Below are 50,162 nucleotides of genomic sequence, written 5' to 3' on the forward strand. Positions count from 1 at the left end.
ATTGAAAGGGTAATAAATATTTTAAACAACAGACCACGAAAAAGATTTGGTTTTAAAACGCCCAATGAAATTTTCGCTCAAAAATTGAATGAAAACTGTGATGTTGCATTTATAACTTGAATCCACCTTTCATTAAATTTTCTATCATGAAACTTATTTTTGAATCTCAGAATGTCCAAGATTATTTGGAAGAGATTCCATCGATCATCGATTTTAATCAACCTTTGGTTCAAGAAAAAATTAAAAATATTTGTTCTCAAACCGATATTCCGTTGGAAAGGGCAAAATTGGCTTTTGAATTGGCCAGAGATCAAATTCAGCATTCTTTTGATTTGAATTCAGAAAAAATAAACATTTCTGCAGAGGAAACTTTAGAAAATAAAGAAGGAATTTGTTTTGCTAAATCTCATTTACTGGCCGCTTTGCTCCGAGGAATGGGTATTCCTACCGGGTTCTGTTACCAAAGGGTTCTAAGAAAAGGAAGTCTAGATTCCGGTTATGCTTTGCACGGACTGAATGCCGTTTTCTTGCCCGAAGTTGGTTGGTTCCGATTGGATCCTCGTGGAAATAAACCTGGAGTTGATGCTCAGTTTTCGGTGGAAAAAGAGCAATTGGCTTATCCCATTCGTACCGAATTGGGAGAGGTGGATTATCCGCAGGTTTTTATAAAACCCAACACGAAAGTCTTGGATGCCATGACAAATTCTGAAAATTGCAAACAACTTTTCTTTAATCGTCCAGAAGTTTTAGAATCGTCATTTTAGAGATGAATTTGAACTTTATAATTTTGATGGGCACAAAATTTAATATTGATTCTTCCATCAAAAAAATTATTTTTGTCGGATAAATTTTTATTAAATGCTGACACTACTTTCCGTATTGGAATTTCCGAATTTTGCCGAACCGCAGATCTGGATCTCACTTCTCACCCTTACTTTTTTAGAAATAGTTTTAGGGGTAGACAACATTATTTTTATCTCCATTATTTCCAACAAATTGCCGGAAGCCAAACAAAAACAAGCCCGCAACATCGGTTTGGTATTGGCCATGGTTTTCCGTGTGATGTTGCTGTTGATGCTCAATTGGATCATCGGCCTCAAAGATCCGGTGATGTCCTTGGGTTGGATACACGAACCGGGTACCGAAAATGCAATAGAACTGAGTTGGAAAGACATAATTCTGCTGGCAGGAGGTGTTTTCTTGATTGCAAAATCAACTTTCGAAATTCATGGGAAAATGCAAGGTGGACATGCCGATCATGCTCCTAAAACAGCCTCGTCCGGATTGTTGATGACCGTTATTTTACAAATTATTTTGGTGGATATGGTTTTCTCATTGGACTCTATCCTTACCGCAGTAGGATTGGTGGACAATGTGGTTTTGATGATTATTGCTGTGGTGATTTCTATCGGAATTATGATGCTTTTCGCGGGTAAAATCTCGGCCATTATCAATAAATATCCAAGCTTACAGATGTTGGCGTTGTCTTTCTTGGTGGTAATTGGAGTGATGTTGGTGTCCGAAGGAATCCATCAACATGTGAGCAAAAACATCATCTACTCGTGTTTGGCATTTAGTTTAATAGTCGAAATGTTGAACATCACCATGAGAAACAAACAAGAAAAAGCCCTTCAGATTAATCCTGAATTGAATGAGGATCTAAGCATCAAAGAAGAAAAGTAATTTTTCTAAAATTCAACTAAGTACATAACAAAAATTGTAACAGCTATATAGGAATCTGATAAAAACCACATAGAAACATAGAATTATTGGTAATAAGATTGCATAGTTGCACTTAGTATCCGTCAAAGACGGATTTCTATTGTGTACTACTCGTATTTATTTTCGCAACAAAGACACTATCTATGCACCTATGTGGTTTTGATTAAGCTATTCTATTTTTTGTCATGTATTAAAAAAAATCAAATAAAAAAATCCGTTTTCGTGTTGAAAACGGATTTTTATTTTATGTTTTTAGCAATTCCCAAGCATCTTCAATCTGATGAAGATGTAGAAGTTTTTGTGCCTCTCGATGCAAGTTTTCATCTGCCGAATATTCGCCTGCAGGATGTTGTTCTACATTGGCAAGCATGCCCAAATCATTTCCTGTGAATACCGTACTGAACTTGATCTCTTTAGGTAAATTGTCAAAACCAATTCCCAGAGTTACCAAAGGTTTCGGGACTTCAAACAAGTTGTCGGCATTGTTTCTGGAGTACCAATTTCCGCCCAATCTGGCAACCATATCCAATTTTTTCTGATCCAGATTTCCGTTTTCGTCCAAGTACTCTTCACGAATATGGATTTTTACCACTTCGCAAATGATGAGGTTTCCGGCACCGCCTTCTGTACCCAAATGTTTTACTTCTTGTACTTTGCATTCGAAATTCACCGGGCATTCTTCAATAAGTTTTGGGCTTACCAAATCGGCATCTTTCATGTTGAAACCGGCTTTGATGAACTCGTTTTCATCTTTTCCATATTCTGTAGAAGCCAAAGAAACCTGCTGAACAATAGGGTGGTTTACCGTGCCGATCACCACTTCCGGAACTTCTAAAATATTTTCCAAAGTATGTTTTGTCGTATTGTCCCTCACCCTTCTCGCTGGAGAAAAAATTAAAATTGGTGGTTGTGTGCTGAACATGTTGAAAAAACTAAACGGCGAAAGGTTGATCTTTCCGTCTTTGTCTACGGTAGATGCAAAGGCGATGGGTCTTGGCGAAATGGCCGTTTGCATAATGGTTTGCAACTGTACCGTGCTAATATCTTTTGGGAGAACTGTTTTCATTTCAAGTTAAAAAGTGGCTGTAATTGTTTGCTTAATCGTAGTGGTATCTGCATTTTGCAATGAGGATTTGGTCGTTTTCATATTTATAAATGAGTCGATGTTCGTCATCTATTCTTCTGGACCAAAAACCGGAATATTTATGCTTCAAGGCTTCTGGTTTACCAATTCCATCAAAAGGATTTCTAGAAATATCTTTTAGAAGTTCGTTGATTCTTTTCAGTTTCTTTTTGTCTGTTTTTTACCAAAACAAATAATCTTCCCAAGATTCATCAACAAAAATATATTTCATCTTAGTCTTCGATCAATGGTTTGCTGAAGGAGTTATCCTTTTTTAATTTTTCAATAGCCGAATCCAATCTCATTTCGTTCTTTTTTGAGCTCAATTCATGATTGGTGGCCATCAGAGAATTGTATTCATCCAAGGACATCACAACGATGCCAGAATCTTTTCCACGATTGATAATCAAGGTTTCAAAGTTTTTTGAAACCTTGTCCAAATAGGTTTTTATATCTTTTCTAAAATCGGATACGCTGGCTATTAACATAATTTGATGTATTTATTTGTACAAATTTATGTACAAAATTGAACATTTCAAAATAGTATTATTTATTTGGTAAACCGCTTGATTGGGTTTGATGTTATTTTGCCGGTAAAACTTTTCCGGATACTTCACCAAAACCTACTCGGATACCGTCTTTCTCAGCATAACCTCTCATGATGATGGTATCGTGATCTTCAATAAATTTTCTTTCGCTTCCGTTGGAAAGTTTCAAAGGTTCAGTACCTCTCCAAGTCAGTTCCAACATGGATCCGAAAGAAGATTTTTCGCTACCGGAAATGGTTCCGCTGGCATACATGTCTCCCACTTCAACATTACAACCGTTCACCGTGTGGTGCGCCAATTGTTGACTCATGTTCCAATACATAAAGTTGTAGTTGCTTTTGGAAATTAGGTTTTCTTCACCATTTTCCGGTTGAAGATAAACTTCCAGGTTGATGTCGAAATTTTTATCACCTTCGAATTTCAAATAATCCAAAACCTCAGGATCTTGTTTAGGAGAAGCGGTTCTGAAAGGTTCCAAAGCTTCTAAAGTAACCACCCAAGGAGAGATGGAGCTGCAGAAATTTTTCCCTAAAAATGGTCCTAACGGAACATATTCCCAAGATTGAATGTCTCTTGCCGACCAGTCGTTGAAGATCACCATTCCGAAGATGGCATCTTCTGCTTCTTTGGTAGAAATGGATTCGCCCAATTCTGTATTTCTATTCACGATGAACGCCATTTCCAACTCGAAATCCAATTGTTTGGAAGGACCAAAAACCGGTTTTTCGGCATCGGCAGGTTTCATTTGTCCTTTGGGTCTGTGGAAATTTACACCGGAAACGACAATGGACGAAGCTCTACCGTGATAGCCCACAGGAAGGTGTTTCCAGTTCGGGAGCAATGCGTTTGCAGGATCTCTGAACATTTTACCAACATTGGTGGCGTGTTCTATACTGCTGTAGAAATCGGTATAGTTTTGAACATGAATCGGCATGAGCATTTCCACTTTATCCAAGTCGTAGAAGCATTCTTCAATGGTTTTTTGATCCAATGATAGGGGAGAGCCTTCTGTGAAGAGTTCTTGCAATCTTTTTCTAACAGCAGAAGTGGTATTTTTTCCGAGTTCAATAAACTCATTCAGGGTGTACGCTTCAAAAACATTTTCTTTCAGCCCAGCGATGTCATCAAAAAAACTGTAATCATAAAGAGAAGCCAAATCGACCACCATATCGCCAATTCGAGTGGCACAAGCAATGTATTCTTTATTAAAAACAGCAACCCCAAACGGGATGTTATGGATGGAAAAATCGGATTGTTTTTCGTCGTAGGAAATGAAAGATTTCATAATGTTATACTTTATTTGATTTTTTTGATTTTCTTAAATAATCCTCATTCAAGAGGAATTGGAATGCGTAAAAGTACAAAAAAAACGATGAATTGGGTGATAACAATTCTTTCTAAATGTAAAAATGACTAACTTTGTTTCTATAATTTTCTAAAATAGAATACGATGAAAAAATTAATGTCAGCTGTAATTTTTACAGGAATTATCGCGTTTTCTTCATGCAATCAAAGCATCAATGCACAGACTAATAATCTAGCAGTAACAGAGTATGCCAATGAATTAAAAAAGAATCCTGAAATTCAATTGATTGATGTGAGAACGCCTGAAGAGTTTGCCGATGGTCATTTGGAAAATGCAGTGAACATCGATTGGAACAGTAAAAGTTTTGACAAACTGGTTTCAACATTAGACAAGAAAAAACCTGTATTTGTCTATTGTCTCAGTGGTGGTAGAAGCGAAAAAGCGGCTAATAAATTAACTAAAATAGGATTTCTGTCGGTAACCAATTTGGCTGGTGGCATGATGAAGTGGCGTGGTGAAAACCTACCTGAAGTGAAAGGACAAGTCGCTCAAAATAGGGGTATGGACACGGGTGAATATGAAACTCTTATTGGTAATACTCCGGTTTTGTTGGTAGATTTCTATGCCGATTGGTGTGCTCCGTGCAAAAAAATGAAGCCGTATTTGGACGAAATCGATAAAAAAATGTCCAAAGAGGTAAAGGTGCTTCGTATTAATGTGGATAAGAATAAACATTTGGTTAATAATTTAGGAATTGATGCATTGCCTGTTCTGAGATTGTATAAAAACAAGAATTTGGTGTGGAACAAACAAGGTTTTGTGCCTAAAGAAGAAGTGCTGAAAAAGTTAGCAGAAATTAAAAAATAATACATCGAGTCGATCTTAGGATCGACTTTTTTATTCGGAAATGGGGATTGGATCTTTTAAAATAAATGAAAAATCCATCTTCTTTTCGTTTCTGCTAATGGTCACGAAAATCTCCTTACCTTCTTCGGATTTCATGAGGTTGATGAGGTCTTGCAAGGACAGGTTAGAGGCAGGTTTTCCGTTGATGGCCAGGATGATGTCGTCTTTTTTTAGTCCCGATTGATCTGCTGGAGAGTTGGGTCTGCATGCAGCAATTGCAAAAACGGGTTTCAACTGAAATTTGTATTGAAAGTTCGAAAAAACGGCATTCTCATCTTCATTTTTCTTATGTTTTTTTTCGTCCATGCTCACCCAAATTTTTTCCCATTGCATGCCTTGATGTTTAAATTCTAAGCCACTCATGTTGAAATGATAGGGATCATCAAAGTCTTTATTCTTTTTTAAGTAGATTTTTTGGTTTTTATAATCAAAAACGACATCAAATCTTTTAAGAATTTCATCGCCTACGGATCCTACGCGGTTGGTGACAAGGTTCAGACTTTTTATGGCCTCGTCATCGGGCAATGAAACGGTTGTTTTGTTTAGCATAAATGAGCCAAAATTTACGGTACTTATCCGACTTTTTTTACCGTGGATATCACCATTAAAGCCTCTGCCCAGATAGTCTTCAAAAAATGGAGCTCCCAGCTGGAAGTTCTCGATTTTGTTTGGGAATAACCACAAAGCATCGCTATTTCCGGTGTCGATTAATAATTTGGATTTTTTATTATCGCTTTTTAATTGGACTTGAGCTTCAAGGTAGGGTTTGTTGTTTTCTATTGAAATGGGGATTTCTTGGTAGTTTTTAGTTTTTCTTTTTGCTAAAACACGGTCTTTGTATAAAGTTATTCTTTTCTTTTGGTAATCTATTTTTACCGGATGATTTTCAAAGAAATCATAACCGATAATTCCATTTACAGGGATGCCAATTTGTGATGAAAAATTAAAATCGGTATTGAGGATGATGTACAAAGTATGAGAATTGTCCAATAGTTTTCCAATTTCTAATTTATTTTTTTTTGAAACCAAACCTTGGGTTTCGGTTCCTTCACCCAGACCCGTAAAATTAATTTTCTCCGTATTTTTCAGGGTGATTTCCTTTTCTTCTATGCTAAAAATGATGGTTTCAGAAACCCCCGTATCCAAAAGCAAAGTCATCGGGATTCCGTTGATTTCAGATTCAATAAAAATAAGGTTGTTGATCAGACGAAAAGGAATTTTTATTTGACTCGTGTTTTCAGGAATTTGAAGTCCATTCTGTCCGAAAATCAAATTGAAAAAAAATAAAAGTATGAATACTGGATATTTCATAGTTTAAAATTAGTCTTTTTTCTAGATTCAACAATTTTTCCGATTCATTCTTTGTGTTTTTTTTTACATGAGTGATGAATAGCCGCTGTAATTTTATAATTTCATAATTTGTTGAAGAAAACTGACTTCCCTCATTTCAAATTTTAAAGATTAAGCGTATTTTTGAACATTATTAAAAATCACACAAATACTTGTATTATGTCGAAATATGTTAGTATAGAAGAAGCGGTTTCTGTCGTTAAAAGCGGAAATAGAATTTTTGGTCATGGAAGCGCCTGTACTCCTAATGTTTTTTATGATGAATTGGCAAAGCAATCGGCTAATCTTCGTGGAGTAGAATTGGTATCCATCACCCAACAAGGAAATGTAGAAATTGCGAAACCTCAGTATAAAGATTCTTTTTACATCAACTCATTGTTTACTTCCACTCCGGTTCGCGAAGCCGTAAATTGTGAGAGAGGAGATTTTATTCCCATTTTCTTATCCGAAATTCCAACTTTATTTAGAAATAATATTCTTCCGTTGGATGTGTCTATTGTTACTGTTTCTCCTCCGGATCTGCACGGATACTGCTCTTTAGGGACTTCTGTAGATGTAGCCAGAGCAGCTGTTGATTCGGCCAAAACTGTTGTAGCAATTGTTAACCCTAAAATGCCTAGAACCCATGGAGACTCTATGGTACATGTGGACAGAATTGATAAAATGGTATGGCATGAAGAAGAATTGATGACCTTAGATTACGGAGCAAAAGTTACCGATGTCGAATTGCAAATTGGTAAAAATGTTGCCGAACTTATCGATGACAAAGCGACCATACAAATGGGGATTGGGACCATTCCGGATGCCGTATTAAAAGCTTTGAGTAACCATAAAGATTTGGGAATTCATACCGAAATGCTCAGTGATGGAGCCATAGACCTAATCTTGAAAGATGTGGTGAACAATAAATACAAAGGAACACACATCAACAGAACGATTACTGCATTTTGTTTTGGGACTAAAAAATTGTATGATTTTGTAGACGATAATCCATCCATCGCTTTTATGGATGTTCAGCATGTTAATTTCCCAATTAACATCATGAAAAATAAAAGAATGCACGCCATCAATTCGGCAATAGAAATCGATCTTACCGGTCAGGTTTGTGCAGACTCTATCGGTACTTATCAGTACAGTGGAATAGGTGGACAAATGGATTTTATGCGTGGTGCAGCACTTTCTGAAGGTGGAAAACCCATTATGGCTATTTCCTCCAGAACCAACAAAGGTGTGCCAAGAATTGTTCCTTTCCTAAAACAAGGTGCAGGAGTGGTAACCACCAGAGGGCACATCCATTATGTTTGTACCGAATACGGAACGGCCTATCTTTACGGGAAAAGCTTGAGACAAAGAGCAAAAGCTCTTATCGAAATTTCTCACCCGGATGATAGAGAAATGCTAGAAAGAGCCGCTTTCGAAAGATTTAAAGTTGAAATTTAAACTTCTTTTATACCTGTAAGACTGTCAGATTTGGCAGTCTTTTTTTGCAAATTAATTGTAAAATATTTTGCAAAATGCTGATGTTGAATGCTTTGTGAAAGTTTTGAGATCATTGTTTCTATTTCAGGAATAATTATTGTATAGTTGTTCGTGTTAAAATTTAACTATGAAAAATAAATTTGCAATCGTTTTTTCTCTAATCGTTCTTGCAGCCTGTGAGCCAGGTGATGTACAAAAAACCAAAGATGCCATCAGTTCTGTGGAAGAGTTGATGAATAAAACTACAGACGGGATGAAAACCCTAGACTCTATTTCCAAAATTATTGGGGATACAGCGCAAGTCAACTCTCAAATTAAAAACATTCAGAAACAAATAGACGAACATCGTAACAACGGGACTTTGGATCATTTTGATGTTGATTCAATGGTAAAAGTTGCCAAAAAATCGGTTCCTGAACTAACGAAAAAAGCAGAAACCATCAAGGCCATCGATTCTGCAGCTACTGCTCTTAAAAACACCGATAATCCGGTAGAAATCGTAAGTTCTGTAGCAAAAATTTTGGATCAATTGGGAAATGATAAAACCGCATCCAATCAAAAAAATGAAACGAAATCCGAAGTAAAGAAAGAAGTTGCGCCTCCTTCTTCTGAAAGAATAGAAATTCGAGATAACGCGACACAATTGGTTTCCGATCCGTTGGTACAAACGGCAAAAATGGATTTTGGAGTTCAGAATTTAGCAACGACCAATCAAAAATTAAACGATGTATTAAGTCAATATAATGTTGTTATTTCATCAGATAAAACCATAACCGAAGAAGGTCAGCATAAAAAAGAACTTGTTTTGGAGATGCCCAACAACCAATTTTCTCGTTTTATTGGTGATTTAGAAAGTGAATTCGGCAGTCCAAAATTCAAATTAATAGAATCAACAGGAAGCGATAGGATTCCCGAACAAAAATCGACCGTACAACTTAGTTTTACAGAAAACGCATCTTTGGCAAATACTGCTTTTGAAACGGAAAATCCCTCTGAAGGCACTAAAGATGAAGGTGTAGGTGCTGCATTTGCAAAAGGTTGGGATGGACTTTCTAAGGTAGGCTTGTGGCTAATTCCTTTTTGGCCTTTGTTTTTAATTGGTGGATTGCTGTGGTTTTTTATTTCAAAATTTTCAAAGAAAAAAGAAAGTAAATTGCCTCAACAAGAGTATCACAGGACGGAAAATATGGATTCTTCCGAAACCAACAATATCGTCGAGGATGCTCAACCCAAGAACGACGATACCGATTATTCTAAATTTATGCCTAAATAACAAAAGGCTGCTCGATTTGGGCAGCCTTTTTCGTATATTTCTAGTGGATTATTCCTGACTTCTGTCTTCTTTATGGTTGCTTTCGTCTTCCAACCAGGAAGTTAGATAACTGGTGTCTTCCACTTTCATCGCTTCTTCAGTCAACTTCAAAGGTCTGAAAGGATCTACCATAACGGCATATTCTTCAGTTGATTTTTTTCCGATACTTCTTTCCATTGCTCCAGGATGTGGTCCATGAACGATGCCACCAGGATGTAGGGTAAAGTCCATCAAATCGATATGGTTACGGCTCATAAAATCGCCTTCGGTGTAGAATAAAACTTCGTCCGAATCGATATTGGAGTGATTGTACGGTGCCGGAATGGCTTGTGGATGGTAGTCGTACAGACGAGCTACAAATGAACAAATTACAAAATTATGAGCTTCGAAATTTTGATGAATTGGCGGTGGTAGATGCACTCTACCGGTGATGGGCTCAAAATTTTTGATGTTGAATTTGTACGGGTAGAAGAAGCCGTCCCAACCCACAACATCAAAAGGATGTGTGGCATAAATGAAATCCCAAAGTTGGTTTTCTTTTTTTACTTTAATTAAAAATTCGCCTTTTTGGTCGATGGGTTCAACAAAAGTTGGCGCTACAATGTCTCTTTCACAAAAAGGAGAGTGTTCTAGCAATTGTCCAAACTCGTTTCTGTATCTTTTCGGTGTGTATATTGGAGAGTTGGCTTCAATAAAAAGAAAAACATTATTTTCCGTAGAAAATTCCATTTGGTAGATCGTTCCTCTTGGTACTATCAAATAATCGCCTTGTTCAAAATCCAGATTTCCCAGCATGGTTTTCATGGTACCTTTACCTTCGTGTACGAAAAGCATCTCGTCGCAATCTCCATTTTTATAGAAATAATCCATGGATTTTTTTGGCTTGGCTAATCCCATTTTCAGGTCGTTGTTGAACATGAGTATCTTTCTACTGTCCATAAAATCGTTCTCAGGACTTACATCTTTCCCCTTGAACATTCTTGGAGTAGCATTTTTTTCAATTGCAATTTTTGGACTTACATCTACGGCATCGCCCACACGAAGGATCTGAGTAGGTCTGTGGATGTGATACAGTAACGATGAAATTCCATGAAAACCTTCGGTACCGAAGAGTTGTTCGTAGTAGAATTTGTCATCTTTCGATTTGAAGATGGTATGTCTTTTTTGTGGGATATTTCCCAGTTTTTCGTATCTCATTTTTATAGATTATGATTTTTGTAAAATTACTATTTTTTTTGTTTTTATATGGTACTAATTTCTCAATTGTATCACAAAAAAACGAAAACCTACAGGCGATGCTGCAGGTTTTATCTTTTCTTTTGTTGATGAAAGTGTGTCAATATTTTAGGAAGCAAAGTGAAGTAGAGCTTCATAAAATTCTTCTTCTTGTATGCCCAATTGCTGACAAAGCAGACGAGTGGCTTCGATGTATTGAGCGTTTTGTGTGCTGCTTTTTATCGAGATCAGTCCAAGGTCTGTTTCTAAAGAAATCATTTCGCCATTTTCTTGATGATCAGGTGTGGTAAAAGGGATTTTTCTAAAATATTTTTCTGCCGATTGAATGGCTTTTGTTAGTTTTTCATTTTCTTGGTTGTAGATAACAATTCCTCCGGAGGTAATGCTGTTTAAGAAATCCGGATAGTGCTCGGAATAATCCGTTACTACAGCAATGGTGGGCTCTAAAGAGCAAATGTTATCGTTGTTTTTGTCTAGGGCTAGCAATACAAAATCATTCTGATTGTGGCTGATGGTTTCATCAAATTTTACAGCATCTATGGTTTTACCCAAAAAATCCAAAGTAGATAGGGTAAGGTTGAAAATGTGCTCACTGCCTTCTCCAACGACTGCAACTCTTGTTTGTTGTTTATATTGATTTTTCAAAATACGATTTTATAAATTGTTCGATTGGGTATTTTTATCCTGTAGTTTTTTTGCTTTCAGCTCTTCATCGTAATCGTGTAAGATATTGAATTCGTTGGTTTGCTCGATAGCGGTCATGATTTTGTCCAAAATTTGCTGTGCATTTTCGTTGTCGTAATCGATATCCAATGGTGCTTTGAATTCTAGAGTTGGTTTTACTCCTGTAACTTTCACTCGAAGTCCTTTTTTGTCAAAAGCCCTACGGAATCCGTTTATTTTGATAGGAATTACAACGGGTCTTTGGTTTTTCACCAATTTGGCCGTTCCTTTTCTTCCTTGTGCAAATGCGGTGGTAGTCCCTTGTGGAAAGGTGATGACCCAACCTGTGGAAAGGGCTTTCATGATGTTATCTACCTCGTTCAAGTCTACCATTCGGTTTACATTTTTTCCTTCTGCCCTCCAAGTTCTTTTTACGGTAACAGCACCTGCCAATTTGAAAATTTTGGAGAGTATTCCTTTGTTCATGGTCTCTTCGGCTGCGATATAATAAAAATCGACCTTAGGATTCAGGAGGTAAACCGGGTTTTTTATGGAGTTCATATAACCGTTGTTGGCAGCACAGAAAGCATGATACATGGCTGCAACATCGGCAAAATAAGTTTGATGATTGGATACGAACAATACATTAGAATCAGGCAATCCCAAAAGGTTTTCGGTACCGGAAATTTTTAGTTTGTTGAAACCGTTAAATCTTCTATAGGAAATCATTCCTAAAATAAAGATAATCAACCTTTTCAAGATATACAGATGTCCGAATGCATCGGTAAATATACTTTTCTTCGACATTTTTTATGGTACAAGAAATGCAAAAATATTATAAATTTTTGAGTATTTGGCTAAATTCAAACAAAATCATGGAGGTGGCACCCCAGATGTGGTATCCCTGGTACTCAATTACCGGTACTTCGACTCCTCTGGATGATGGAAGTGCTTTAAGCTCTGGACTGGAACTGAGTTTTACAAGGTCCGAAACTCGAAACTCAATAAGCTCTACAGCCTCGCTCTCTTGCAATTTGAATTTTGGATTTTTTTTGGTAAATGAAATAAAGGGATGTACAAAAAAATTACTTGGTGGTATGTACATGGGACTCATCTCACGGATGATTTTTACATAATGCTTGTCGATGCCAATTTCTTCAGAAGTTTCTCGGATGGCAGTTTCTGCAAAGTTGAGGTCTTCTGGATCACGACTGCCACCTGGAAAGGAAACTTGTCCACTGTGTTTGTCGTGTGCGTTTATCGTTCTTTGCATCAGAGGGAAGTACCATTCGTTATCTTTTAGGTACAAAAGAATGTTAACCGCAGCAAATCTAGGGTTCTTCTCTAAAATTTCTTCGTAACTGTACAAGGGTCTGTACGGTGGCGAGTAGATTTTATGAGCATTTTCGCCCAAGAGATCGGCGTTTTTAATTTTTTCGATTAAATCTTTCCCAATGCTTTTCATAGTTCAAATATAGTTCAAAATAAGGAATAATTGCATAGGTATTCTTCAATTTTGTATGCAGACTCGGTCTTTGGATTTTGAATATTTCATGGAATATGATAAAAAAAAGACTGTCGATTTGGACAGTCTTTATTTAGATAAATTTTTGGGATTTTTAGTTAGAATCTCCCATCAATTCTTCTTTATTGGCATTGTAAATTTTATATTCCAAGTATTTAAAACTATCTCTCGGAATGATGGTCACCCATTTTTTGTATTTAAAAAACCATTTCATCTGTATGCTGTTCAGCCCTTTGGTTAGGTAGGCTTCAACAAAAGGATGTACATGGAGGAAAAGTTTTCCTTTTTCACTTTGCATGAGGTTGCGGATGGTTTCACCCATTCTTTCGATCACCACTATTGGTGCTAGGATTTCTCCATCGGCATTTGGGTTTTCTTCTTTGGTTTCAATGTATTTTTCTGGTCTTACCCTTTGTCTGGTCATTTGTATCAGACCAAATTTACTTGGGGGCAGGATTTTATGTTTCGCCTTGTCACGATTCATTTCATTTTTAAAATGTTCGTGCAATTCTCTTCGGTGATCCGGATTGACCATGTCAATAAAATCCACCACGATAATACCTCCCATATCTCTCAGTCGTAGTTGTCTTGCTATTTCTGTAGCCGCCATTTTGTTCACATTCAGTGCATGGTCTTTGTTGGTGGCAGAGTTGATGTTGGGGCCGGAGTTTACATCCACTACATGTAGGGCTTCTGTATGTTCTATCACCAGATAGGCACCTTTAGAGCTTGGGATGTTTACATGTTTACCAAAGCTTTGTTTCAGTTGTTTCTCGACATTGTAATATTCTAACAATGGGATGTGAGAGTCGTAAAACTGAACAATATTTTTTCTTTCAGGAGCGATAAGTTCTATGTAATTGCGCATGTCGCTTGACAATTGCTCGTCGTCGCAAATAATGCTTACAAATTCTGCATTAAAGTTATCTCTAAGTATGGCCGATGCTTTATCCTCTTCGCTTAAAACTTTGGAGGGTACTTTATTTTTTTGAATATTTTTAAAAGTAGTTTCCCATTTTTCGATTAGGGAATTCATGTCGTTGTGCAGTTCAGCTACTTTTTTTCCTTCGGCTACGGTTCTGATAATTACGCCAAAGCCTTCGGGTTTGATACTTTCGATCAGGGTACGAAGTCTATCTTTTTCTTCTGTACTTCTTATTTTTTTTGAAATTGAAACTTTATTGTCGAAAGGGATTAGGACAAGAAAACGACCTGTAAGTGATATTTGGGTAGAGATTCTTGGTCCTTTGGTGGATATGGGTTCTTTTGTAATTTGCAACAAAACCACATCGTCTTTTGCAATTACTTTGTCCACCGTGCCGTGTTTGTCAATTTCTTTTTGAGTTTCAAAATTTTTCAGACCGGCAGTCTGCTGTTTTTTGTGGAAAGTATCTTTAATGAATTTTTGATAACTTAAAAAATCTGGACCTAAGTCCTGATAGTGTAAAAATGCATCTTTTTCGTAACCAATATTTACAAAAGCTGCATTAAGGTTGGGTGCCAATTTTTTTACTTTGCCTAAAAACAAATCGCCTACCACAAACTCGTTTTGGTCTTCTTCCTCGTGCAATTCAAAGAGGCGGCCATCTTCGAGTAGGGCAATTTTTGTGCGATCATCTTCATGAGAAATAATCAATTCTTTCTTCATTGCTCTTGTTTGTTAGGCTTTTCCTGGTTTGGTAGGAAAAGTAGTTGTTTAGATTTAGTTCTATTAGGATACTCAATTGTAATTTATTTTTTAATAATTGAGTAAAAACAAAAATATAGTTAATGAAAGTTTTTAAAATTTTCATCAACTATATTTTATATGGGTTTAGAAAAATTATTTTTTCTTATGTCTGTTAGCTCTTCTTCTTTTCTTTCTCTTGTGAGTCGCTACCTTGTGTCTTTTTCTTTTTTTACCGCTTGGCATAATCTTATAGTTTTAAAAAGTTAATATTCAGTGAATTATTTTACTTGTACTTTTGTTTTTACTTTTTCTACAAAAGTCTTTGATGGTTTGAAAGCCGGAATGTTGTGCGCCGGAATTTCGATTGCAGTATTTTTTGAAATATTTCTTCCCGTTTTTGCTGCTCTGGTCTTGATGATGAATGACCCAAAACCTCTAAGATAAACATTGTCTCCGCTGTACATAGATGTTCTTATCTCTTGCATGAAAGCTTCGATAACTTTCTGAGTCTCATTCTTTTCTGTTCCCAATTTATTAGAGATAATATTTACCAATTCTGCCTTTGTCATTTCCTTTATTTATTTATAATTTTGGTGTGCAAATATAAAACTAATTTTTGAAAACTAACAAACAAAACCCTGATTTTCCACACCTTGGTAAAAAATTATTGAAATGGTACGATTTTCATGGCCGTGACCTGCCATTTCGAAATACTCAAACTCCTTATAATATATGGATCAGTGAAATTATTTTTCAACAAACCCGTATAGATCAAGGTCTGTCGTATTATACTAAATTTATTCATCGATTCCCAACGATTTCGGATTTGGCAGTGGCTCCACAAGATGAAGTCTTATTGTATTGGAAGGGTTTAGGCTATTATTCCAGAGCTCTTAATTTGCATAAAACAGCTAAAATTATTCATGGCGATAGAAATGGGATTTTCCCTACGGCTTATCAAGATCTTTTAAAGTTGCCCGGAATTGGCAAGTACACGGCAGCGGCCATAGTAAGCATTTGTTACGGCGTTGCAATGCCAGCAGTCGATGGTAATTTTTATCGAGTTTTTAGTCGTTTGTTTGCTGATGATTTTGATGTGTCGAACGCTTCTGCTTTTCAATATTATTCAGATTTGGCCTTGAGGGTGATGCCTAAGACAAATCCTGGAGAATTTAACCAAGCGATTATGGATCTAGGATCTTCGGTGTGCAAACCCAAAAATCCAGATTGCGATAAATGCCCTTTTGTGGACGATTGCTTGGCTTTTCAGCTGGGAAAAGTACAAGAGTTTCCTTACAAATCCAAAAAACAAAAAGTTTCAGAACAATCGATGGACTATTATTTTATCACCTTTCAAGATCGGTTTTTTATACAACAACGAGACGATCTTGGGATTTGGAAAAAACTTTTTGAGCTCCCACAGACATTGCCCGATCGACTTTCAGAATGCATCGTTTCTACATCAACCGTAGAACATAAACTCTCTCATCGGAAATTGAAAATTAATTTCCACCATGTGGTTGTAGAAGATGAAAAGGATTTTATTTCCATCGCGAAGTCCAACTCAAATATTTGTATAAATCCTTTGCAGTTGCAACGCTACGCATTTCCCAACCCCATCGATAATTATTTAAAAACAAGGGCGTTTTCTTCTTCAATTCCATTAAATTCTTTGTGAAGAATATGAGCAACTTCCGATTAAAAATGTATTTTTGCCGAATGCTTAAAAAAATAGTCTTTGTTTTATTAGGAAGTCTTCTGTTTTCATGTTCAGAAGACGCACATCCAAAACCGTATGGAGAGCTTCGTTTGGAATATCCAAAGGCTCAATACCAAAAGTTTGATGCCTGTTCTTATGATTTTGAATATTCGAATTTTGCAAAAATCACGGATGCCAAAAAACCATGTTGGTATTACATCGATTACCCGGAAATGAAGGCAAAGGTATTTATTACCTATTTCCCAATAAAAAATGATTTCGTTCAGCATGTCAAAGAATCCGAGAAAATGGTTTACGAACACACCATTAAGGCAAGTTCTATCGATACGAAATCGTTCAACTATCCCGATAGAAAAGTTTACGGAAATTTCTACGAACTCAAAGGGCAAAGTGCTTCAAACATTCAGTTTTACATTACCGATAGCACCAAGCATTATGTTACAGGAAACTTATACTTCAACACAAGACCCAAGCCGGACTCTTTAGCTCCTGCTGTTGGATACATCAAACAAGATCTATTAAGATTAATCGATACATTTCATTGGAAATAATTTTAACATTAAAAAATACTTAGAAAATATGAAACTTATTGCAGTAGGGACGGTTGCTTTTGACGCCATTGAAACCCCTTTCGGAAAAACAGATAAAATATTAGGTGGAGCTGCAACTTACATCGGTCTTGCCGCTGCCGCTATGAAAACTCCAGTTCATTTGGTGTCCGTAATCGGTGGAGATTTTCCACAAGATTATCTGGATATGATGACCGGAAAAGGCATCAACCTGGACGGTGTAGAAATGGTGAAAGAAGGAAAAACCTTTTTCTGGAGCGGAAAGTACCACAACGATCTCAATACTCGAGATACTTTGGCTACTGAGCTGAATGTTTTGGAAAATTTCGATCCTAAAATTCCGGAATCGGCTCAAGATGCAGAAGTTCTATTGATGGGGAATCTTCATCCTGCTGTACAACTTTCGGTATTAGAAAAAATGAACAACAGACCAAAATTGGTGGTCTTGGATACCATGAATTTTTGGATGGATCATACTTGGGATCTTTTGATGGAAGTTATTGCCAAAACCGATGTCATTACCATCAACGACGAAGAAGCAAGACAGCTTTCCGGAGAATATTCTTTGGTGAAAGCCGCTAAAAAAATTCACGAATTGGGACCTAAATATGTGATCATCAAAAAAGGAGAACACGGTGCTTTGCTTTTCCATGAAGGGAGAATTTTTGCCATTCCGGCATTGCCATTAGAAGAGGTTTTCGATCCAACAGGTGCAGGAGATACTTTTGCCGGAGGTTTTGTTTCCTACCTTGCGAAAAAAGGAGATTTTTCCTTTGAAAATATGAAAGCAGCCATTATCGCAGGTTCTGCAATGGCATCGTTTACGGTAGAGAAATTTGGAACCGAAAGGTTAGAAGAAATTACAGAAACCGATATCTTAAATCGCGTGAACGACTTCAAAGAACTTACCACTTTTGATGTGGTTATCTAATAAAATATCAATTTTAAGAAATAATTATCATTAATTTTTGGACGCTATTGTCCATAGAATTATATATTTGCAATTCTATTAAAAATTAAATATGACGAAAAAAATAAATTTAACCTTAATATTAGGATTTTTTATGCTCCTTTTTACGGTTAAAATGAATGCGCAATTGAAACCAGGTGAAATGGTGGACGGGATAGCGGCTGTAATTGGTAACGAAATTGTGTTGGAGTCCGATGTACAGGAGCAAATGAACTATGCCAAACAGCAAGGTGAGAAAATTACCGACAAATGCCAATTTATGGAGAGAATTCTTAGCCAGAAACTCTTGATCAACGAAGCCAAAAAAGATACTTTGATTGAGAAAAGAGATGCTGCAATCCGTGAAAGAGCAAACGAAAAGTACAACCAAATGCTGATGTCTTTCCCGGACGAAAAAACCATGCTGGATGCCTATAAATTCCGTACCGGTTTCGAAATGAAAAATGCCATCGAAAAAATAGATATTGATAGCTATTACGGTCAGTCAAAATACCAAAGAATCACCGAAAAAGTAGATGTAACACCCAACGAAGTTACCAATTTCTATACCACCAATCAGTACCAACTTCCTGAGGTAAAAGACGAAGTAACTTTGGCTAAAATCTCTATGTTTCCTGTGCTTACCGAAGCCCATAAACAAGAAATTATCGATCGTTTGAAGAAAATAAAACAAGATATTTTGGGAGGCGAATCTTTTGACAGCCAAGCCAGAATTTATTCTGAAGACGAAGGAAGTGCTGCAAACGGTGGTCTGTACAAAAACATATCGAAAGGACAAATGGTAAAACCTTTTGAAGCAGCAGCTCTTAACTTGCAAGAAGGTGAAATTTCTGATCCCATCGAATCCGAATTCGGGTTTCATATCATTCAATTGATCAAAAAAGCAGGTAAAAAATACGATGCCAAGCACATCTTGATTAAATCGACTCCAAACGACGAAGAGATGGCGAATGCTAAGAAAGAATTGGAAAAAATAAAGCAAAGCATTTTGGACGGTAAAATGACTTTTAAAGAAGCTGCATTCAAATATTCCGACGATAAAAAAACAAAATTTAACGGCGGAGTTATGGCCGATGAAAACGGTGATAAGATTGAAAAATTAAACCTTCCTCCAACTCTAGGTTACCACATTGCCGGACTTAATAAAGGCGATATGACGGATGTTTTTGAAGAAGATGTCAACAAAAGAAAAGCCGTAGCTTTGGTAAAAGTAGAAGAGGTAATCCCGGCGCATAAACTTACTTTAGAATCCGACTATGACCGTGTAAAACAAATGGCACTGAACCATAAGAAAAACGGAATCGTAGAAAAATGGGTGAACGGCGAATTGCCAAATGTATTCATCTCCATCGATAAAAGATATAAAGATTGTAACTTCAAAACCGACTGGAATAAGCAATCTCTTTCTAAATAAAACAAATTTATCCTCAATTTTTATTGAGGGTTTTTTTTGTTCAAATCGAAATTTGTATTTTTACCAACATGAGTAGTTTTATAGACTTTGGTTTGGCCAAAAAACAAATAGATATGCAAGAAAATAGAAACAAAATCACCCACTTATTTCAAATCCAGTATCCCATCATCCAAGGCGGTATGATCTGGCATTCCGGATGGAAATTGGCTTCTGCCGTATCCAATGCCGGAGGTTTGGGACTGATCGGTGCCGGAAGCATGTATCCGGATGTTTTACGAGAAAATATTCAAAAATGCAAAGCAGCAACCAACAAACCTTTCGGGGTCAATATTCCCATGCTTTATCCCAATTTGGACGAAGTCATTAACATCGTTTTGGAAGAAGGTGTGAAAATCGTTTTTACCTCGGCAGGCAATCCGAAAACCTACACCGAAGCCTTACAAAAAGAAGGACTGAAGGTGGCTCATGTGGTTTCTTCGACCAAATTCGCCATGAAATGCGAAGACGCAGGTGTAGATGCGGTTGTTGCAGAAGGTTTTGAAGCCGGTGGACACAACGGAAGAGACGAAACCACCACGCTTTGTCTGATTCCAAATGTTAGAAAACACATTACCAAACCACTGATTGCAGCGGGTGGAATTTCCTTGGGTTCGCAAATGAAAGCTGCCATGATTCTAGGAGCCGATGGGGTGCAGATAGGTTCTCGATTTGCAGCAACAACAGAAGCAAGTGCCCATCAGAACTGGAAAGATAAAATTGTTGAACTGAACGAAGGCGATACGCATCTTACCCTGAAAGAGTTGGCACCTGTTCGGTTGGTGAAAAATAAATTCTTCCACGATTTGGAAGAAATTTACCAGTCCGGTAGAAATACAGAAGAACTAAAAACGGCTTTGGGAAGAGCAAGAGCCAAAAAAGGAATGTTTGAAGGAGATTTGGTGGAAGGCGAATTGGAAATTGGACAATGCTCGGCTCTGATTCATGAAATTTTACCGGTGAGTAAAGTCTTCGAAAATTTAATTAATGAATTTAACCAATCTATTAACCCAACCATTTAGGAAATAATGTCAAAAGAAAATCCCTTGTCACAGTTTAGACAAGGGATTTATTTTATAGATTTTCTAGGGTGTCTTTCAGTTGAGCGTAACCACCACCGTTGTATCCGTTTTTGAATCCGTTGGACTCTAGCAACTCCAAAGCTTTTCCGCTACGGTTACCGCTTTTACAAAAAAGAACAACGGGACCTTCTAGAGATAAAATTTCATCTTTACGGTCTTCAACTTCACCCAAAGGGATGTTGATGGCATTATCCATTTCCCCATCCATTTCCAATTCCATAGGTTCTCTAACATCGATTAAGGTGTAGTTCCCTGATTTTAAAATTTCTTCTAGCATGATTTTATTTTTTTATGGGTCAAAAATAAAACTTTCAATACGAATATTGAAAGTTTTTGTAAAAAAAATAGTCGAAGATGAGTCTTCTAAGTCGCTTTTTGTCTTCTTAGTTTTGGTTTCCCATTAACATGTTCAAAAATCCAAAACCACCACCGTTGCTGACATCGTTGATGTTGTGGTTTTGTAGAAACTGTACTGCCGAAGCCGATCGGCCTCCGCTTCTGCAAAAAAGAATTTTGTGATTGCTAATGTTTTTTATTTCATTCAGTCGGCCCTCAATTTCGCCCAAAGGAATGTTGATGGCTTCTTCAAATTTTCCATCCATCTCCAATTCAATCGGTTCTCTAACATCGATTAAGGTATAATTGCCGGTTTTCAATATTTCTTGTAAGTCCATTGTACTAATATTTTGATGCAAATGTATATTAACTCTTATCTTTGCACAGTAATTTATGTCACAAAAGGAAAATTTTTCTCATCTTATAAAATCCAAAGCCAAAAAATTTGGTTTTCAATCGTGTGGGATTTCACAAGCCGGTTTTTTAGAATCTGAAGCGCAACCTCTTGAAAATTATCTTAAAAATAACTATCAGGGCGAGATGAAATATTTGGAAAATCACTTTGATAAACGGTTGGATCCCAGACTTTTGGTGGATGGAGCAAAATCGGTTATTTCTTTGTCCTACAATTATTTTCCTGAAGAGAAACTTTCTACCCTGGAGAATTTTAAAATTTCAAAATACGCTTATGCACAAGATTATCATGAGGTGATCAAGGACATTCTTCGGGAGATGTTGGTCGAATTGCAAGAAGAAATAGGCGAGTTCTCGTTTAGGATTTTCACCGATTCGGCACCGGTTTTAGAAAAAGCCTGGGCCAAAAAATCAGGATTGGGATGGGTCGGAAAAAATGCTTTGCTGTTGACCAAACAACGAGGATCTTTTCAGTTTTTAGCAGAAATTATTTGCGATTTAGAATTGGAAACAGATCATGCCGTAACCGATCATTGTGGTTCGTGCAGAAAGTGCATTGATGCATGTCCTACCGATGCGATTGTCTCGGACCGAGTGATTAATGGGAGCAAATGCATTTCGTATCTAACCATAGAACTGAAAAACGAACTTCCCTCGGAGTTTATGGGTAAAATGGACGATTGGATGTTTGGTTGCGATATCTGTCAAGATGTCTGTCCGTGGAATCGTTTTGCCCTGCCGCACAACGAAGACCGGTTCCGGCCCAACGATTTTTTAAAATCCTATACCAAAAAAGAATGGCGAGAGATAACCCAAGAGATGTTCTCAGAAATCTTTAGAAAATCACCTGTGAAAAGGACAAAATTTGCGGGTTTAAAAAGAAATATTGAGTTTTTAGATTCCAGCAAGGATGAGGTTTTTTCTGTCGATTAAAATAATAAGAAAAATCCGTATATTCGCAAAAATAAATTCTGAAAATGAACTACGATATCATTGTTATTGGAAGTGGTCCCGGTGGTTATGTAACAGCCATCAGAGCGGCACAACTTGGTTTTAAAACTGCTATTATTGAAAAAGAAAACCTTGGAGGTATCTGTCTTAACTGGGGTTGTATCCCAACGAAAGCTTTGTTGAAATCTGCTCATGTTTTCAATTATTTGAAACATGCTGAAGACTACGGTTTGAATAAAGTTGAAAATCCCGGGTTCGATTTTACCAAAGTGGTTCAAAGAAGCCGTGGCGTTGCTCAAAAAATGAGCGGCGGTATCCAATTCTTAATGAAAAAAAATAAAATTGATGTGATCCTTGGAACTGCTACCGTAAAACCCGGTAAAAAAGTTTCAGTAACGGATAAAGATGGAAAAGTACAAGAATATGCAGCTCCTCACATCATTATTGCAACAGGTGCAAGATCCAGAGTATTGCCAAATCTTCCACAAGATGGAGTGAAGGTCATCGGATACAGACAAGCATTGACATTGCCAGAACAACCAAAATCCATGATCGTTGTAGGTTCTGGAGCTATTGGAGTAGAGTTTGCAGACTTCTATAACGCAATGGGGACAAAAGTAACCATCGTAGAGTTTATGCCAAGCATTGTTCCGGTTGAGGACGAAGATGTGTCTAAACACCTTGAAAAATCGTTGAAAAAATCCGGTATCGAAATCATGACCAACGCTTCTGTTGAATCTGTAGATACCAGCGGAAACGGTGTGAAAGCTTCTGTGAAAACGGCTTCTGGAAATGTAACTTTAGAAGCAGATGTTTTACTTTCTGCGGTAGGTATCGCTGCCAACATAGAAGGAATTGGTCTGGAAGAAGTAGGAATTAAGACCGATAAAGGTAGAGTTTTGGTCAACGAGTGGTACGAAACTTCTGTACCGGGATATTATGCCATTGGAGATATCCTTCCAACTCAAGCTCTTGCTCATGTCGCTTCTGCAGAAGGAATTACATGTGTTGAGAAAATTAAAGGCATACATACTGAAAAAATTGACTACGGAAACATCCCTGGATGTACCTACTGTCACCCAGAAGTAGCTTCTGTAGGTCTTACAGAAAAGCAAGCCAAAGAGAAAGGTTATGAACTGAAAGTGGGCAAATTCCCATTCTCGGCTTCTGGAAAAGCTACCGCAAACGGAGATACCGATGGTTTTATCAAAGTTATTTTCGATGCCAAATACGGAGAGTGGCTTGGTTGCCACATGGTAGGTGACGGTGTAACCGACATGATTGCCGAAGCTGTTGTTGCTAGAAAACTAGAAACTACAGGTCACGAAATCCTAAAATCCATCCATCCACATCCAACCATTTCTGAAGCGGTGATGGAAGCTGTAGCTGCAGCGTATGGAGAGGTAATCCATATTTAACATAATATATTCCAAAATATGATTAAAACCACAGAAATTCTGTGGTTTTTTTGTTATATTTGATACATGGAAAATATCGAAACAATAGGATTGGTACTTTCCGGTGGTGGAACAAAAGGTGTGGCTCACGCCGGAGTACTTAAGTTTTTGAACGAAAAAGACATTGCTGTTGACCGTATTGCATGCTGCAGTGCGGGTTCTATCGTTGCTGCTTTGTATTCAGTGGGCAAAAGTCCTGAGGAAATTCTTCACTTTTTTCAGTCCATTTATCTGTTTAGTTGGAAACACCTGACCATTAGTAAATCCGGTTTTTTGTCCAGCACTACTTTCAGAGAACATCTAGAACCCATATTGGGAGATTTGAAAATTGGTGATTTGGAGGTGGATTTAAAAATTGTTGCAACCGAAATGGTTAGCGGCAGTCAAGTGGTTTTTGATAAGGAGTTTAACTTGATTGACGCTGTAAGTGCATCGTGCTCTATCCCGGGGATTTCTGTACCTTTTATCAAAGACGATAAAGTCTATTGTGACGGCGGCGTACTTAATAATTTTCCGGCAGACATTATTCGGTTTGATTGCGATAAAATTATTGGAGTTTTTCTCTCTCCACCTCAAAGTGTTCAGCCTAAAGATTTGGATTCTATAAAATCGGTAATATCAAGGTCGTATGACTTAATATCGTATCGAACCGAGCAATATAAATTTGCCTACTGCGATTGGTTCATCACTTCTCAAGATTTGGCTCAATTTGGTACCTTTGAGAAAAAAGCTTCTCGATTGCAAGAAATATACGACTTGGGTTATCAGTCGGCTCAGGAAACCTATTCTTGGGGCGATGAGGAAATTGCAATTTAATTGTTGTTTTCTTCCGATTCTGTCCAAATTTCTTGAAGTCTGATGAATCTTAACCCCTTTTCCTTGTTTTGGGAAATCTTCAACATGGCTTTTGCTAAAATTGATGTTGGTAATGGCTTGTATTTCTTGAAAAATGTAAACTTTGTGATCCCGTTTAAAATACTAACCGACCATCGTTCTCCTAATCTATCCGAATTTTTTCTGAACAACAATCCGGGTTGAAAAATGCGGAGTTGAGGGAATTTTAATCGAATGATTTCTTCTTCTAATTCTCCTTTCATTTTAGAATAGAATAATTTGGAATGGGAGTTTGCGCCGTAGGACGATATCAAGATGAAGTGTTCTGTTCCGTTTTCCCGTGCTGCTTTTGCAAAATTCAATTGATAATCAAAATCGATTTTCTTTTGCAACTTCTTGCTTCCTGCAGCTTTCAAGGTAGTACCCAAGCATGAAAAAGCAATATCACCTTTTACCAAATTTTTCCATTGATCGTATTGATCAAAATTGATGATGCAATGGTTGAGTTTTGGATGTTGTATGTCAAGTGGCTTTCTGCCCAAAGAAAGTACGGCATCTGTATTTTCCGATTGCAAAAGTTCTTGTAAAAGATCTTTTCCTGTGGCTCCTGTGGCTCCAATAATTACGGCTTTCATTGTTTAATTTTGTTTAAATTTAGTATTTTTGAATGAAATAAAGAGCTATGGAAGCAGAAGAAATACGGCAATATTGTTTATCCAAAAAAGGGGTGACCGAAAGTTTCCCTTTTGATCAAGATACTTTGGTGTTCAAAGTAGGTGGGAAAATATTTCTGTTGATGGCTTTGGAAAATCATCCCATTGTTTTTTCGGCTAAGGCAAATCCTGATTGGTCGGAAGAGTTACGAGAACGCTATTTTCAAATTTCTGGAGCTTATCACATGAACAAAACCCATTGGAACTCTGTGCTTTGCGAAGGCCTTTTGCCGGCATTAATTCTGGAATTGATCGATCATTCTTACGATTTGGTTTATCAATCTTTAACCAAAAAAGTAAAAGTTGAAATCGAGAATTTGTAAGTTTTTACGGTAGTTTTTGAAAATATTTTCTGGTCAATTCTTCGTCTTCTTTTAGTCGTTCTATCAATTTCTCCAAAGATTCGAATTTTATCTCATCGTGCAAAAATTCCTTGAAATGGACTTCTATTTTTTGATCGTAAATTTCTTCTGAAAAATCCAAGATGTTCACCTCCACGGTTAGTTGTTGGCCATTGACGGTTGGGTTGTTGCCAATGCTTAGCATCCCTTTGTATACCGTGTTTTCATGAATAACTTCCACAATATAAGCTCCTTTTTTGGGGAGAATTTTTATAGGATCCCAATCTAAATTTGCAGTTGGAAAACCTATGGTTCTGCCAATTTTTTTACCATGAATAACCGTTCCCGAAATGGAGTAGGGATATCCTAACATTTCGTTGGCTTCAGAAATGGAGCTTTCGGAAAGGGCTTTTCTAATCTTTGTAGATGAAATGTTGTGGTTGTGAATGTTCACAGCATCCATTTGCTCAACTTCATAATCCAATTCCGAACCTAAGGTTTTTAAAAGTTCAAAATTTCCACTTTTATTTTTTCCAAAAACATGATCGTGACCAATGACCAAATATTTTACATTCAGTTTTTCGACTAAAATTTTTCGTACAAATTCTTCACCACTCAGGTTTCTAAATTCTTCATCAAAAGTTTTTAAAATAAGATGGTCTATACCGAATTTCTCCAAGAGATGGGCTTTTTCATCTATCGTATTCAGAAGTTGCAAATCATCATTTGGGTTGATCACCAATCTCGGATGTGGCCAAAAAGTGAGAATTGCCGTTTCCGAATTCGGAATCTCTTGAGATTTTTCTTTCAGATGATGAATGATCGATTGATGCCCCAAATGCACCCCATCAAACATTCCTAAGGACAATACCAAAGGTTTTTTAGCTGAATAATTTTCTAATTGCTTGATGAGTTTCACTGTAGCTTGAGGCTTTTTTTTGAAGTTGCAAAAATAGGGTATTTCGATGACTTTTAGGGTTTAAAATCCATAAAAAAATCCTTATCAAAATTTGATGATAAGGATTTTAAAACCATTCGCCAATAGCTTTGGCAAATAAGTACGACTTATTTGTAAGCTTCTATCGCTTTGTTAATGGCATCAATTTGTTGGTTGATGGTCGGACTGTTGGGGTTGGCTTTCAAAACCGTCATTTTTTTAGCCAAACCGTCTTTTAACATTTGCGATAGCATCATTTTTACCTGAGGGTTATCCGGCATTTGGGATTTTGCCATTATCAAAAGCTTGGTGATGCTTTCAGTAGCTTTTATATTGTCGGAGGACATGATCCAGTTAAAGCCTTCTTCAGCAGTTTTTCCTAATTCGATATCTTGAAATTTCAAGAACGGATAAAAGGCAACCACCTGTCCAATGGCAGGCATTTGCTTTTCAATTTTGTTTTTAACAATTAGGGGTAAAAGATTGGTCAATTCCTCTTCATTGGAGCCTTCAAGGTCGATGTTGGACAGTATTTCTTTTATTTTATCCGAATTCAAACTAGCCAAACCACTAAGTGATGCACTTTTTACAGCATTGGAAACGGCGGTTGATCCTTTCTCGTAAATGCCTAAATATTTTGGATTTTTTGTTTTGACCAAAGATGAAATTGCAGCAGCTTGTACCAAAGTTTTTGCATCGTTGGTGGCTAATTTTTCCACTTCGGCAATGGTGTTTTTTGAAGCATTTTGTGTGAGATCCAAACCGTTCAATGCCTTAATTTTTGTTCTGAAAAAAGGATCTTTCAAAGCTGCCGTTAGTAGCTTTATAGAGGCTTCGTCTTTGCTTGTGTTTTCAGCCACCTTCTTAACCGCTTGGTATCGTCCGTAAAAATCTTTGGTACCTAAATATTGACTGAGATATTGTGCATTTGTTTTGTCGTCATTGATGTCGGCAACTAAGATCCCGTCGGGGTTTAGATTGATGAGCTCCGGAGTTTTGGTGTTGGAAAAGTTAAACGAATTTTTTTGTTTGGCATCTACCCAAATTTTTTGTCTTTGGGCTTTTCCATCAACAAAAACATCTACGGTTAGTGGGAATTCAAAATACTGATCTTGGTTTTGGGTAATGGTCAGTGTGGTTTCTTTTTTTACAGGTTCAAAGGTGTAACTGTACGAGATTTTAGGATTTCCACTGCCAAAATACCATTGGTTGAAAAACCAGTTGAGATCTTTTCCTGAAACTTTTTCGAACGACAGCCTCAACTGATGCGCTTCTGCATTTTGATATTCGTTGGTTTTCAAGAAGTCAGTAATGCCCGCGAAAAAAGCATCGTCGCCCAAGTAATTTCTAAGCATGTGCAAGATTCCGCCTCCTTTTTGGTAGGTCACCAAATCGAAAACATCTTCACGAGATTCGTAATCGAATCGTACCAAATCTTTTTTGAAATCTCGTGGATTGTGCAGGTACATTCCAACATCGCTCATCAAATGATAATCGGCGGCATCTTTTCCGTATTTGTATTCGTTCCACAAATATTCGGAGTAGTTGGCGAAAGATTCATTTACAGTCAGGTTGCTCCAGCTTTCAGCGGTAACCAAATCTCCAAACCAATGATGGAATAACTCGTGGGCGATGGTGTTTTCCCATTTGTTTTCATCGATTAATTGACCCGGTTTTTGCTGTGCCGAAGATCCGTGCAGGGTGCAGGTCGTGTTTTCCATAGCACCAGAAATGTAGTCTTGACCGGTTATTTGAGCGTATTTTTGCCAAGGATAATCATAATTTAATTTTTTAGAGAAAAATTCCATCATTTCCGGAGTATTTCCGAAAATTTGTTGTGCATACGGTTCGTATTCTTTTTCTACATAATAATCTACAGCGATATTTCTCCATTTGTCCTTAATCACGGCATAGTCGCCAACACCCATGAAAAATAAGTACGGAGAATGCTTTTTGTCCATCACCCAATGGTCGGTTCTCAATCCGCCAGATTCTTTCTTTTGCTCTTTAAGGATCCCGTTGGAAAGGGTGATGTATTTGTCAGGAACCGTCATGTAAATTTCCTGAGTGGTTTTTTGGTTGGTTTTGTCAATGGTAGGGAACCATGCCGAAGACGATTCGGTCTCTCCTTGGGTCCAGATTTGTGTTGCTTTGTTTGAATCTTTTCCTTGAGCGTTGATAAAGTACAAACCTTTGGCATCGTTGATGGCTGCAGACCCTTTTTGTTTTACCTCATTGGGTCTTGCCGTGTATTTGATATAGACGGTATAGTCTTGATTTTTCTGATAGGTTTTATCCAGATTTATTTTAAGGATATCGTTTTTATAATCGTATTTCAATGGTTTTTTATCCAAAGAAATTTCATGGATCAACATGCCTTTGGCATTCAGTACCAAAGAGTCTGTAGGGTAGAAGTAGGGACTCGCTGTCAACCATTCTTCCCCATTAACTTGTTCTTTTTGATAATCGAAGCTGACCTTTAGTTTGGTGTGTTTTAACTCGGTCATTTTGTTGTGAGTAGCTCTGTAAATGGGAGTTCTGCCAGAGGTAGCCGTTTGAGCTTGGATAAGATTGAATGGCAATACAGCTGCTAGAAGTACTGCGGATACGATTATTTTCTTCATTTTTAGTTGTTAATTTTTTGACCTAATCTTGAATTTTCATTCCATTGAAGTTTCTAAAGGTCAATTGGTCCTTGTTTCTTTTGATTTTTTTTGCAATTCAACAAAGTTAATGTTTTTTGGAACAGATGTAAAAGTTGAATTTTGAAATTTATTGAATTAAACGGTTTTTGTTGTGAATTTTAACAAAATTTAAGATTGTTATGTAAATAATTCAAAATAATGAAAAAATATTTTAAATTATTGAATTCTATTATTATCTTTGATGAAAACCATTTGTCATGATTGCCAACTCCAAATTCAAATTGTACCTGCCAGGACTGAAGAAAAGACAGGATAATGACAGTACCATTCTTGTGGCTGACTTAGGCGAAGAAACCAGTATTCTAGGACTTTTTATGGTCAAAGACGGTTGCGTCTATTTGCAAAAAGAAGAAATTGTAGATACCCATAATTTTTCGGATTTCGAAGATATGATTGGGTATTTTATTAGAAACCATCAGTTGGAAAATATCACAAGAATTGTGGCCTCTTTGCCGGGTTTTGTTTTGCACGGAAAGTCCAACCCCAAACGATTGCATTGGGAATTGGATGCCTACGATTTGAAAGAAAAATTGGGTGTAGAAAGGGTGTGTCTCATCAACGATTTAGAAGCTGCTGCTTATGGTTTGGCCGGCGTATCGGATCCGCAATTGGTAACCGTCTTTCAGCCAGAAAATACCATTCCAAAAGGGAATATGGCGGTTATAGCTCCTGGAAATGGACTGGGTGAAGCCGGACTTTTTTATGATGGAAAATACCTTCGCCCCTTTGCTACAGAAGGTGGGCACTGCGAATTTTCGCCAAGAACCAATGTCGAAGTCGAATTTTATCAGTTTCTCAATCATATTTACGGAATTGTCACCTGGGAACATGTGCTTTCAAAACACGGATTGTACAACATCTACCGCTTTCTGAGGGATGTCAAAAGGCATCCAGAACCGGAATGGTTAAACGATTACCTTTGTCAGGGCGATTTTAGTCAACAATTGTATTCCGCAGCAGTAGAAGAGAAAGTGTCAATTTGCCAAGTTACCATAGAAACTTATTTGGAATTTTTGGCCAGAGAAGCCAACAGTTTGGCACTGAAATTGAAAGCTACAGGAGGTTTGGTATTGGCAGGTGAACTGCCTATATTATTGAAAAAGCACATCAGTTGGCAAAGTTTTTATGATAAATTTAAAATTAGTGATAAAATGGAAAATTTATTAAAAGAAATTCCGATACATATCGTAACCAATCATAAAATTTCACTTTACGGTGCAGCCTATTTTGCTGCTTTTTCTGAAGATTAATCAGAAAAAAAAGTTTAAATCTCATGCATTCATTTAAAAATTTAACAGCAGCACTTTTGCTGATCTCCGGTTTGGCTTTTGGACAGGCGAACAAGAAAATTCAAAACTCAACCATCACTTGGAAAGCATACAAAGCCCTAAATGCTGATGCCATGTCGCATTGGGGGACTGTAAAACTAAAAGCTGGAAATATCGTAACCAACAGCAATAACGAAATTGTAGGCGGTAATTTCATCATCGATCTGTCCACCATTTTGGCCGATGATATGAAAGGAAATAAAAAAATGAAACTCATGCTGGAAAATCATCTGAAAAGCGACGATTTTTTTGATGTGAAGAATTTTCCAACCGCTTTTTTCAAATTAACTACAGTAAAGCCCAATAACGATAAAAAATACAACTACATTTTTTCCGGAAATCTAACCATCCGAAATGTGTCCAAACCCATTTCTTTTCCTGTTTTTGTTAGTAATGATGGAAATAAAACTACCGTTCAATCGGCATTATTTACTTTCAATAGAAAAGATTATGACCTGAATTACAACATCTTCGAAGATATGATTCTGAAAAATGAAGTGGAGATGACGGTGAAATTCATGGCCAAGTAATAAAACATCTCAAAAAAACTTGTGCTTTTTCATTTTCTTTTTATATTTTTGGTCAATGTTTAAATAATTTTTAAGAATGAAAAAATTTTCTCTTTTAGTTTTCATGTTTGTTGGGTTTTTCTTCGCAACATCACAAATGAAAACCGTTCAGTTGGTAGGCGAAAAATCCTCTAAAGTAATCAGTTCATCCGTTAATTGGTGGGGCTACAAAATCATCAGAAGCGAACCTTTTAGCCACAACGGACAATTAAAATTGAAAAATGGTAAGTTCAACTTCAAAGACGGAAAACTGATCGATGCCGATTTTATCATCGATATGCGTTCATTAACCATTGACAATGCCGCAGGTGCCGACAAGGAAAAATGGACCAAAGATCTAAAAAGCTCTAACTTTTTCGATGTTAAAAAATATCCATTAGCACTTTTCCACATTTCCAAAGTGTTGCCAAACGATAAAAACGACGGTTTCAACTCTCTTGTCATTGGCGAAGTAACCATAAAAGGCAAAAGAAAAACCATTTCTTTCCCTGCAAATGTCAACATCAACGGGTATTCTGTAAGCATGGAAACGGCAAAAATTACCATCAACAGGCACGAGTTCAATGTCTTCTACAAACCGGGAATCAAAGACTATGTCATCAAAGACGAAATGGATATCCAGGTTAAATTAGCCACCAAATAATTTATATAACTCAAGAGCAGCTGTTTGGTTGCTCTTTTTTTTTCAAAAAAAATTATGAAACTTTATACGATCAGCGGTTTGGGAGCCGATTACAAAGTCCTAGAAAAATTGCAATTTCCATCAAGATATGAAGTGGTTTTTCTGGACTGGCTGATCCCTGAAAAAAAAGAAGATTTCCACAGCTATGTCAACAGAATGGCTGCGAAAATCGATACTTCCAAGCCTTTTGTACTTTTGGGATATTCTTTTGGCGGGATTGTGGTACAGGAAATTAACCAAATTTTTCCAGCCGAAAAAGTCATCATCTTGGGTTCTATAAAATCGGATTTGGAGAAGTCAAAATTCATTAATTTAGGTAAGATAACCAAAATTCCTAAGTTGCTGCCCGAACGATTTTTCAACGAAAAAAACATCACAGCATATTCTTTTTTACGCAAACTCTTCGACTCCAAAAACCCTAAAGTTTTAGACTATTTTACAGTCCGAAATGCCTATTACCTCAAATGGTCCATCGAAAAAATTGCAGAATGGAAACACCAATCCAATGCCGAAATTATTCAGATATTGGGTGACAAAGACATCGTTTTCCCCATCAAAAATTCCAAACCCGACTTTGTCATTAAAGGCGGTACCCATCTTTTCCCGCTCACCAAAGCCAAAGAGGTTTCCGAAATTTTACAACAAATTTTGGATTAGTAGCTTCACCATTTAAGATGCTTTCAATCCCGGTCCGGCTGTACGCTGTATCTTTTGTGCCAAGGCTTTTCCCAAGGCATACAAAAGGATGCCGCTTCCATCCGGGCTAGAAGATCAGGAAAAGATTTTTAGCTATGAAGCAGCAGTTTTTGGGATAGCAAAAATATCACAGGTTCTTATTGTTTTTATAACGAAAATGAAAGACTTTTTCGCTATTTTTGTACTATGCAATCGATAAGTGTTTTTGAAATTATAAAAGTCGGCATCGGCCCATCCAGTTCGCATACCATGGGACCTTGGAATGCTGCACAACTTTTTTTAGAACTCATCCAGAGAACTCATAAAATTGAAGATGTTAAGGAAGTTTTTGTAGAGTTTTTTGGCTCATTGGCAAAGACAGGCATCGGTCACGGTACCGATATTGCTGGGATGCTAGGACTTTCAGGTGAAAACTTCATCACCATAGATACCACAAAAATTGATGTAAAAGTCGAAGAAATAAAATCTTCACAAATCATGAATCTTGGCGGTGTCAAAAAAATACCCTTCATCTACGGACATCATTTAATTCTTAATAAATCCAAATCCCTAGATTTTCATCCCAACGGAATGATCTTCAAAGCCATTTTCGAAAACGGTGATGAAATCTCTCAAGATTATTATTCCGTGGGTGGTGGTTTTGTAGCTACCAAAGAAGAAAATTCCATAGAAAGCAATTGTGTGCGTACTCTGTACCCTTGTCATCATGGCGAAGATATCAAAAGAAATGTAGAAAAGTTAGGTCTGTCCAAAATTTCAGATCTTATATTTCTGAATGAAGAAAGTTGGAGAACTCGTGAAGAGACCGAGAATCAAGCATTGTACATCTGGAAACACATCAAAGAATGCATCTACAAAGGCGTGAACAAAGAAGGAATATTGCCGGGTGGATTGAAAGTGAAAAGAAGAGCTCCTGAGTTTAACCGTAGATTGTTGGGCGAAAAAATCTATAAAAACCTCGACGAATGGTACACCATGATTGCCGATACGGACAGAAGTTTTACTCAAATTTCGCGTTGGGTATCGTGTTTTGCTTTGGCGGTGAACGAAGAAAATGCAAGCTTTGGAAGGATCATTACTGCTCCTACCAACGGTGCTAGTGGAGTTATCCCTGCGGTATTGATGTATTCTCAACTTTTTACAGAAGGTAAAGGCGATGATAATATTATCCGCTTTCTTTTAGTTGCAGGTGAGATTGGTACTCTTTTCAAGAAAAATGCAACCATTTCCGCAGCAATGGGCGGTTGCCAAGCAGAAATAGGTGTTTCTTCGGCAATGGCTGCAGCGGGGTTAACCGAAATTTTGGGCGGAACTCCAGGTCAGGTCTTGATGGCTGCAGAAATCGCTATGGAACACCATTTGGGACTCACTTGTGACCCGATCGGAGGTTTGGTACAAATCCCGTGTATAGAAAGAAATTCCATGGGAGCCATAAAAGCCATTACAGCAGCACAAATTGCTCTAGACAGCGATCCGGAAAGTGCAAAGGTAAGTTTAGACGCCGTGATACAATCCATGTGGGATACGGCACAATCCATGAGCGAACGCTTCAAAGAAACCTCCGAAGGTGGCTTGGCCATTTCGGTAAATGTACCGGAATGTTAGTTTTTTTTTGAAATATTAAAGTATAAAAACGAACCAACCATATTCTAATTGTATAATTTTGAACTGAAGTTTAGCAAAAATAATTTGTTTTTTTTTGTGTTGTATATTTGTTATTAATCATAAAAAAACAGTTATGAAGTTAAAAGTAGCTTATGGAAATTCAGTTTATTTGTTTAAAGTGGTTTCAGTGAAAAATGATTTTAAGTTTTTCTATAAGAATAGGGATAATCTATATGATTATAATTATTTTTCATTTCAAAAATTTACTTGTTCCTTAGAATGTAGATTAAAACACTATAAGGATTTTAAAAGTCAAATTTTTGGAAATTGTTGGATATGTAATTCCTATTCTAAATGTGGTAATCATTTAGATTTGTTAACTCCAGAGAAGGATGAAATAATTAAAATATAAATCATTTCATTGTTGTCCGATATAAAACACAAATGAATCGAAGGATTGAATGGCAATAGGAAAATAGGATAGGTCGCTCCTCTGGAGCTTTGATATTATCTGATTTATTTTTTCTATTATCAGTAGATCTCTCCGAGACCAGATATAACTCCGATAGGAGTAAAACTGCTAATAGTTAATATTTATTAAAGAAAGTAAAGCTCTAAAGGAGCGACCTGTCAATTGTATTTATTTTCATTGGACAATAATGAAATAATTTACCTATTGGTATTTAAGTTTCTACAACTCCCCAGTAACTCCCAAACCAAACAAGGCAAAGTCGTACTTCGCGGGATCTTTTGGATCAAGGATTCTTAGAGTTTTGTCCAGTTCTTCCACGGTTTTCCAGTCGTTTTGTTTTCTATGGACTAGGTTTAGTCTTCGGGAGATGTTTCCGGTGTGCACATCGAGTGGGATGGATAGAACCGATGGTGAAATGCTTTTCCAAATACCAAAATCAACTCCTTTTTTGTCTTGCCTTACCATCCACCTCAGGAACATCATCAGCCTTTTTGCAGATGAATTTTTATACGGTGATGCAATGTGTTTTTGGGATCGATGCAAAAGATTGTCACCTAAAAATGAGACTCTAAACCTTTCGATGCTGTGGTAGCAATTGCTTTCGTTATCATTTAACAGAAACAAAGTTTCCAAGCTGTTGTTTTCTTGATAAATTCTTTTCAAATTCCACAGAAACGATTGGAAGTCTTCGGCTGAAAAAGTCCGGTGAATGGCTTTGTCCGACAGGTTTTTCAAATCTTTTTTGGTGAAATTCATTACAAAATCATAGGGCGAGTTTCCCATGAAATTCAACATTTTATGTGCGTCGTTGATGATGGATTTTCTATTGCCCCAAGCGATGATGGATGCAAGAAATCCTGCAATTTCTATATCTTGTTTTTCTGTGAAAAGATGCGGAATTTGTATTGGATCGTTTTCGATAAAATCGGGACGGTTGTAAAGATTTTCTTTTTCGTCTAAGAAAATTTTTAGTTCTTCTAATTTCATCAAATTAAAATTTGAATTCCTCTAAAATTTTTGGAACTACTGAATTTTCAAATACCGTTTGGGCTTCAGCTTTGAAAACGGAAGTGTCCAAATATCGGTTGGAAAAGTGTCCTAAAATCAGTTTGCCAACTTCAGCTTTTTTTGCAATCGTAGCGGCTTCCAAAGCTGTGGAGTGTCCGGTATAATCGGCCATTTCTTTTAGATCGTGTAAGAAAGTGGCTTCGTGGTACAAGACATCAACACCTTTGATGGTAGGGATTATTTTTTCTGAATATCGGGTATCGCTGCAAAAAGCATACGAAACCGAAGGGCTGGGTTCTGTTGTAAGGCTTTCGTTTTTCAGTACAAAACCATCGCTCAGTACAAAATCTTTTCCTCTTTTGAGGTTGTGGTAGTCGCAGGTTTCAATTTCCGGATATTTTGAAATTTCCACCATGTTCAGGTGTCTTTCCTTTGGTTTTTCCTTGAAAAGATAGCCGTTGCAATAGATTCTGTGATCGAGCGGAATGGTAAAAACCTCAATTCTTTGGTCTTCAAAAATTTTTTCTGAGTTTTTTGAACTCAATTCATGGTACACCAATTCAAAGCCTTTGTTGGTTTCTGAAAGTCTGAAAATGGTTTCCAACATTTCTTTTATACCTTTCGGTCCATAAATGTGCAAAGGCGTTTCCCTGCCCAATAATCTAAATGAAGAAATAAGCCCCGGCAGACCAAAACAATGATCTCCGTGCAAGTGGGAGATAAAGATGTTGTTGATCTTGGAAAATTTGGCTTTTGCCTTTCTCAGTTGTACTTGGGTTCCCTCGCCACAATCGATCAGAAAGTGTCGCTCTTCCATTTCCAAAATTTGTGCTGTTGGCGAAGAATTAACGGTCGGAATGGCCGAATTGAAACCCAATATTGTAAGTTTAGTACTCAAAATTTGTAATGTTTTTTTATTCAGCTATGACTTTTAAAAATTTGTCAAAAGCTTTTTTTCTGTGGCTAATTTTATTTTTTTCTTCGGGTTGCATTTCTGCAAAAGTGATTTCATGACCTTCCGGAACGAAAATCGGATCGTATCCAAAACCTTGATGCCCCTTATTTTCAGTCAGGATATTTCCATGAACTGTACCTTCAAAAAATTGTGCTCCGTTTTCATCAAAAAGACATAAAACGGTGATGAAATACGCTTTTCTATTCTCCACATTTTCCATTTCGCCCAAAACTTTGGATATGTTTTTTTCAAAATCGTGATTTCCGGCATAACGAGCTGAAAAAATACCAGGTCTTCCGTCTAGGGCTTCTATTACCAGTCCAGAATCGTCACCAATAGAAGGAATTCCGGTTTTCTCAAAACAGTATTGCGCTTTGATCTGGGCATTGGCTTCAAAAGTTAATCCGTCTTCGATAATTTCATCGTGAAGGTCAAAATCTGAAAGACTTTTCACCAAGAAATCTTTTCCTAAAATTTGTTGAATTTCTTCTTTTTTATGAAGATTATGAGTGGCAACTAAAAGGTTTTTCATGTTTATTTTGATAGAAAATTAGTAGTGTTCGAATTTGTTTTTTGATAAAAATAATAGGCAGAAATGGATAAGACCACTGCACCTATCGCTAAAATGATAAAGTCTGAAGTATGAAGAGCAGCGGAAAAACTTTCTGTTTTCAGATTTGAAATCATAATGGACGCAATCCCGTTGTTGAATGCGTGAAGCATAATGGGCAAGAGCAGAGATTCTGTTCTTTCATAAATCCACCCCAGAATAATTCCCAAGAAAAAAGCACCTACGGCTTGCCAAGGATAACCGTGAATGGCTCCAAATATAAGAGCCGAAATGAGTATGGCATTTTTGGGATTAACACCCTTATTCAGCATTCCTTTCAAGATAATTCCTCGGAATAATAATTCTTCTAAAATGGGTGCAAAAACGACCGTCATCACGACCATACTTATGGTTGATGTAGAGATGCTTTCCATTTGCTCGGAGAAACTTTCGTACCATGAACCAAACCAAGGTCCGGAAATTGGGATCAAAGAAACGATGAATTCCGAGACCAACATCATCCCGATCATCATCGCTAAAGCCAAAATAGAAACGATAAAATTTGAACCTTTCAACGGTAAGGGAAAGGAAAATCCTTTGGGTTTTAATAAAGTGAAATAGAATACAACCAGAGGGAAACCCATGGTAAAAAGATAGGCAATGGGCATAAACCAAGAAGATTTTAGTACATTTTCATCGCTCGCACTTCCAAGGATTAATGCCAAGATGCCGGTTGCTATTTGACCAAAGATAAAGCCTCCCGCCAAAACGGATATTTCTGACCAACCCATTTTGAAAGGTGGGATTGCATTTGGATGTTGGACGGTGTTTTCGTTTGAAATCATGGAGTAAATTAAAAATATACGCAAAGATAATTTTTTGAAAGTCAAAAAACTAAAAAAAAGCAAAATTCTAACCGCTTCAATATTTTCACATCTCGTTAAAAATCACGATTTTTGCAAACAATTTTATATACAAAATTTCAAATAATGTCTTTACTACAAGAAATTGCCAAGAGAAAAACCTTCGGAATTATTTCCCACCCCGATGCCGGAAAAACTACCTTAACGGAAAAATTACTCCTTTTTGGGGGAGCAATTCAGGAAGCGGGTGCAGTTAAATCCAATAAAATAAAGAAAGGAGCGACTTCCGACTTTATGGAAATCGAAAGACAAAGAGGGATTTCTGTTGCGACTTCGGTATTGGCATTTGAGTATAAGGATCATAAAATTAATATTTTAGATACTCCTGGACATAAGGATTTTGCTGAGGACACTTACAGAACTTTAACAGCGGTTGATTCTGTTATTGTGGTGATTGATGTTGCCAAAGGGGTTGAGGAGCAAACTGAAAAATTGGTACAGGTTTGTCGTATGAGAAACATCCCAATGCTGGTCTTCATCAACAAATTGGATAGGGAAGGAAAAGATGCCTTTGATCTTTTGGATGAGGTGGAGCAAAAATTGGGACTTACCGTTTGCCCTCTTTCGTTACCTATTGGTATGGGAGCCGATTTCCAAGGGATCTACAACATATGGGAGAAAAATATTGAATTTTTCTTGGAAGAAAAAAAACAAAAAATTGGTGAATCCATTAGGATAACTGATGTTGCCGATGCCCAAGTTGATGAAATGATTGGGGAAAAAGCGGCACAAACCCTAAGAGACGAATTGGAATTGGTGGAATCTGTCTATCCAGAATTCAACCGAGACGATTATATGAAAGGCGATTTGCAACCGGTATTTTTCGGTTCGGCATTGCATAATTTCGGAGTTAGAGAATTGTTGGATGCCTTTATCGACATTGCTCCGATGCCTCAACCTAAAGAAACGGAAGAAAGAATTGTAAAGCCAGAAGAAAAGAATTTTACAGGTTTTGTATTTAAAATTCACGCCAATATGGATCCCAAGCACAGAGACCGTTTGGCTTTTGTGAAGATTGTTTCCGGAACTTTTAAAAAGAACGAAAACTACCTTTTGGTACGAGAAGGAAAGAAGATGAAATTCTCTTCGCCCAATGCATTTTTTGCAGATAAAAAAGAAGTGGTGGACGAGTCCTTCCCTGGAGATATCGTTGGGCTTCATGATACAGGAAATTTCAGAATTGGCGATACTTTGACGGCTGGAGAAAAAATTCAGTTCAAAGGAATTCCGAGCTTCTCACCGGAACATTTCCGTTACATTAACAATACCGATCCTTTGAAAGCGAAGCAATTGGCAAAAGGAATCGACCAGTTGATGGACGAAGGAGTCGCACAGCTGTTTACTTTAGAAATGAACGGTAGAAAAATTATTGGTACCGTAGGAGCTTTGCAGTACGAAGTAATCCAATACCGATTGGAACACGAATACGGCGCTAAATGCAGCTACGAAACCCTTTCAATGCACAAAGCGTGTTGGGTAGAAGCCGATGAGAGATCTGAAGAATTCCGAGAATTTGCTCGATTGAAACAAAGATTTTTAGCTAGAGATAAGTACAACCAATTGGTTTTCTTGGCCGATTCTTCTTTTACCATTCACATGACTCAGGAAAAATTCCCAAATGTGAAGCTTCATTTTATCAGTGAATACAAAAATTAAGAACCTGTTTAAATTTTATATCTATACAAAAAGGCAGATAAGAAAGATTAGAAATAGCCGAATTATAATTTCGGTAAAATTTTAAACGAGCTCTTAATTTTAGTTTCAAAATTTTATTAATTTTAGAATCTTTAATTTTTTCATCTTAAAAAAAAGCCATGCAGAATTATCTTGATTTATTACAACATATTTTGGACAACGGTTCCGACAAAACGGACAGAACGGGTACTGGTACTAGAAGTGTTTTTGGGTATCAGCTTCGTTATGATTTGTCCAAAGGTTTTCCGTTGGTAACGACCAAAAAAGTGCATCTTAAATCAATAATTTACGAATTGTTATGGTTTTTGAAAGGTGATACCAATATCCAATATCTGAAAGATCATGGAGTAAGTATTTGGGACGAATGGGCTGATGAAAACGGAGATTTGGGACCGGTTTATGGTGCGCAATGGAGAAGTTGGTTGGGTGCAGATGGAAAAGTTGTGGATCAGATTACTGAAGTTATCGACCAAATTAAAAAAAATCCGGACTCCAGAAGATTGATCGTCTCTGCTTGGAATGTTGCTGAGTTGCCCAAAATGGCGCTGGCACCTTGTCATGCCTTTTTTCAGTTTTATGTGAACGATGGTAAATTGTCTTTGCAGCTTTACCAAAGATCTGCAGATGTATTTCTTGGTGTCCCGTTTAACATTGCAAGCTATACATTGTTACAAATGATGGTGGCACAAGTTTGTGGACTAGAATTGGGAGATTTTGTACATTCCTTCGGCGATGTTCATATATATAACAATCATTTCGAACAAGTAAAAAGACAACTTTCTAGAGAAACGAGAGAGTTGCCAACCATGAAATTAAATCCAAATATTAAATCCATTTTCGATTTTGATTATGATGATTTTACTTTGGAAAATTACAATCCACATCCAGGAATTAAAGCGCCCGTAGCAATTTAATAGGAGCAACAGTAATAAAAAAATAAAGCCGGCATTTATTTACCGGCTTTATTAGTCATCATCTTGTGTTTTGAAGAAAATAGAAAGTATGTGTCAAATGTATAAGCTTTTTAATCTTCGCAAAAGAGGAAAATCACCCTAAATTAAATATTGTTTAACTTTTTATTTGAAGCATAAAAAAAACCGTCAAAAATTTGACGGTCCATTTTTTCTTCTGGGGAAAGATTACTTTTTGTAAGGAACATCCTTAATTCTAGCTTTCTTACCTCTAAGAGCTCTAAAGTAGTAGATTCTTGCTCTTCTAACTTTACCTCTTCTGTCCACTTCAATTTTTTGTAAAGCAGGTAGGTTGATCGGGAATACTCTTTCTACACCAACATCACCACTCATTTTTCTGATGGTAAAAGTTTTAGTAGCTCCGGTACCTCTCAACTGGATTACAGTTCCTTTGAAGAACTGAGTTCTTGTTTTGTTACCTTCTTTAATTTCGTAATACACAGTAATTGTGTCTCCTGCTTTGAATGCAGGGAATTCTTTTTTCGCAATGTACTTATCTTGTACATACTTTAATAAATCCATTTTTATATAATATAAAATGTTAAAGTCAAACAACATTCACGGCTTTCGTCAGAGGTTGGATAACAGTCGGCAAAATTAATATTTTTTTGTAAATAAACAAGTAAATTAATTACAAAATTTTAATGTTGTTTTTAAAACACGAGTGGATGTCTTCATTGTTTCTAAGCAACATTTGCTGAAAGCCCAATAGAGAAATTTTAGCACAAACTTCGGCATCATCGCCTGCTCTGTGATGTTTGAAGTCAATTTGATGAACTTGTGCAAGGTTGCCCAAACCATAACTCTTGAGTCCAAGCCAAGATTTTTTTGCAATTTGTAAAGAACAAAGATAATTGATGCTGGGCTTAGGAATGTTGTAATAATCCAGACAAGCTCGAAGTACACCGGCATCAAAACTCGCATTGTGTGCGATCAGCATGTGGTTGCCAATAAGATTTTGTACTTCTGCCCAAATGCCTTCAAAGGTTTCTGAATTTTCCACATCGTCCGGAGATATTCCGTGTACTGCAATGTTGTGTCGGTTGAAGTAGGGGAAACTGGGTGGTTTTATTAACCAAGATTTCGACAATACAATGCTTCCATTTTCCACCAAAGAAATTCCGATTTCACAAGCCGAATTTCTTTCATGGGTAGCCGTTTCAAAATCTATTGCACAAAAATTAATCATTTGGTTTTTATTTTAAAAAATGCTTGAAAATTAAGTATTTATTGTTGTAGAATTTCTTTTTTTGTGATTTTTGCCTAAGTTTCCAAGTTTGTAAAGCTTGGCCGTAGAATGCGAAATGTGCTCGTACCACAGCCCAAAGATGTGAAAATCCCATTTGCTTCCAAAAATGCAATCCTGCAAGACCGTCCAGGCAAAGTCGTATAAAAATGATGAAAAACACCTGTGGGAAAGGTAAGTTTTTAAGCATCATGCTCAGATTGTTTCTGAAGTTGAGGTAGGTTTTTTGTGGTGATTGTTTGTTAAGCGTCCCACCGCCTACATGGTAAACCTCAGATTTGTAAGTATAAAAAATTTTTCTCCCCGAATTGATAAGCCTCCAACAAAGATCAATTTCTTCTTGATGGGCAAAAAAGCGGGCGTCAAATCCTTTTTGATCCCAAAAATCTTTAGACCGTATGAATAAAGCACAACCTGAGGCCCAGAAGATTTCCGTTTCGTCATCAAATTGCCCAAGGTCTTTTTCCAAGTGGTCAAAAACACGACCGCGACAGTAGGGATATCCCAAATTGTCGATTAATCCACCGGCAGCTCCTGCAAATTCGAAATGGTCTCTATTGTGATACGATTTTATTTTTGGCTGTACAGCAGCGATGTTTTGGTCTTTGTCGAAAAGAGCGATAACAGGATCAATCCAATTTTCCGTAGCTTCTACATCCGAGTTGAGCAGGCAATAAAACTCAGTATCTATTTTCATTAAACCTTCGTTGTATCCCCCTGCAAATCCGTAGTTTTTGTTGTTTACGATGATCTTTATTTCAGGATAATTTTGTTTGATGAAATCCAAACTGTCATCCGTAGAAGCATTGTCTATGATGTAGATGTCTGTAGTTTTAGAATGCTCTACCACAGTGGGTAGAAATTTCTCCAACCACGATTTTCCGTTCCAATTCAGGATAACAACAGCAAGTCTTTTCAAATTTTTTAAGGATTTAGTTTAGATTTTCCATTCTTTTGATGGCGTGTTGGTATTTCCATTTTCTATGGCTCCACAGGTAATTGTCCGGATTTTTTCTAATGGTTGCTTCTAACATTCTGTGGAATTTATTGACCACTTCAAATTCTTTAAATTTTTCGCCATCCGGGAAAATTCGATAATAATTGACTTGATAATAGCCTCGCTTCACCTTTTTCATATCACAATAGATAAAGTGATAATCCATTCGGGTTGCCAATTTGTCGTAACCGATAAAAGCAGGAGTCCTTTGGTTCAGGAAATTCACTCCATAATCGACCATATCCACATGCGGACTGGGATCGGCAACAAACATGTAGACCGAATTGCCGTCGTTGGTGTTTCTAAAAATGTGTTTTAGTACATCGTTGGCTTCAATCGCTTGGTTTCCGTAGTTTCCACGGATTTTTTTTATCTGATCTTCCCAAAAAGAATTGTTCACTTTTCTGTAAACAGCATAGGTGTTTTTTTGAGGTAAAATTGTAGATAAAGCATTGAACCACTCCCAGTTGAATACATGACCTGTAAGTAAAATGATATTTTTCCCTTCGGATTTTGCTTGATGAAAAACCTCTTGGTTGATGTGCTGAACTCGAACTCTAAGTTCATTTGAAGAAATGGTAAAGGATTTCACCGTTTCTACAAGATAATCGGTGAAATTTCTAAAAAAAGCTTTACTAACGGATTTTAGTTCTTGGTCTGACTTTTCAGGAAAAGAGTTTTTCAAGTTGTTGTACACCACTTTTTTACGATAACCTACCAAATAATAATTGGTGTAAAATAGAAAGTCCGAAAAAAAATAATGAATTTTTAACGGCAATCTGGAGATCAGTAAAACAATTTGGAACAATAATTTCATATGCAATTGCAAATTTAAAGAATTATCCATCATACCAAAGTTTAAATTCTTTTTAAATTGTACTTTTGGTCTTGTTAAAAAAAATAAAAAATTATGAAAAATACTGTTTTAAAATTAGCTGTTCTTTCTTTCGTCATGCTAGGCTTGTCGGTTCAGGCTCAGAAAAAGAAAGATGAAAAAAAAGTAGAATTGTCGGTTGCCGAGAAAAAGAAAGCTCTAGAAGCTGAAAAAGCGAGGTTGATAAAACCGTATAATCCCAAAGAAAATGCAGAGGTTGAATTGTCGAAATTGATAGAAAAAGCTCAAGCTGAAAATAAGAATATCATCGTGCAAGCCGGGGGTAACTGGTGCATTTGGTGTCTGCGCTTTAACCAATTTGTTCAAGATACTCCAGAGTTAAAATCATTTGTGGATAAGCATTTCTTGTACTATCACCTCAATTGGTCTCCGGATAATAAAAATGAAGCACTATTCGAAAAGTACGGTAATCCAGGAGAAAAATACGGATATCCTGTATTTATTATTCTGAATAAAAACGGAGAAATGATCCATGTACAAGAGAGTTCTGGTTTCGAGGAAGGCAAAGGATACAGTGTGGATAAAGTGAAAGAATTTTTCGAAAAATGGGCAGAAGCATCCAAGTAAAATTTTGAATTGTACTTGGATCAATCCCGTCCTAAATAGAAGAAATAAGAAGGTATTTAAGTAACTCTAATTATCTTAGAGGTTGTAAAACAAAAAACCTTCTTATGGATTCAAAAATAACATTATTGACTTATCCTTTTAATTAATAATTGATTTGTAATAATGTTGAGCACCAGTCTTTTAAACAAGTAATTGATGCCTTTTTTTACAAGTATTTATCGATTTTTTTACTTTAAACAAGTTCAATAATAAAACACTAAAAACAACTATCAATTTTTCAACTACTGATGTTTTTCCTAAACTAATATGTCCATAAATTAGAACTCTTAAAAAAGCAAAAATATTTAATAAAAATGTAATTACTAACATTACTATTATATATATACCATTTTCTCCACTCTCACCAAAGTATTAATATTGTACGTTGGCTCCAAGTCAATAAATGTATCTGAAAAATTTTTTAATTTTTTTCATATTTTAAAAAGGATTTATATTTAAAGCTGCGAACTTTGATACAATATCATTGGTTTGCAAGGTTCAATATAAAGACAAAAGAAACTGCAGAAAACAGCCATAATATGAAAAATATAATAGTATGGAATATCCTTTTCTTTTTACTTATGTTTAAAAATTCTGGATTATTTTTTATTGGAATATGTTTAGTTTTCTTTCTTACAACATAATATATTGTAAATCCGATAATTAAAAATGATAATTTAAAAATATTTTTAAAATTATAACCGGAAACATCTGTGAAACTTTCGTTATCAAAGAGTAGTACCCTAATTACAGAAAATAAAAAAAATATTATGGACATTATAAAAATGGCGATAACATACACCCCATTATCTCCGCTCTCCCCAAAAATCCTGTAATTCTGATGTGCAAATATCCAATAAATATATCTAAATACTTTTTTAATTTTTTCCATGTGTAAATTAAAATTTAATTAATGTTGCATTATTTCCTAAACTATTATCGATTTCCTCAGCTATCATATCATTTAGACCCTTCCCATCATTAAAAAATGCAACCCCAATATCTGCGCCCATCCAAATCCAGCCAACAGGCCCCGCATATGCGGATACAACATTTATTGTCATTTTGGAAACTTCACCTGCCGTTATTTTACCATCATAAACTGCTTCGGCACCATCTAAAACATAACCCGCAAAACCTGCCTTTTTTGCTATTTTTCCTAATGATCCTGAAAATGCTTTTGCAGTAGCAGCAGATATTCTTTTTCCTTGTACCCCTCGCAAGAATTTACCATTAGCTTGCTTTGCTAGTTCACTCATCCTATGGTAATTTCCTTTAGCATCTAACCAACCGTATTTACTATAGCTTGCTGCTGCCATACCACTATGTACAAAATCAGTAGAGTTGGCTGCTAGTTTTGCAGTATTCCATAATCTATCAGCAGCATAATCCCATCCGTATTTATCATTCCCATACTTAGAATTCCAATCATGCATAAAAGCATTAAAATGATCTTGCAATTGTTGTCCCCAACCTTTTCCTCTAACAATAACTTCAGGTATATCGATAGTGTTGAGACCATCATTACCGCTTCCAAAATTTCCGCCATTATAACCGAAACTACCAGATGCAGCACCAGAACCAACACCAGAACCACCTCCAAATCCGCCGCCACCGCCACCATTGGCTGCGACATATTGTACAAAAGCACTAAACTGGGCACCACTCGCAAAATTATGCCAATCTCCAAAATTAATTCCTTCTACATACTCCCATCCAGAATAAATATTGGGCATAGAGTCTTTAAGGCTTTGTATTTGCGAGGTATATCTTCCATCGGGATCAATCATCATGATGGGATTATTAACCACATACGCATAGGGACTAAAGCTATGGTACTTTTCTGCCAACTGATCTATGCCAAACCATCTTCCCAGCTCGGGTTGGTAGTTTCGCCAGCCGTAATCATACATGCCGTTTTCCTGCAATTCTTTTCCATTATACTTATGGGTATACGACGGGTTGCCGGTATTCCCCGTGTTGTACCCATCGTGCTTTAGCCCAAAAGGATAATAGTTGTTTTCTTCTAGCACTACCGCTGCTCCGCTGCTGTTTTTGGTATAGCTAAGTCTTACATTTCCTAAATGGTCTTTGTAATTGTAAATATACTTGGCGTTTTTAAAATCATAGTATCCTTCTGCATTTGGATAAAACTGTAATGTAGTAGTACTGGATACGGTTTCATAAACAAATCCGTCCAAATAATCGATGGTTTTGCTGCCTACTACTTTTTTTATCTTTGTGCCATCTGCTCTATATTGGTAGGAAACATTTTGTCCGTTATTGGTAGTTATTGCCATTGGAAGATTCAGGAAATTATAGGTAATTCCTGTAACACCTTTGTCCAAATTAGAAGTTTGGTTTCCATTGTTATCGTATCAATAAAATCAATATTTATTCAAAATACCTAAAATTAAAAGAATAAGCAACGGAAATAATAAAAGTGAAAAAATTAACCAACCTCGTTTTTTTTTAATTTCACTTAATTCTTGTTTCCATTTGTTTTCAAGATTTTTTTTAACTTTTGTTGAATAAATTTCATCGTTAATAAAAGTTAACACTAAAAATATCAACCCCCAACCTAACGATATGTTTTTTGAGTTGCCTACCATTTCAGATTTATTATATAAAATTTTAATAAATAATATTATTATAACGGCTAATGATGTGGATTGAAACATACTTAATCCTATTGCAGCTGTAATGCCAGTATCTTTATCCCATTTATAATAAAATTTATAAATACGATAATACATATAATCAAATAAATTCTTAATTTTTCTAATAATTACCATCTTCCTAAAATTGTATTATCAATACCTGCTCCAATTCTATCTGTCAATGTAGTACCTGTAGTTAAGCCAACTGTCAAATCTATTGCGCCATATACCCATCCATATGGGGTAAAAGTTGTTACCAATCCTATTCCAACTTTAACAACATCACCTGCTGTTAGCCCATTTTTATCAGTTGCACCTTCAATCCCGTCCTAAATAGAAGAAATAAGAAGGTATTTAAGTAACTCTAATTATCTTAGAGGTTGTAAAACAAAAAACCTTCTTATGGATTCAAAAATAACATTATTGACTTATCCTTTTAATTAATAATTGATTTGTAAAAATTGTACGATTTTTTGGGGGCAGCATAAACATTTAATCATTTAAAAAATCTTGCACTTGAAAGTATCAATATAAAAAGAGCAACACTGCATATTACAATGAAAATTGCCGAAATAAAAAACAGTATTCTTTTCCATCGAGGAGTTACCTTATAAAGACTTTCCAGTTCTTGCATAGAAAAAATTGTCAAAATATACTTTTTTATTAATCGTCTGGTAACCAAAAACTCAAAGGGAACAGCTATGACCATAATAGAAAATATGCTTCTAAAACCTAATTCAAAACATATAAGGCTAATAATTCCGTAAACAACAAATGAAATATTGGAAGTAGTAATATTAAGTAAAGACTCCTTTAAATCTGCACCTTTAAATTGTCCTATCTTCTGTCCACAGTAATTAATGAATAGCCACTGTTTTATTATTGATTTAATCATAGATATGTGTATTTATACCGCCAAATTGAGCATCTAGTTTATCTCCAATATCAAAAGTATAATCTAAAACCCCATAAGCTAAAACAAATGGTGCTGTAACAGGAAAAGCTAAACCTACTGTTAAAAGACCAAGATTTACAGCTGTAGAAGTTTTTACATTTCCATCATCTAACCAATCTGCTAGACCAGCAACAGCAGACAATGCTGTACTTAATTTACCTAACTTTCCAGCCACTTTCCCTGCTTTGCTCATAAATGCCTTGCTGTTTTGATAAATTTTCCCAGACTTCATATTAGTAATTTTAGAAAGCTCGTAAGCCATTTTACGTTTAAAATCATTAGGGATTCTATTATATCCTTTTACAGCTACATCTGTATATCCAAGACCCCCGTTAAAGTTTTTTTCAGTAAATGCTATAGCTTCGCCAACAGTTGTTTTTATTAATCTATCAGAAAAAGAATCAATATTATTAGAAACACCTACCGTCCAATTCCCAAACTTATCCGCGGTACTCACAAACTTTCTATGCCAAGTCCCCAAATCCATTCCTCCTGGTATGCTACCGCCACCAGTCCACCAGTTGTAATAAAAACCACCATTTGCATAACTTACATTACCTCCTGCATGATGAAAACCACCAGAAAAATTAACATAACTGCCTACCAAACTTCCACTGCCTCCAATAGGATTATAGGTTCCGCCAGGATTCATGGAACTATAACTTCCTGTCCAATGATTGGTAGCGACAAAACCGCCACCACCACCAGAACTTCCTCCAGTATCAAGACTTTGTGTTACCGCCTGCCAATGGGAGTTGGTTCCCCATGGTGTTGCAATATCATCCCCGATTTTTCGGAACGGCTTTCGCCTCCAATAATATACCCCGTTGAAGTTAAAGCTATGGTTCTCAAATGATCATCCCCGTTTCCTCCAAAATTTTTCTCCCACTCAACCTTATTATCCTTCGAAATCTTAACAATCCAATAATCTCCCTCTCCATTATTTTCAGTCTTTTTTGAACCCCCTATATCACTTCGGGAGTAAATTCCAAGTAATGCTCCTCCATCTTTGGTGGGAATCATTTTTTCTACTTCATCTAAGCCTTTACCTCCCAAAATAATTTGTGAAAGTTCCTTTCCATTTTTATCCAGTCTTATAATGAGGACATCTTTGGAGCCATATCCCTTAGCAGAATTTTGAACATTTCCTGCAATAACAAAACCTAAATCCGTTGTTTGAATAACTGCTCGTGATTCTTCATCAGAGCTAGTTCCTATGGTTTTCTGCCAAAGTTCATCTCCAAATTCATTGAGGCGAATCAACCAAATATCTGATCCTCCATTAGATTCTTGTTTTTTATCTAATCCCACATTTGAATAAGTGGTTCCTGAAACAATAAATCCTCCTTCTTGAGTGGCAACAGTTGATCCGATAAAATCATGGTTTTTTCCCGAAAAGTACTTTTCCCAAACCTGTTCGCCCTGTTGGTTTAGTTTTACCAAATGGAAATCATATCCAGTGTTTTGGTTTTTGGCAGAAATATCGTGGTTATTGGATTGAATAGAACTTCCAGAGATGAGATACTGCCCATCTATAGTAGTGGTTACTTGGTTTTAAAAATCTTGTGTGGAAGACTGAACGTCTTTTTGCCATAAAACCTCTTGAGCAGATAGGTTTATAAACCCAAGCAATGCTACGACAAGAGTATTTTTTTTCTTCATATGAATAGGTGTTTTTCCATGTTATAAAAATGACATTAACTTTTTAGTAATTGTTTTTCAATTTGTTTTTCAAAATTTTGCATTTCAAAAATATAAAAAAATTTACCTTCAGCAAATATTTTTAAAAAGAACAATCCCGTCCTAAATAGAAGAAATAAGAAGGAATTTAAGTAACTCTAATTATCTTAGAGGTTGTAAAACAAAAAACCTTCTTATGGATTCAAAAATAACATTATTTTGACTATGAACTTGTTTAAAGTAAAAAAATCGATAAACACCTTTAAAAAAAGGCGTTAATTATTTGTTTAAAAGACTGGTATTCAGTATATTAGAGGAAAAATAACTACAAATTTCTCTATGCAAAAGAAT

51 protein-coding genes and 2 pseudogenes are annotated in these 50,162 nt (G+C 36.4%); 24 read left to right on the plus strand and 29 right to left on the minus strand.

All coding sequences use genetic code 11. From position 1 onward, the window contains the following. The 3 genes and pseudogenes from EIY84_RS12000 to EIY84_RS08410 all read left to right on the plus strand — a co-directional run. A pseudogene (locus EIY84_RS12000) lies at nucleotides 1-120 on the plus strand (IS30 family transposase); the annotation flags it as partial. A 26-nt stretch (nucleotides 121-146) separates the two neighbouring features. Then, a complete protein-coding gene (locus EIY84_RS08405; RefSeq protein ID WP_124642149.1) occupies nucleotides 147-764 on the plus strand; it encodes a transglutaminase-like domain-containing protein in 618 nt (205 codons plus the stop codon). Between the two features lie 94 nt (nucleotides 765-858). Next, nucleotides 859-1,683, plus strand: a complete 825-nt coding sequence (locus EIY84_RS08410) for a TerC family protein (protein ID WP_124642151.1) — start codon at nucleotides 859-861, stop codon at nucleotides 1,681-1,683. A gap of 283 nt (nucleotides 1,684-1,966) precedes the next feature. Here the strand turns inward: EIY84_RS08410 and EIY84_RS08415 are convergent, their stop codons facing one another. The 4 genes and pseudogenes from EIY84_RS08415 to fahA all read right to left on the minus strand — a co-directional run bounded on the left by EIY84_RS08415 (nucleotide 1,967) and on the right by fahA (nucleotide 4,678). Further along, nucleotides 1,967-2,788, minus strand: a complete 822-nt coding sequence (locus EIY84_RS08415; RefSeq protein WP_124642153.1) for a flavin reductase family protein — start codon at nucleotides 2,786-2,788, stop codon at nucleotides 1,967-1,969. A gap of 31 nt (nucleotides 2,789-2,819) precedes the next feature. Next, nucleotides 2,820-3,077 (minus strand): annotated as a pseudogene (locus EIY84_RS08420) (Txe/YoeB family addiction module toxin). Between the two features lies 1 nt (nucleotide 3,078). Next, complete coding sequence (locus EIY84_RS08425) at nucleotides 3,079-3,333, minus strand: type II toxin-antitoxin system Phd/YefM family antitoxin (protein ID WP_124642155.1); 255 nt, start codon at nucleotides 3,331-3,333, stop codon at nucleotides 3,079-3,081. 94 nt (nucleotides 3,334-3,427) lie between these two features. Further along, nucleotides 3,428-4,678, minus strand: a complete 1,251-nt coding sequence (fahA, locus tag EIY84_RS08430; RefSeq protein WP_124642157.1) for a fumarylacetoacetase — start codon at nucleotides 4,676-4,678, stop codon at nucleotides 3,428-3,430. Nucleotides 4,679-4,843: 165 nt separating this feature from the next. Here fahA and EIY84_RS08435 point away from each other — a divergent pair, with 165 nt between their 5' ends. Beyond that, a complete protein-coding gene (locus EIY84_RS08435; protein WP_124642159.1) occupies nucleotides 4,844-5,566 on the plus strand; it encodes a thioredoxin domain-containing protein in 723 nt (240 codons plus the stop codon). A gap of 30 nt (nucleotides 5,567-5,596) precedes the next feature. Here the strand turns inward: EIY84_RS08435 and EIY84_RS08440 are convergent, their stop codons facing one another. Continuing rightward, nucleotides 5,597-6,916, minus strand: coding sequence for an aspartyl protease family protein (locus EIY84_RS08440; protein WP_124642161.1), 1,320 nt, complete (start codon nucleotides 6,914-6,916; stop codon nucleotides 5,597-5,599). 198 nt (nucleotides 6,917-7,114) lie between these two features. Between EIY84_RS08440 and EIY84_RS08445 the strand changes: the two genes are divergently transcribed. Both EIY84_RS08445 and EIY84_RS08450 read left to right on the plus strand, forming a co-directional pair. Next, nucleotides 7,115-8,395 carry an acetyl-CoA hydrolase/transferase family protein gene (locus EIY84_RS08445; protein WP_124642163.1) on the plus strand — a complete coding sequence of 427 codons (1,281 nt, stop codon included), beginning with the start codon at nucleotides 7,115-7,117 and terminating at the stop codon, nucleotides 8,393-8,395. 166 nt (nucleotides 8,396-8,561) lie between these two features. After that, a complete protein-coding gene (locus EIY84_RS08450) occupies nucleotides 8,562-9,707 on the plus strand; it encodes a DUF4349 domain-containing protein (protein ID WP_124642165.1) in 1,146 nt (381 codons plus the stop codon). Nucleotides 9,708-9,755: 48 nt separating this feature from the next. On the opposite strand, the gene EIY84_RS08455 is transcribed toward EIY84_RS08450, so the two are convergent. The 6 genes from EIY84_RS08455 to EIY84_RS08480 form a co-directional block, all read right to left on the minus strand. Next, on the minus strand, nucleotides 9,756-10,943 hold the full coding sequence (locus EIY84_RS08455) for a homogentisate 1,2-dioxygenase (RefSeq protein ID WP_124642167.1): 1,188 nt from the start codon (nucleotides 10,941-10,943) through the stop codon (nucleotides 9,756-9,758). A gap of 147 nt (nucleotides 10,944-11,090) precedes the next feature. Next, a complete protein-coding gene (locus tag EIY84_RS08460; protein ID WP_124642169.1) occupies nucleotides 11,091-11,627 on the minus strand; it encodes a hypothetical protein in 537 nt (178 codons plus the stop codon). Between the two features lie 9 nt (nucleotides 11,628-11,636). Continuing rightward, entirely contained in the window at nucleotides 11,637-12,452 is an 816-nt protein-coding gene (locus EIY84_RS08465) for a lysophospholipid acyltransferase family protein (RefSeq protein ID WP_124642171.1), read from the minus strand. A gap of 28 nt (nucleotides 12,453-12,480) precedes the next feature. Further along, nucleotides 12,481-13,110 (minus strand): NUDIX hydrolase, encoded by a 630-nt coding sequence (locus tag EIY84_RS08470; RefSeq protein ID WP_124642173.1) that lies wholly within the window; start codon nucleotides 13,108-13,110, stop codon nucleotides 12,481-12,483. A gap of 154 nt (nucleotides 13,111-13,264) precedes the next feature. Then, nucleotides 13,265-14,818, minus strand: coding sequence for an Rne/Rng family ribonuclease (locus tag EIY84_RS08475; protein WP_124642175.1), 1,554 nt, complete (start codon nucleotides 14,816-14,818; stop codon nucleotides 13,265-13,267). A gap of 299 nt (nucleotides 14,819-15,117) precedes the next feature. Next, nucleotides 15,118-15,408 carry an HU family DNA-binding protein gene (locus tag EIY84_RS08480; protein ID WP_124642176.1) on the minus strand — a complete coding sequence of 97 codons (291 nt, stop codon included), beginning with the start codon at nucleotides 15,406-15,408 and terminating at the stop codon, nucleotides 15,118-15,120. Between the two features lie 47 nt (nucleotides 15,409-15,455). Between EIY84_RS08480 and mutY the strand changes: the two genes are divergently transcribed. The 5 genes from mutY to EIY84_RS08505 all read left to right on the plus strand — a co-directional run bounded on the left by mutY (nucleotide 15,456) and on the right by EIY84_RS08505 (nucleotide 20,570). Next, a complete protein-coding gene (gene mutY, locus EIY84_RS08485; protein ID WP_124642178.1) occupies nucleotides 15,456-16,517 on the plus strand; it encodes an A/G-specific adenine glycosylase in 1,062 nt (353 codons plus the stop codon). 41 nt (nucleotides 16,518-16,558) lie between these two features. Beyond that, nucleotides 16,559-17,110: a gliding motility lipoprotein GldD gene (gene gldD / locus EIY84_RS08490; protein ID WP_124642180.1), complete on the plus strand. Its 552-nt coding sequence runs from the start codon at nucleotides 16,559-16,561 to the stop codon at nucleotides 17,108-17,110. A gap of 28 nt (nucleotides 17,111-17,138) precedes the next feature. Continuing rightward, on the plus strand, nucleotides 17,139-18,059 hold the full coding sequence (locus tag EIY84_RS08495) for a PfkB family carbohydrate kinase (RefSeq protein ID WP_124642182.1): 921 nt from the start codon (nucleotides 17,139-17,141) through the stop codon (nucleotides 18,057-18,059). 91 nt (nucleotides 18,060-18,150) lie between these two features. After that, on the plus strand, nucleotides 18,151-19,512 hold the full coding sequence (locus EIY84_RS08500) for a peptidylprolyl isomerase (protein WP_124642185.1): 1,362 nt from the start codon (nucleotides 18,151-18,153) through the stop codon (nucleotides 19,510-19,512). 68 nt (nucleotides 19,513-19,580) lie between these two features. Continuing rightward, nucleotides 19,581-20,570 (plus strand): NAD(P)H-dependent flavin oxidoreductase, encoded by a 990-nt coding sequence (locus EIY84_RS08505; RefSeq protein ID WP_394336900.1) that lies wholly within the window; start codon nucleotides 19,581-19,583, stop codon nucleotides 20,568-20,570. Nucleotides 20,571-20,622: 52 nt separating this feature from the next. Here the strand turns inward: EIY84_RS08505 and EIY84_RS08510 are convergent, their stop codons facing one another. Together EIY84_RS08510 and EIY84_RS08515 are read right to left on the minus strand one after the other, a co-directional pair. Continuing rightward, the gene (locus tag EIY84_RS08510; RefSeq protein ID WP_124642187.1) at nucleotides 20,623-20,907 is read right to left on the minus strand and encodes a rhodanese-like domain-containing protein; all 285 of its coding nucleotides are present in this window, start codon (nucleotides 20,905-20,907) and stop codon (nucleotides 20,623-20,625) included. Between the two features lie 106 nt (nucleotides 20,908-21,013). Beyond that, nucleotides 21,014-21,304, minus strand: a complete 291-nt coding sequence (locus EIY84_RS08515) for a rhodanese-like domain-containing protein (protein WP_124642189.1) — start codon at nucleotides 21,302-21,304, stop codon at nucleotides 21,014-21,016. 55 nt (nucleotides 21,305-21,359) lie between these two features. Between EIY84_RS08515 and queG the strand changes: the two genes are divergently transcribed. The 3 genes from queG to EIY84_RS08530 all read left to right on the plus strand — a co-directional run bounded on the left by queG (nucleotide 21,360) and on the right by EIY84_RS08530 (nucleotide 24,604). Further along, entirely contained in the window at nucleotides 21,360-22,313 is a 954-nt protein-coding gene (gene queG / locus EIY84_RS08520) for a tRNA epoxyqueuosine(34) reductase QueG (RefSeq protein ID WP_124642190.1), read from the plus strand. 44 nt (nucleotides 22,314-22,357) lie between these two features. Further along, complete coding sequence (gene lpdA, locus EIY84_RS08525; RefSeq protein WP_124642192.1) at nucleotides 22,358-23,749, plus strand: dihydrolipoyl dehydrogenase; 1,392 nt, start codon at nucleotides 22,358-22,360, stop codon at nucleotides 23,747-23,749. A gap of 66 nt (nucleotides 23,750-23,815) precedes the next feature. Beyond that, nucleotides 23,816-24,604 carry a patatin-like phospholipase family protein gene (locus EIY84_RS08530; protein WP_124642194.1) on the plus strand — a complete coding sequence of 263 codons (789 nt, stop codon included), beginning with the start codon at nucleotides 23,816-23,818 and terminating at the stop codon, nucleotides 24,602-24,604. On the opposite strand, the gene EIY84_RS08535 is transcribed toward EIY84_RS08530, so the two are convergent. Beyond that, nucleotides 24,601-25,257, minus strand: a complete 657-nt coding sequence (locus EIY84_RS08535) for an NAD(P)H-binding protein (RefSeq protein ID WP_124642197.1) — start codon at nucleotides 25,255-25,257, stop codon at nucleotides 24,601-24,603. The two genes, EIY84_RS08530 and EIY84_RS08535, sit on opposite strands and share 4 nt — an antisense overlap. 47 nt (nucleotides 25,258-25,304) lie before the next feature. Between EIY84_RS08535 and EIY84_RS08540 the strand changes: the two genes are divergently transcribed. After that, complete coding sequence (locus tag EIY84_RS08540) at nucleotides 25,305-25,658, plus strand: MmcQ/YjbR family DNA-binding protein (protein WP_124642199.1); 354 nt, start codon at nucleotides 25,305-25,307, stop codon at nucleotides 25,656-25,658. 4 nt (nucleotides 25,659-25,662) lie between these two features. Here EIY84_RS08540 and EIY84_RS08545 read toward each other — a convergent pair whose 3' ends face one another. Beyond that, nucleotides 25,663-26,595 carry a bifunctional riboflavin kinase/FAD synthetase gene (locus EIY84_RS08545; protein WP_124642202.1) on the minus strand — a complete coding sequence of 311 codons (933 nt, stop codon included), beginning with the start codon at nucleotides 26,593-26,595 and terminating at the stop codon, nucleotides 25,663-25,665. A gap of 146 nt (nucleotides 26,596-26,741) precedes the next feature. Further along, the gene (locus tag EIY84_RS08550) at nucleotides 26,742-29,237 is read right to left on the minus strand and encodes a M1 family metallopeptidase (protein WP_124642204.1); all 2,496 of its coding nucleotides are present in this window, start codon (nucleotides 29,235-29,237) and stop codon (nucleotides 26,742-26,744) included. A gap of 278 nt (nucleotides 29,238-29,515) precedes the next feature. On the opposite strand from EIY84_RS08550, the gene EIY84_RS08555 reads away from it, so the two are divergent. The 5 genes from EIY84_RS08555 (at nucleotide 29,516) to EIY84_RS08575 (ending at nucleotide 34,198) form a co-directional block, all read left to right on the plus strand. Then, entirely contained in the window at nucleotides 29,516-30,568 is a 1,053-nt protein-coding gene (locus EIY84_RS08555) for a glucokinase (RefSeq protein WP_124642206.1), read from the plus strand. A 23-nt stretch (nucleotides 30,569-30,591) separates the two neighbouring features. After that, nucleotides 30,592-31,176, plus strand: coding sequence for a YceI family protein (locus EIY84_RS08560; RefSeq protein WP_124642208.1), 585 nt, complete (start codon nucleotides 30,592-30,594; stop codon nucleotides 31,174-31,176). A gap of 76 nt (nucleotides 31,177-31,252) precedes the next feature. Next, on the plus strand, nucleotides 31,253-31,858 hold the full coding sequence (locus EIY84_RS08565) for a YceI family protein (protein ID WP_124642210.1): 606 nt from the start codon (nucleotides 31,253-31,255) through the stop codon (nucleotides 31,856-31,858). Between the two features lie 54 nt (nucleotides 31,859-31,912). Continuing rightward, nucleotides 31,913-32,554 carry an alpha/beta hydrolase gene (locus EIY84_RS08570; protein WP_124642212.1) on the plus strand — a complete coding sequence of 214 codons (642 nt, stop codon included), beginning with the start codon at nucleotides 31,913-31,915 and terminating at the stop codon, nucleotides 32,552-32,554. A 225-nt stretch (nucleotides 32,555-32,779) separates the two neighbouring features. After that, complete coding sequence (locus EIY84_RS08575; RefSeq protein ID WP_124642214.1) at nucleotides 32,780-34,198, plus strand: L-serine ammonia-lyase; 1,419 nt, start codon at nucleotides 32,780-32,782, stop codon at nucleotides 34,196-34,198. A gap of 691 nt (nucleotides 34,199-34,889) precedes the next feature. On the opposite strand, the gene EIY84_RS08580 is transcribed toward EIY84_RS08575, so the two are convergent. Genes EIY84_RS08580 through EIY84_RS08595 form a run of 4 tightly spaced genes read right to left on the minus strand, consistent with a single transcriptional unit; the run spans nucleotide 34,890 to nucleotide 38,028 of the window. Beyond that, on the minus strand, nucleotides 34,890-35,657 hold the full coding sequence (locus tag EIY84_RS08580; protein WP_124642216.1) for a TIGR02757 family protein: 768 nt from the start codon (nucleotides 35,655-35,657) through the stop codon (nucleotides 34,890-34,892). A gap of 4 nt (nucleotides 35,658-35,661) precedes the next feature. Beyond that, a complete protein-coding gene (locus tag EIY84_RS08585; RefSeq protein ID WP_124642218.1) occupies nucleotides 35,662-36,576 on the minus strand; it encodes a ribonuclease Z in 915 nt (304 codons plus the stop codon). A gap of 16 nt (nucleotides 36,577-36,592) precedes the next feature. After that, on the minus strand, nucleotides 36,593-37,165 hold the full coding sequence (rdgB, locus tag EIY84_RS08590; protein ID WP_124642220.1) for an RdgB/HAM1 family non-canonical purine NTP pyrophosphatase: 573 nt from the start codon (nucleotides 37,163-37,165) through the stop codon (nucleotides 36,593-36,595). A gap of 2 nt (nucleotides 37,166-37,167) precedes the next feature. Next, entirely contained in the window at nucleotides 37,168-38,028 is an 861-nt protein-coding gene (locus tag EIY84_RS08595; RefSeq protein WP_124642222.1) for a CPBP family intramembrane glutamic endopeptidase, read from the minus strand. A gap of 144 nt (nucleotides 38,029-38,172) precedes the next feature. Between EIY84_RS08595 and EIY84_RS08600 the strand changes: the two genes are divergently transcribed. Next, on the plus strand, nucleotides 38,173-39,762 hold the full coding sequence (locus EIY84_RS08600) for a peptide chain release factor 3 (protein WP_124642224.1): 1,590 nt from the start codon (nucleotides 38,173-38,175) through the stop codon (nucleotides 39,760-39,762). Between the two features lie 158 nt (nucleotides 39,763-39,920). Then, nucleotides 39,921-40,715, plus strand: coding sequence for a thymidylate synthase (locus EIY84_RS08605; RefSeq protein WP_124642227.1), 795 nt, complete (start codon nucleotides 39,921-39,923; stop codon nucleotides 40,713-40,715). 225 nt (nucleotides 40,716-40,940) lie between these two features. Here the strand turns inward: EIY84_RS08605 and rplS are convergent, their stop codons facing one another. From rplS to EIY84_RS08625, 4 genes are all read right to left on the minus strand, one after another. Then, complete coding sequence (gene rplS / locus EIY84_RS08610) at nucleotides 40,941-41,294, minus strand: 50S ribosomal protein L19 (RefSeq protein WP_124642229.1); 354 nt, start codon at nucleotides 41,292-41,294, stop codon at nucleotides 40,941-40,943. A 109-nt stretch (nucleotides 41,295-41,403) separates the two neighbouring features. Then, on the minus strand, nucleotides 41,404-41,961 hold the full coding sequence (locus EIY84_RS08615; protein WP_241154762.1) for a 3'-5' exonuclease: 558 nt from the start codon (nucleotides 41,959-41,961) through the stop codon (nucleotides 41,404-41,406). Between the two features lie 7 nt (nucleotides 41,962-41,968). Continuing rightward, the gene (locus EIY84_RS08620) at nucleotides 41,969-42,937 is read right to left on the minus strand and encodes a glycosyltransferase family 2 protein (RefSeq protein WP_124642231.1); all 969 of its coding nucleotides are present in this window, start codon (nucleotides 42,935-42,937) and stop codon (nucleotides 41,969-41,971) included. A 13-nt stretch (nucleotides 42,938-42,950) separates the two neighbouring features. After that, nucleotides 42,951-43,832: a lysophospholipid acyltransferase family protein gene (locus EIY84_RS08625; protein WP_164472027.1), complete on the minus strand. Its 882-nt coding sequence runs from the start codon at nucleotides 43,830-43,832 to the stop codon at nucleotides 42,951-42,953. A 93-nt stretch (nucleotides 43,833-43,925) separates the two neighbouring features. On the opposite strand from EIY84_RS08625, the gene EIY84_RS08630 reads away from it, so the two are divergent. After that, complete coding sequence (locus EIY84_RS08630; RefSeq protein ID WP_124642233.1) at nucleotides 43,926-44,477, plus strand: thioredoxin family protein; 552 nt, start codon at nucleotides 43,926-43,928, stop codon at nucleotides 44,475-44,477. A 520-nt stretch (nucleotides 44,478-44,997) separates the two neighbouring features. Here EIY84_RS08630 and EIY84_RS08635 read toward each other — a convergent pair. From EIY84_RS08635 to EIY84_RS08655, 5 genes are all read right to left on the minus strand, one after another. Next, nucleotides 44,998-45,408 carry a hypothetical protein gene (locus EIY84_RS08635; RefSeq protein ID WP_124642235.1) on the minus strand — a complete coding sequence of 137 codons (411 nt, stop codon included), beginning with the start codon at nucleotides 45,406-45,408 and terminating at the stop codon, nucleotides 44,998-45,000. A 7-nt stretch (nucleotides 45,409-45,415) separates the two neighbouring features. Continuing rightward, nucleotides 45,416-46,864, minus strand: a complete 1,449-nt coding sequence (locus EIY84_RS11945; protein ID WP_317124608.1) for an RHS repeat-associated core domain-containing protein — start codon at nucleotides 46,862-46,864, stop codon at nucleotides 45,416-45,418. 39 nt (nucleotides 46,865-46,903) lie between these two features. After that, on the minus strand, nucleotides 46,904-47,311 hold the full coding sequence (locus EIY84_RS08645; protein WP_124642237.1) for a hypothetical protein: 408 nt from the start codon (nucleotides 47,309-47,311) through the stop codon (nucleotides 46,904-46,906). A gap of 752 nt (nucleotides 47,312-48,063) precedes the next feature. Next, nucleotides 48,064-48,783, minus strand: a complete 720-nt coding sequence (locus EIY84_RS08650) for a hypothetical protein (protein WP_124642239.1) — start codon at nucleotides 48,781-48,783, stop codon at nucleotides 48,064-48,066. Nucleotides 48,784-48,866: 83 nt separating this feature from the next. Next, a complete protein-coding gene (locus EIY84_RS08655; RefSeq protein ID WP_241154763.1) occupies nucleotides 48,867-49,574 on the minus strand; it encodes a hypothetical protein in 708 nt (235 codons plus the stop codon). Here EIY84_RS08655 and EIY84_RS11900 point away from each other — a divergent pair, their 5' ends adjacent. Continuing rightward, nucleotides 49,575-49,727 (plus strand): hypothetical protein, encoded by a 153-nt coding sequence (locus tag EIY84_RS11900; protein WP_241154764.1) that lies wholly within the window; start codon nucleotides 49,575-49,577, stop codon nucleotides 49,725-49,727. The last annotated feature ends 435 nt before the right edge of the window (nucleotides 49,728-50,162 follow it).

Origin of the sequence: Amniculibacterium aquaticum (assembly GCF_003852705.1) — a bacterium.
Lineage (GTDB): Bacteria > Bacteroidota > Bacteroidia > Flavobacteriales > Weeksellaceae > Amniculibacterium > Amniculibacterium aquaticum.

Coding starts and splice junctions, on each gene's coding strand:
- EIY84_RS08405 (WP_124642149.1), top strand. CDS start 147: ATGAAACTTATTTTTGAATCTCAGAATGTCCAAGATTATTTGGAAGAG.
- EIY84_RS08410 (WP_124642151.1), top strand. CDS start 859: ATGCTGACACTACTTTCCGTATTGGAATTTCCGAATTTTGCCGAACCG.
- EIY84_RS08415 (WP_124642153.1), bottom strand. CDS start 2,788: ATGAAAACAGTTCTCCCAAAAGATATTAGCACGGTACAGTTGCAAACC.
- EIY84_RS08425 (WP_124642155.1), bottom strand. CDS start 3,333: ATGTTAATAGCCAGCGTATCCGATTTTAGAAAAGATATAAAAACCTAT.
- fahA (WP_124642157.1), bottom strand. CDS start 4,678: ATGAAATCTTTCATTTCCTACGACGAAAAACAATCCGATTTTTCCATC.
- EIY84_RS08435 (WP_124642159.1), top strand. CDS start 4,844: ATGAAAAAATTAATGTCAGCTGTAATTTTTACAGGAATTATCGCGTTT.
- EIY84_RS08440 (WP_124642161.1), bottom strand. CDS start 6,916: ATGAAATATCCAGTATTCATACTTTTATTTTTTTTCAATTTGATTTTC.
- EIY84_RS08445 (WP_124642163.1), top strand. CDS start 7,115: ATGTCGAAATATGTTAGTATAGAAGAAGCGGTTTCTGTCGTTAAAAGC.
- EIY84_RS08450 (WP_124642165.1), top strand. CDS start 8,562: ATGAAAAATAAATTTGCAATCGTTTTTTCTCTAATCGTTCTTGCAGCC.
- EIY84_RS08455 (WP_124642167.1), bottom strand. CDS start 10,943: ATGAGATACGAAAAACTGGGAAATATCCCACAAAAAAGACATACCATC.
- EIY84_RS08465 (WP_124642171.1), bottom strand. CDS start 12,452: ATGTCGAAGAAAAGTATATTTACCGATGCATTCGGACATCTGTATATC.
- EIY84_RS08470 (WP_124642173.1), bottom strand. CDS start 13,110: ATGAAAAGCATTGGGAAAGATTTAATCGAAAAAATTAAAAACGCCGAT.
- EIY84_RS08475 (WP_124642175.1), bottom strand. CDS start 14,818: ATGAAGAAAGAATTGATTATTTCTCATGAAGATGATCGCACAAAAATT.
- EIY84_RS08480 (WP_124642176.1), bottom strand. CDS start 15,408: ATGACAAAGGCAGAATTGGTAAATATTATCTCTAATAAATTGGGAACA.
- gldD (WP_124642180.1), top strand. CDS start 16,559: ATGCTTAAAAAAATAGTCTTTGTTTTATTAGGAAGTCTTCTGTTTTCA.
- EIY84_RS08495 (WP_124642182.1), top strand. CDS start 17,139: ATGAAACTTATTGCAGTAGGGACGGTTGCTTTTGACGCCATTGAAACC.
- EIY84_RS08500 (WP_124642185.1), top strand. CDS start 18,151: ATGACGAAAAAAATAAATTTAACCTTAATATTAGGATTTTTTATGCTC.
- EIY84_RS08505 (WP_394336900.1), top strand. CDS start 19,581: ATGAGTAGTTTTATAGACTTTGGTTTGGCCAAAAAACAAATAGATATG.
- EIY84_RS08510 (WP_124642187.1), bottom strand. CDS start 20,907: ATGCTAGAAGAAATTTTAAAATCAGGGAACTACACCTTAATCGATGTT.
- EIY84_RS08515 (WP_124642189.1), bottom strand. CDS start 21,304: ATGGACTTACAAGAAATATTGAAAACCGGCAATTATACCTTAATCGAT.
- queG (WP_124642190.1), top strand. CDS start 21,360: ATGTCACAAAAGGAAAATTTTTCTCATCTTATAAAATCCAAAGCCAAA.
- lpdA (WP_124642192.1), top strand. CDS start 22,358: ATGAACTACGATATCATTGTTATTGGAAGTGGTCCCGGTGGTTATGTA.
- EIY84_RS08530 (WP_124642194.1), top strand. CDS start 23,816: ATGGAAAATATCGAAACAATAGGATTGGTACTTTCCGGTGGTGGAACA.
- EIY84_RS08535 (WP_124642197.1), bottom strand. CDS start 25,257: ATGAAAGCCGTAATTATTGGAGCCACAGGAGCCACAGGAAAAGATCTT.
- EIY84_RS08540 (WP_124642199.1), top strand. CDS start 25,305: ATGGAAGCAGAAGAAATACGGCAATATTGTTTATCCAAAAAAGGGGTG.
- EIY84_RS08550 (WP_124642204.1), bottom strand. CDS start 29,237: ATGAAGAAAATAATCGTATCCGCAGTACTTCTAGCAGCTGTATTGCCA.
- EIY84_RS08555 (WP_124642206.1), top strand. CDS start 29,516: ATGATTGCCAACTCCAAATTCAAATTGTACCTGCCAGGACTGAAGAAA.
- EIY84_RS08560 (WP_124642208.1), top strand. CDS start 30,592: ATGCATTCATTTAAAAATTTAACAGCAGCACTTTTGCTGATCTCCGGT.
- EIY84_RS08565 (WP_124642210.1), top strand. CDS start 31,253: ATGAAAAAATTTTCTCTTTTAGTTTTCATGTTTGTTGGGTTTTTCTTC.
- EIY84_RS08570 (WP_124642212.1), top strand. CDS start 31,913: ATGAAACTTTATACGATCAGCGGTTTGGGAGCCGATTACAAAGTCCTA.
- EIY84_RS08575 (WP_124642214.1), top strand. CDS start 32,780: ATGCAATCGATAAGTGTTTTTGAAATTATAAAAGTCGGCATCGGCCCA.
- EIY84_RS08580 (WP_124642216.1), bottom strand. CDS start 35,657: ATGAAATTAGAAGAACTAAAAATTTTCTTAGACGAAAAAGAAAATCTT.
- rdgB (WP_124642220.1), bottom strand. CDS start 37,165: ATGAAAAACCTTTTAGTTGCCACTCATAATCTTCATAAAAAAGAAGAA.
- EIY84_RS08595 (WP_124642222.1), bottom strand. CDS start 38,028: ATGATTTCAAACGAAAACACCGTCCAACATCCAAATGCAATCCCACCT.
- EIY84_RS08600 (WP_124642224.1), top strand. CDS start 38,173: ATGTCTTTACTACAAGAAATTGCCAAGAGAAAAACCTTCGGAATTATT.
- EIY84_RS08605 (WP_124642227.1), top strand. CDS start 39,921: ATGCAGAATTATCTTGATTTATTACAACATATTTTGGACAACGGTTCC.
- rplS (WP_124642229.1), bottom strand. CDS start 41,294: ATGGATTTATTAAAGTATGTACAAGATAAGTACATTGCGAAAAAAGAA.
- EIY84_RS08615 (WP_241154762.1), bottom strand. CDS start 41,961: ATGATTAATTTTTGTGCAATAGATTTTGAAACGGCTACCCATGAAAGA.
- EIY84_RS08625 (WP_164472027.1), bottom strand. CDS start 43,832: ATGAAATTATTGTTCCAAATTGTTTTACTGATCTCCAGATTGCCGTTA.
- EIY84_RS08630 (WP_124642233.1), top strand. CDS start 43,926: ATGAAAAATACTGTTTTAAAATTAGCTGTTCTTTCTTTCGTCATGCTA.
- EIY84_RS08635 (WP_124642235.1), bottom strand. CDS start 45,408: ATGGAAAAAATTAAAAAAGTATTTAGATATATTTATTGGATATTTGCA.
- EIY84_RS08645 (WP_124642237.1), bottom strand. CDS start 47,311: ATGGTAATTATTAGAAAAATTAAGAATTTATTTGATTATATGTATTAT.
- EIY84_RS08650 (WP_124642239.1), bottom strand. CDS start 48,783: ATGAATCCTGGCGGAACCTATAATCCTATTGGAGGCAGTGGAAGTTTG.
- EIY84_RS11900 (WP_241154764.1), top strand. CDS start 49,575: ATGGAAATCATATCCAGTGTTTTGGTTTTTGGCAGAAATATCGTGGTT.